48 protein-coding genes and 1 pseudogene (1 of these 49 only partly in view) are annotated in these 49,314 nt (G+C 71.2%); 23 read left to right on the top strand and 26 right to left on the bottom strand.

Annotated elements, in window-relative coordinates; genetic code table 11:
* Both AB0L00_RS29280 and AB0L00_RS29285 read right to left on the bottom strand, forming a co-directional pair.
* Window positions 1-649 carry the 5' portion of an FxsB family cyclophane-forming radical SAM/SPASM peptide maturase gene (locus AB0L00_RS29280; RefSeq protein WP_364440303.1) on the bottom strand. Its footprint begins 602 nt before the window's first position, so 649 of the gene's 1,251 nt are visible here — the first part of the coding sequence; it begins with the start codon at window positions 647-649; its stop codon lies beyond the left edge, outside the window.
* A gap of 31 nt (window positions 650-680) precedes the next feature.
* The gene (locus AB0L00_RS29285; protein ID WP_364440304.1) at window positions 681-905 is read right to left on the bottom strand and encodes a hypothetical protein; all 225 of its coding nucleotides are present in this window, start codon (window positions 903-905) and stop codon (window positions 681-683) included.
* A gap of 96 nt (window positions 906-1,001) precedes the next feature.
* Here AB0L00_RS29285 and AB0L00_RS29290 point away from each other — a divergent pair.
* The 3 genes and pseudogenes from AB0L00_RS29290 to AB0L00_RS29300 form a co-directional block, all read left to right on the top strand.
* A pseudogene (locus AB0L00_RS29290) lies at window positions 1,002-1,208 on the top strand (IS5/IS1182 family transposase); the annotation flags it as partial.
* 620 nt (window positions 1,209-1,828) lie between these two features.
* The gene (locus AB0L00_RS29295) at window positions 1,829-3,061 is read left to right on the top strand and encodes a bifunctional glycosyltransferase family 2/GtrA family protein (protein ID WP_364440381.1); all 1,233 of its coding nucleotides are present in this window, start codon (window positions 1,829-1,831) and stop codon (window positions 3,059-3,061) included.
* Entirely contained in the window at window positions 3,058-5,175 is a 2,118-nt protein-coding gene (locus AB0L00_RS29300) for a glycosyltransferase family 39 protein (RefSeq protein WP_364440305.1), read from the top strand. Before AB0L00_RS29295 ends, AB0L00_RS29300 begins: the two co-directional genes overlap by 4 nt.
* A gap of 190 nt (window positions 5,176-5,365) precedes the next feature.
* Here AB0L00_RS29300 and AB0L00_RS29305 read toward each other — a convergent pair whose 3' ends face one another.
* Window positions 5,366-5,983 (bottom strand): LysE family transporter, encoded by a 618-nt coding sequence (locus AB0L00_RS29305; protein WP_345362122.1) that lies wholly within the window; start codon window positions 5,981-5,983, stop codon window positions 5,366-5,368.
* 132 nt (window positions 5,984-6,115) lie between these two features.
* Between AB0L00_RS29305 and AB0L00_RS29310 the strand changes: the two genes are divergently transcribed.
* Complete coding sequence (locus AB0L00_RS29310) at window positions 6,116-6,568, top strand: Lrp/AsnC family transcriptional regulator (protein ID WP_364440306.1); 453 nt, start codon at window positions 6,116-6,118, stop codon at window positions 6,566-6,568.
* A gap of 288 nt (window positions 6,569-6,856) precedes the next feature.
* Window positions 6,857-6,994, top strand: coding sequence for a hypothetical protein (locus AB0L00_RS29315; protein WP_364440307.1), 138 nt, complete (start codon window positions 6,857-6,859; stop codon window positions 6,992-6,994).
* Between the two features lie 56 nt (window positions 6,995-7,050).
* Here AB0L00_RS29315 and AB0L00_RS29320 read toward each other — a convergent pair whose 3' ends face one another.
* The 5 genes from AB0L00_RS29320 to AB0L00_RS29340 form a co-directional block, all read right to left on the bottom strand.
* Window positions 7,051-8,709 carry an ABC transporter family substrate-binding protein gene (locus AB0L00_RS29320; RefSeq protein WP_364440308.1) on the bottom strand — a complete coding sequence of 553 codons (1,659 nt, stop codon included), beginning with the start codon at window positions 8,707-8,709 and terminating at the stop codon, window positions 7,051-7,053.
* Window positions 8,706-9,509, bottom strand: coding sequence for an ABC transporter permease (locus tag AB0L00_RS29325; RefSeq protein ID WP_364440309.1), 804 nt, complete (start codon window positions 9,507-9,509; stop codon window positions 8,706-8,708). The genes AB0L00_RS29320 and AB0L00_RS29325 overlap by 4 nt, the downstream gene beginning before the upstream one ends.
* Window positions 9,506-10,486 carry an ABC transporter permease gene (locus AB0L00_RS29330; RefSeq protein ID WP_364440310.1) on the bottom strand — a complete coding sequence of 327 codons (981 nt, stop codon included), beginning with the start codon at window positions 10,484-10,486 and terminating at the stop codon, window positions 9,506-9,508. Before AB0L00_RS29330 ends, AB0L00_RS29325 begins: the two co-directional genes overlap by 4 nt.
* A 150-nt stretch (window positions 10,487-10,636) precedes the next feature.
* On the bottom strand, window positions 10,637-10,798 hold the full coding sequence (locus AB0L00_RS29335) for a DUF397 domain-containing protein (protein WP_364440311.1): 162 nt from the start codon (window positions 10,796-10,798) through the stop codon (window positions 10,637-10,639).
* Window positions 10,789-11,601, bottom strand: coding sequence for a helix-turn-helix transcriptional regulator (locus AB0L00_RS29340; protein ID WP_364440312.1), 813 nt, complete (start codon window positions 11,599-11,601; stop codon window positions 10,789-10,791). Before AB0L00_RS29340 ends, AB0L00_RS29335 begins: the two co-directional genes overlap by 10 nt.
* 126 nt (window positions 11,602-11,727) lie before the next feature.
* On the opposite strand from AB0L00_RS29340, the gene AB0L00_RS29345 reads away from it, so the two are divergent.
* Window positions 11,728-12,159, top strand: coding sequence for an ATP-binding protein (locus AB0L00_RS29345; protein WP_364440313.1), 432 nt, complete (start codon window positions 11,728-11,730; stop codon window positions 12,157-12,159).
* A gap of 153 nt (window positions 12,160-12,312) precedes the next feature.
* On the opposite strand, the gene AB0L00_RS29350 is transcribed toward AB0L00_RS29345, so the two are convergent.
* The 4 genes from AB0L00_RS29350 to AB0L00_RS29365 all read right to left on the bottom strand — a co-directional run bounded on the left by AB0L00_RS29350 (window position 12,313) and on the right by AB0L00_RS29365 (window position 16,182).
* Entirely contained in the window at window positions 12,313-13,347 is a 1,035-nt protein-coding gene (locus tag AB0L00_RS29350) for an acyl-CoA dehydrogenase family protein (protein ID WP_364440314.1), read from the bottom strand.
* Between the two features lie 2 nt (window positions 13,348-13,349).
* Window positions 13,350-14,519, bottom strand: coding sequence for an acyl-CoA dehydrogenase family protein (locus tag AB0L00_RS29355; protein WP_345362090.1), 1,170 nt, complete (start codon window positions 14,517-14,519; stop codon window positions 13,350-13,352).
* 8 nt (window positions 14,520-14,527) lie between these two features.
* Complete coding sequence (locus AB0L00_RS29360) at window positions 14,528-15,121, bottom strand: TetR/AcrR family transcriptional regulator (protein ID WP_364440315.1); 594 nt, start codon at window positions 15,119-15,121, stop codon at window positions 14,528-14,530.
* Between the two features lie 65 nt (window positions 15,122-15,186).
* Window positions 15,187-16,182, bottom strand: a complete 996-nt coding sequence (locus AB0L00_RS29365) for a hypothetical protein (RefSeq protein WP_364440316.1) — start codon at window positions 16,180-16,182, stop codon at window positions 15,187-15,189.
* Between the two features lie 102 nt (window positions 16,183-16,284).
* On the opposite strand from AB0L00_RS29365, the gene AB0L00_RS29370 reads away from it, so the two are divergent.
* Complete coding sequence (locus AB0L00_RS29370) at window positions 16,285-16,896, top strand: TetR/AcrR family transcriptional regulator (protein WP_364440317.1); 612 nt, start codon at window positions 16,285-16,287, stop codon at window positions 16,894-16,896.
* Entirely contained in the window at window positions 16,893-17,942 is a 1,050-nt protein-coding gene (locus tag AB0L00_RS29375; protein WP_364440318.1) for an ADP-ribosylglycohydrolase family protein, read from the top strand. The genes AB0L00_RS29370 and AB0L00_RS29375 overlap by 4 nt, the downstream gene beginning before the upstream one ends.
* A 206-nt stretch (window positions 17,943-18,148) precedes the next feature.
* Here the strand turns inward: AB0L00_RS29375 and dapF are convergent, their stop codons facing one another.
* Together dapF and miaA are read right to left on the bottom strand one after the other, a co-directional pair.
* Window positions 18,149-18,964: a diaminopimelate epimerase gene (gene dapF, locus AB0L00_RS29380; protein WP_364440319.1), complete on the bottom strand. Its 816-nt coding sequence runs from the start codon at window positions 18,962-18,964 to the stop codon at window positions 18,149-18,151.
* The gene (gene miaA, locus AB0L00_RS29385) at window positions 18,952-19,851 is read right to left on the bottom strand and encodes a tRNA (adenosine(37)-N6)-dimethylallyltransferase MiaA (protein WP_364440382.1); all 900 of its coding nucleotides are present in this window, start codon (window positions 19,849-19,851) and stop codon (window positions 18,952-18,954) included. The genes dapF and miaA overlap by 13 nt, the downstream gene beginning before the upstream one ends.
* Before the next feature lie 229 nt (window positions 19,852-20,080).
* Here miaA and AB0L00_RS29390 point away from each other — a divergent pair, with 229 nt between their 5' ends.
* Window positions 20,081-20,761, top strand: coding sequence for a carbohydrate-binding protein (locus AB0L00_RS29390; RefSeq protein ID WP_364440320.1), 681 nt, complete (start codon window positions 20,081-20,083; stop codon window positions 20,759-20,761).
* Between the two features lie 140 nt (window positions 20,762-20,901).
* Window positions 20,902-21,135, top strand: coding sequence for an antitoxin (locus AB0L00_RS29395; protein ID WP_364440321.1), 234 nt, complete (start codon window positions 20,902-20,904; stop codon window positions 21,133-21,135).
* On the opposite strand, the gene AB0L00_RS29400 is transcribed toward AB0L00_RS29395, so the two are convergent.
* Both AB0L00_RS29400 and miaB read right to left on the bottom strand, forming a co-directional pair.
* Complete coding sequence (locus AB0L00_RS29400; protein WP_364440322.1) at window positions 21,130-21,807, bottom strand: class III extradiol dioxygenase subunit B-like domain-containing protein; 678 nt, start codon at window positions 21,805-21,807, stop codon at window positions 21,130-21,132. The two genes, AB0L00_RS29395 and AB0L00_RS29400, sit on opposite strands and share 6 nt — an antisense overlap.
* 7 nt (window positions 21,808-21,814) lie before the next feature.
* Window positions 21,815-23,302: a tRNA (N6-isopentenyl adenosine(37)-C2)-methylthiotransferase MiaB gene (miaB, locus tag AB0L00_RS29405; RefSeq protein ID WP_364440323.1), complete on the bottom strand. Its 1,488-nt coding sequence runs from the start codon at window positions 23,300-23,302 to the stop codon at window positions 21,815-21,817.
* 191 nt (window positions 23,303-23,493) lie between these two features.
* Here miaB and AB0L00_RS29410 point away from each other — a divergent pair, with 191 nt between their 5' ends.
* The 4 genes from AB0L00_RS29410 to AB0L00_RS29425 all read left to right on the top strand — a co-directional run bounded on the left by AB0L00_RS29410 (window position 23,494) and on the right by AB0L00_RS29425 (window position 26,924).
* The gene (locus tag AB0L00_RS29410) at window positions 23,494-24,276 is read left to right on the top strand and encodes an amino acid ABC transporter ATP-binding protein (protein ID WP_345362063.1); all 783 of its coding nucleotides are present in this window, start codon (window positions 23,494-23,496) and stop codon (window positions 24,274-24,276) included.
* An 80-nt stretch (window positions 24,277-24,356) separates the two neighbouring features.
* Window positions 24,357-25,211, top strand: coding sequence for a glutamate ABC transporter substrate-binding protein (locus AB0L00_RS29415; protein ID WP_364440324.1), 855 nt, complete (start codon window positions 24,357-24,359; stop codon window positions 25,209-25,211).
* A 73-nt stretch (window positions 25,212-25,284) separates the two neighbouring features.
* A complete protein-coding gene (locus tag AB0L00_RS29420) occupies window positions 25,285-25,974 on the top strand; it encodes an amino acid ABC transporter permease (RefSeq protein ID WP_364440325.1) in 690 nt (229 codons plus the stop codon).
* The gene (locus AB0L00_RS29425; protein ID WP_364440326.1) at window positions 25,971-26,924 is read left to right on the top strand and encodes an amino acid ABC transporter permease; all 954 of its coding nucleotides are present in this window, start codon (window positions 25,971-25,973) and stop codon (window positions 26,922-26,924) included. The genes AB0L00_RS29420 and AB0L00_RS29425 overlap by 4 nt, the downstream gene beginning before the upstream one ends.
* Before the next feature lie 80 nt (window positions 26,925-27,004).
* On the opposite strand, the gene AB0L00_RS29430 is transcribed toward AB0L00_RS29425, so the two are convergent.
* Window positions 27,005-27,217, bottom strand: coding sequence for a hypothetical protein (locus AB0L00_RS29430; protein ID WP_364440327.1), 213 nt, complete (start codon window positions 27,215-27,217; stop codon window positions 27,005-27,007).
* Window positions 27,218-27,433: 216 nt separating this feature from the next.
* On the opposite strand from AB0L00_RS29430, the gene AB0L00_RS29435 reads away from it, so the two are divergent.
* Window positions 27,434-29,449, top strand: coding sequence for a prolyl oligopeptidase family serine peptidase (locus AB0L00_RS29435; protein ID WP_364440328.1), 2,016 nt, complete (start codon window positions 27,434-27,436; stop codon window positions 29,447-29,449).
* An 82-nt stretch (window positions 29,450-29,531) separates the two neighbouring features.
* Here AB0L00_RS29435 and rny read toward each other — a convergent pair whose 3' ends face one another.
* A complete protein-coding gene (rny, locus tag AB0L00_RS29440) occupies window positions 29,532-31,115 on the bottom strand; it encodes a ribonuclease Y (RefSeq protein ID WP_364440329.1) in 1,584 nt (527 codons plus the stop codon).
* A 421-nt stretch (window positions 31,116-31,536) separates the two neighbouring features.
* Window positions 31,537-32,451 (bottom strand): DUF6597 domain-containing transcriptional factor, encoded by a 915-nt coding sequence (locus AB0L00_RS29445; protein WP_364440330.1) that lies wholly within the window; start codon window positions 32,449-32,451, stop codon window positions 31,537-31,539.
* A 34-nt stretch (window positions 32,452-32,485) separates the two neighbouring features.
* On the opposite strand from AB0L00_RS29445, the gene AB0L00_RS29450 reads away from it, so the two are divergent.
* Window positions 32,486-32,932: a VOC family protein gene (locus AB0L00_RS29450; RefSeq protein WP_364440331.1), complete on the top strand. Its 447-nt coding sequence runs from the start codon at window positions 32,486-32,488 to the stop codon at window positions 32,930-32,932.
* Between the two features lie 52 nt (window positions 32,933-32,984).
* Here the strand turns inward: AB0L00_RS29450 and recX are convergent, their stop codons facing one another.
* Window positions 32,985-33,902 (bottom strand): recombination regulator RecX, encoded by a 918-nt coding sequence (gene recX, locus AB0L00_RS29455; protein WP_364440332.1) that lies wholly within the window; start codon window positions 33,900-33,902, stop codon window positions 32,985-32,987.
* A gap of 42 nt (window positions 33,903-33,944) precedes the next feature.
* Window positions 33,945-35,063: a recombinase RecA gene (gene recA / locus AB0L00_RS29460; protein WP_364440333.1), complete on the bottom strand. Its 1,119-nt coding sequence runs from the start codon at window positions 35,061-35,063 to the stop codon at window positions 33,945-33,947.
* Window positions 35,064-35,268: 205 nt separating this feature from the next.
* Between recA and AB0L00_RS29465 the strand changes: the two genes are divergently transcribed.
* The 4 genes from AB0L00_RS29465 (at window position 35,269) to AB0L00_RS29480 (ending at window position 38,297) form a co-directional block, all read left to right on the top strand.
* Window positions 35,269-36,129, top strand: a complete 861-nt coding sequence (locus AB0L00_RS29465) for an ATP-grasp domain-containing protein (protein ID WP_364440334.1) — start codon at window positions 35,269-35,271, stop codon at window positions 36,127-36,129.
* Window positions 36,130-36,197: 68 nt separating this feature from the next.
* Window positions 36,198-36,590 carry a hypothetical protein gene (locus tag AB0L00_RS29470; RefSeq protein WP_345362034.1) on the top strand — a complete coding sequence of 131 codons (393 nt, stop codon included), beginning with the start codon at window positions 36,198-36,200 and terminating at the stop codon, window positions 36,588-36,590.
* Window positions 36,591-36,593: 3 nt separating this feature from the next.
* The gene (locus AB0L00_RS29475; protein ID WP_364440335.1) at window positions 36,594-37,799 is read left to right on the top strand and encodes a glutathionylspermidine synthase family protein; all 1,206 of its coding nucleotides are present in this window, start codon (window positions 36,594-36,596) and stop codon (window positions 37,797-37,799) included.
* Between the two features lie 48 nt (window positions 37,800-37,847).
* On the top strand, window positions 37,848-38,297 hold the full coding sequence (locus AB0L00_RS29480) for a DUF350 domain-containing protein (RefSeq protein ID WP_364440336.1): 450 nt from the start codon (window positions 37,848-37,850) through the stop codon (window positions 38,295-38,297).
* A 26-nt stretch (window positions 38,298-38,323) separates the two neighbouring features.
* On the opposite strand, the gene AB0L00_RS29485 is transcribed toward AB0L00_RS29480, so the two are convergent.
* Entirely contained in the window at window positions 38,324-38,743 is a 420-nt protein-coding gene (locus AB0L00_RS29485; RefSeq protein ID WP_364440337.1) for a rhodanese-like domain-containing protein, read from the bottom strand.
* Entirely contained in the window at window positions 38,740-38,934 is a 195-nt protein-coding gene (locus AB0L00_RS29490) for a DUF3046 domain-containing protein (RefSeq protein WP_364440338.1), read from the bottom strand. Before AB0L00_RS29490 ends, AB0L00_RS29485 begins: the two co-directional genes overlap by 4 nt.
* A 68-nt stretch (window positions 38,935-39,002) precedes the next feature.
* Here AB0L00_RS29490 and AB0L00_RS29495 point away from each other — a divergent pair, with 68 nt between their 5' ends.
* Window positions 39,003-43,487, top strand: coding sequence for an ATP-dependent helicase (locus AB0L00_RS29495; RefSeq protein ID WP_364440339.1), 4,485 nt, complete (start codon window positions 39,003-39,005; stop codon window positions 43,485-43,487).
* A 37-nt stretch (window positions 43,488-43,524) separates the two neighbouring features.
* On the opposite strand, the gene AB0L00_RS29500 is transcribed toward AB0L00_RS29495, so the two are convergent.
* Window positions 43,525-45,273 (bottom strand): serine/threonine-protein kinase, encoded by a 1,749-nt coding sequence (locus AB0L00_RS29500; protein ID WP_364440340.1) that lies wholly within the window; start codon window positions 45,271-45,273, stop codon window positions 43,525-43,527.
* A gap of 107 nt (window positions 45,274-45,380) precedes the next feature.
* Here AB0L00_RS29500 and AB0L00_RS29505 point away from each other — a divergent pair, with 107 nt between their 5' ends.
* Window positions 45,381-46,148 (top strand): hypothetical protein, encoded by a 768-nt coding sequence (locus tag AB0L00_RS29505; protein ID WP_364440341.1) that lies wholly within the window; start codon window positions 45,381-45,383, stop codon window positions 46,146-46,148.
* A gap of 158 nt (window positions 46,149-46,306) precedes the next feature.
* Here the strand turns inward: AB0L00_RS29505 and AB0L00_RS29510 are convergent, their stop codons facing one another.
* Window positions 46,307-46,900: a hypothetical protein gene (locus tag AB0L00_RS29510; RefSeq protein ID WP_364440342.1), complete on the bottom strand. Its 594-nt coding sequence runs from the start codon at window positions 46,898-46,900 to the stop codon at window positions 46,307-46,309.
* A 146-nt stretch (window positions 46,901-47,046) separates the two neighbouring features.
* Window positions 47,047-48,780, bottom strand: a complete 1,734-nt coding sequence (locus AB0L00_RS29515) for a protein kinase (protein ID WP_364440343.1) — start codon at window positions 48,778-48,780, stop codon at window positions 47,047-47,049.
* 251 nt (window positions 48,781-49,031) lie between these two features.
* On the opposite strand from AB0L00_RS29515, the gene AB0L00_RS29520 reads away from it, so the two are divergent.
* Entirely contained in the window at window positions 49,032-49,205 is a 174-nt protein-coding gene (locus AB0L00_RS29520; protein ID WP_364440344.1) for a hypothetical protein, read from the top strand.
* Window positions 49,206-49,314: the final 109 nt, after the last annotated feature.

Raw genomic sequence — 49,314 nt, forward strand, 5'->3', positions numbered from 1 at the left:
TGCGAACCGGGTCGTTGGCGACGTCGACCGTGCACAGCAGACGGCGGTAAAGGTGGCGGTACGGCTCGCTGCGCAAAAGGTCCAGGCCACGCATGACCTGTCGGTAGGTGCCTCGGCCGTCGGTGTACCGGCGGTGGCGGTCGTTCTCCTGCTCGCCGCCGTCCAGGCTGATGCCGACGTGTACCTCGTACGCGGCGAGCACTTCGAGCATAGCCTCGGTAAGCAAGATTCCGTTGGTCTGCATGGTGAAGACCGGCCGGACGTTCGGCCGGAGTGCGGCAGTGACCGCGGCGAACAGCCTTTCTAGCTTGGCCTTCCCAGCCAGGAGTGGTTCGCCTCCGTGAACGAGCACCTCAACGGAGTCGAGCGAGTGCGCATGGGCATGTTCGGCGACGCGAGCGGCGAGCCGATCGATGTCGGCGTCGGACATCACCATCGGCCGGGCGCGCCAACTTTGATCCGCCAGCTCGTACATGTAGCAGTGGTCGCATGCGATATTGCACCTGCTGTGTAGCTTCACGACGAACTGGCGGAACGGTGTCAAGGGAACGCCCACGCCAGCCTGAAACATCCGTCCGGCAGCGACCGCGTCATCCGGCGGAGGAGCCGCAGTAAAATCGGGGCCGGTGGCCATCGACCGCTTGCGCATGTGCCAGTGCCTTCCCTGACGTTCGTTCGGCTCAGGAATCGAACATGCTCGGGGAAAGGTGCGGCTCGTTCACCACCCGATCCAAGGACCGGGACAGGACGCTGTCGTTCGTCGACCCGAGCTTCGACAACGAGACCTGCCGAAGATCAGCCAGCTTCGTGGGGACCAATGCCGCCTCACCGCCGGCCATGGCACCCATGGCCGCCAGGGTCACCGCGGCGCCGACCATCGAGCTCTTCAAAGAGTCCTTTTTCACCCTACTACCTTCCGTATCGGAGGAAACCTGACGGTTGAAATCACAATATAGAGAACATCTGCCACAAAAGCGATCTTTCGTGGAACGCTCCACCTGATGGCCGATCGAGCCATGCTCGACGTCTCCCGTGAACTCGCACACCACCTCGCCCGGCTGCTGTGGACCGAACGCCGCCGACGCGGCACTCCGAAAGGCAGCAGGGCGCTGACCTGCTCTTGGCAGGCCGTTCTGGTGCTGCGCTGGTTCCGTGACCGCACCGACCCAGCAGCTCTTGGACGTGACCACGGCATCTCGCGAGCGACCGCTATCGCTACATCGGTGGGCCTGGCGGACTTGAACCACCGGCCTCATCCTTATCAGTCCGATCATGGTCCAGGTGATCAGTCTAGACGAGTACTCGTCTAGCGGGGCGACGACCAGCAGCAACGCGCCGGGATGGCCGACGGCCACCCGGCGCACCCGCTCGCCGTCGGGCTGCCCGAGCACGACGCAGTCCGGGTCGGCGACGACGGTCGAGACCTCGATCTCCTCGGGCGTCAACTCGGCCAGCCGCGCCGCGTCGGCTCCCGGGCCGATGACGAGCACCCGGAACACCGAGACGTCGTCTCCGTGTTCCCCGCGCCCCGCCCGCGTCGTCGCGTCCGTTCCGCCCGGGTGCACCGGCACGTCCGCGTTCCCCGAGTACGGCGCCATGTCCGCCCCCTTTCATCCTGATTCCAAGGTGCCCTCCGATGCTCAGCCCGCCGTTTGCGAACGATGAGAGACGGATGAGAGCCGGTTTCTCATCCCCCCTTAACGGACGGCTCAGGCGGCTCCCACGATGAATGGCGAGCTTTGTCTCCATGACCGAGCTGACGACCTCCGTGGAGCCCCCGGGGTCCGGGCCGGCGCACGGCGCTGCCGTGCGTTCCCGGCTCAGCCTCATGGGACGTCCCCCGGGACTCACCGACGAAGACCCCCGCGACCCGCTCGTCGAGGTCGCCATTCCCGTCTACAACGAACAGCACGTGCTCGCGGCCAGCGTGCGGCGGCTGCACACCTACCTCCGCGCGACCTTCCCGTACCGCTTCGTCATCACGATCGCCGACAACGCGAGCACCGACGGCACCTGGGACGTCGCCCAGCGGCTGGCGCTGGAGATCCCCGAGGTGGACGCCGTGCACCTGGACCGCAAGGGACGCGGCCGGGCCCTCCGACACGTGTGGAGCACCAGCGTCGCCGACGTGGTCGCCTACATGGACGTGGACCTGTCCACCGACCTGCACGCGTTCCTCCCGTTGATCGCGCCGCTGGTCTCCGGCCACAGCGACCTGGCGATCGGCACCCGCCTGTCGCGCGGCTCCGCCGTCGTCCGCGGGCCCAAGCGGGAGTTCATCTCCCGCACCTACAACCTGCTGCTGCGGACGACGCTCGCCGCGCGCTTCTCCGACGCGCAGTGCGGGTTCAAGGCCGGCCGTACCGAGATCGTGCGGGCCCTGCTGCCCGCCGTCGAGGACGAGGCCTGGTTCTTCGACACCGAGCTCCTGCTGCTCGCGGAGCGGAACGGCCTGCGCATCCACGAGGTGCCGGTGGACTGGGTCGACGACCCCGACAGCCGCGTCGACGTCGTCCAAACGGCAGCGGACGATCTGCGCGGCATGGCCCGGGTGGCCCGCCGGGTCCTGTCCGGCGCGTTCAACGTGCCGGTCCCCACGCGCACGCGGGAGGCACAGCTGCCGACGGGGATGCGCCGGCAGTTGCCGAGCTTCGCGGTGATCGGCGTCATCAGCACCGTCGCCCAGCTCGTGCTGTACGCGCTGCTGCGCTTCCTCATGCCGGTGGTCGCCGCGAACGTCGTGTCCTACTTCCTGGCCGCGATCGCCAACACCGCGGCGAACCGCCGGTTCACCTTCGGGGTACGGGGCCGCCGGCGCGTCGTACGGCACCAGTTGGAGGGCGGCGTCGCCTTCCTCGTCGGCCTGGCCATCAGCACCGCCGGACTGGCCGCGCTGAACGCCGCCGCCCCGGACGCGTCCCGCCTCGTCGAGGTGGGCGCGCTGTTCGCCCTCAACCTGTTCGCCGCCGTCGTACGCTTCGTCCTGCTGCGCGCCTGGGTCTTCCACCCGCGCCGCGCCGCCGAGGGATCGGAGCCCGTCCTTCAGGAGCAGTCCCGTTGACCACCCAACTGTCCGAACCCATCGACGCCTGGCAGGCGCCGCCCGAGAGCCGGCTGAGACGTCTGGCGCTCGGTCCCGCCGAGGACCCGCGCTGGGCCCGCCCCGCGCTGTGGGCCGTCCTCGCGCTGGCCACCGCGCTGTACGGCTGGGGCCTGTCCGAGGGCGGTTACGCGAACGACTTCTACTCCGCCGCCGTCAAGAGCGGCACCCAGAGCTGGAAGGCGTTCTTCTTCGGCTCCCTGGACGCGGCGTCCTTCATCACGGTGGACAAGCCGCCGATGGCCCTGTGGGTCCAGGAGATCTTCGGCCGGATCATGGGATTCGGCACGTGGAGCCTGCTGCTGCCCGAGGCCGTCATGGGCGTCGCGGCGATCGCCGTCGTGTACGCGACCGTCCGGCGGGCCTTCGGGCCGGTCGCGGGGGTCATCGCCGCGCTGGTCATGACGCTGACGCCGATCACCGTGGCGATCAACCGGGACAACAACCCCGACACGTTGCTCGTGCTGCTGCTGGCCCTGGCCGCGTGGGCCTGCCAGCGGGCGCTGGAGTCCGGGCGGCTGCGCTGGCTGCTCGCCTCGGCGTTCTTCGTCGGCTGCGGGTTCAACACCAAGATGCTGCAGGCGTACATCCTGCTGCCCGCGCTGGCACTCGTCTACCTGCTGTTCGCCCGCGGCGGCCTGCTCCGCCGGATCGGGCACCTGCTGGCCGCCGGAGTCGTCCTCGCGGTGTCGAGCTTCTGGTGGCTGGTGATCGTCGACCTGATCCCCGCGAGCAAACGGCCCTACATCGGCGGCAGCACGGACGGCACCGCCTGGAACCTCGTCATCGGCTACAACGGCATCGGCCGGATCACCGGCAATGAGGGCGGCGGCCTGGGCAGCGGCGGGAAGATGCCGAGCGGCGGCCGCGGCAGGCCCGGAGGCGGCGGCATGTTCTCCGGTCAGTCCGGCATCGGGCGGATGTTCAACGACATCATCGGCGGCCAGATCTCCTGGCTGCTGCCGCTGACCGCGCTCGTGCTGGTGGCCGGGCTGGTCCTCTACTGGAGGCGGCCGCGCACCGACCTGGCGCGGGCGGCGCTGGTCATGTGGGGCGGCTGGCTGGCCCTGCACTTCGCGGTGTTCAGCTTCGCGAGCGGCATCATGCACCCCTACTACACGACGGCCATGGCCCCGGCGATCGCCGCCCTGACCGGTATCGGCGCCGTCGAGCTCACCCGCGCCCGCCGGCGCGGCGGGGCCTGGCCCTGGATCCTGCCCCTGGGCGTCGCGGCGACCGGTGCCTGGGCCTTCGTCCTCCTGGGGCGTACGCCGGATTGGAACCCGTGGCTGGCCTGGGTAATCGCGGGCCTCACCGTGGTCGCGGTGATCGGCCTGCTCGCCACGCGGCTGGGCCCCGGCGCCCTCGCCCGGTTCGGTGTCCTGGCGGCCGTCGCCGGCCTGGTGGCCGGGCTCGCCGGGCCGGCGGCCTTCGCGGTCTCCGCCGCCGGCAGCCACGCGAACGGCAGCAACCCGACGGCCGGCCCGAACTCCGGCGGCATGGGCTTCCCGAGGGGCATGCGCGGCGGAATGCCGGGCGGCGGACAACTGCCCGCCGCCATCAGGGAGCGGCTGGCGGAGAACGGCGGCTTCCCCGGCGGCGGCCTCCCCGGCGGGCCCCCCGGTGGCGGATCCCCCGGCGGTGAGGCACGCGGCAACGCTCCCGGCGGCCGTGCGTCAGACGGCCAGGGCGGCGGTCCCGGCCAGGGCGGGGAGGCGAGCTCGCAGATGATCTCGTACCTGGAGAAGAACCAGGGCGGCGCCACCTGGCTCGTCGCGGTCAGCAACTCGCAGAGCGCGGCCTCGGTCATCCTGCAGACCGGCAAGCCGGTGATCTCCATGTTCGGCTTCGGCGGCAGCGACCGCGCCATGACGGCGCAGAAGCTCCAGGAACTGGTCAAGGCCGGAAAGCTGCACTACGTGATGACCGGCGGCGGCTTCGGTGGACGCGGCGGCCCCGGCGGCGGCGACTCCGAGGTGACCTCGTGGGTCACCAAGAACTGCACCGCCGTCAAGGCCACGGAGTACGGCGGCTCCGCGCAGAGCACCGAGTCCTCCCTCTACCGCTGCGGCTGAAAGACCTCACGGGCCCGGCGCCCTCCCCGCGCCGGGCCCGCGACCGCGGCACCGCCGCACCGCCGGCCGGTCGTCCTGCCCGGCCGCGGTCGGCCGCACGCGACGGAATGATGAGGGCCCGCGGGGGAGCCGCAGACCGCGGCTCTGTAGGCCGAGTCCAGGGCAGCGCCGGCGCTCCCCGTCTGTCGAGCTAGGCGAGAAGGCGCTCCGCGACGAGCAGGGCGCCGATCACGATCATCGCGATGCCTGAGCAGCGGGTCACCGCGTGGGCGACGGCCGGGCGCGTTCGCAGCACCGTCCGCGCGGCGGTGCTCACGCCCGTGTAGACGGCGGCGCAGTTGGCGGTGTGCACCAGGCCCAACAGCGCGATCTGGGCTGCGAACGGCCAGGCGGCGTTGTGGGCGGCGAACTGCGGTAGGAGGGCCAGGAACAGCAGCAGAGCCTTCGGGTTCAGGCCGCTGATGCCGACGCCCTTGGCCGTTCTCCTCCCCCACGAGCCCGCGTCCTGGTCCACGGCGGCCTGGGGTGCCGAGGGGCGGACCACCGTCGTGATCCCGAGCCAGACCAGGTACACCGCGCCGACCGTCGTCAGCGCGGTCAGCAGCATGGGCGAGCGGGCGACCAGCGCGGCCACTCCGGCCGCGACCACAGCGGTCAGCGCCAGGTAGCCGACCAGCAGACCGCCGACGGCGGGTAGGAACGTCCGGTCACGCAGTCCGGCTGCGATCGCGTAGGCCCAGTCCGCGCCCGGGACCAGCACCAGCAGGATGGACACCGCCCAGAACGCGGCGACGCTGCCGATCGCCATGGTTCGCCCCCTTTCTCCCGTCGCAGGGTTCCTCGGGTCCCTGCCTGACGGAGGGGAAGACTAGGCCGGATCGCCGAGAATGTGCTTCCAACTTTTTCCCGTATATCCGGCTGTAGTGGAAGAATTTCCCTCATGGACGACGTGGACCGGAAGATCCTGGCCGAGCTGCAGCGTGACGGCCGCCTGACCCTCACCGAACTCGCCGAACGGGTTCGTCTCAGCATCTCTCCGTGCCACCGCCGCGTACGGGCCCTGGAGCGCTCCGGCGCGATCACCGGCTACCACGCGCGGCTCGACGCCGGGGCCCTGGGCCTGACCTTCGAGGCTTTGGTCTTCGTCACCATGCGCTACGAGGACCGCGAGACCGTCGCCGCCTTCGAGCAGGCCCTCGCCGAGATCCCCAACGTCCTCCAGGCGCAACGCCTGTTCGGCGACCCCGACTACCTGCTGCGCGTCGTCGCCCGTGACCTGGCCGCCTACCGCCGGCTGTACGACGAGCGTCTTGCGACGCTGCCCGGTGTCCAGCGCCTCAGCTCCACCCTGGTCATGAAGAGCGTCGTGGAGACGCGCCCCCTACCCCTGTGACCCAGGCCCCGTCTCGATCGAAGAGAAGCACGCCCTGCCAGAGCGCCGCGCCCCATCAACGGACCAAGGGCTCGGTGTCCGAGTCATCCAGCCGGGATCGAGCATCGACGCCGCCGTTGACATTCCAGACCCGGCAAATCGGTCATCTGTCTGTCAACATCGGCGGCCACATGACCAGGGCGGCGCGACCTCCCCGCTCCGGGGCACCCAGACGCTCGGCAAAGGACGGCGACGGATGGCGATCCGACTGACGATGCTTCCTCCAGCGCAAGTCATATGGAGTACGGGATGAGTGAATCGCCCGCCGAGGATGCCTGGCTCAACGCACTGGCCGACGAAGCCGAGTTGGAGGGCACGGAAGGCTCCGTCTCGATCGATGAGATGCGCGCCAAGCTTGCAGCGGCGCTAACGGGCTCGTCGTCGTGATCATTGGCGGATGCTGCTGATAGAACGCAGTATTCGCAAGGGATCACGTGGGTCGGCTACCTGCGGAAGCCGATGTCGGTCCAGGTCGGGTCGCTCAGGCCGAAGGCGCCCCAGTTGGCGAGAGAACTCCGGACCGGGACGATCTGGGGGCGCTGGTACAGCGGAAGTGAGTGCGTCTCGTCCCAGATCATCCGGTCTGCCGCGTTCGCCGCGTGGCGGGCGCGGACGGGGTCGAGCTCACCGACGGCCTGAGCCAGTCTCCGGTCCAACCCGGCGGAGCCGATGCGGGCGAGGTTCTGCTGGACGGCGCCACCGCGCGGCCGGGCGTACACCGACTCCAGGTTCGAGATGGGGTACGGCGTGCCGTGCCAGGTGAACGGGGCGATGTCGAAGGCGCCGGGCAGGAGGTACCGGTCGAAGAAGTCACCGTCGGGCACCGGATGAAGCAGCAGGCGCACACCCACCCGGCGCAGCATCGCCTGGATCAGTTCTCCGCTCTGCCGGCTCGTCGTCGCGCTCTCCGGGAAGACGAAGCGCAGGGTGAGCGACCGGCCGTTCTTCCGGCGCGCCTCCCCGGCGGGCGTCCAGCCCGCCCGGTCCAGCAGCCGCCGGGCCTCGGCGGGGTCGTACGCTCCCGCTCTTCCGGCGTTGTCCTGGTACCCGCGCTGAGTGTCGACGTACACGTGGTCGTTCATGACCTCCGGCCGTCCCGGGAGACCGTGGAGCGCCGACCGGGCGACGGTGGGACGGTCGATGGCCATCGCGACCGCCCGGCGCACCTCTGGGGCCGAGAGGATCGGTCCGGCGCCGTTGAAGGTGAGCTGGGTGAAGTCCGGTCCGGCCGCCCGGCGCACCACCACCCCAGAGGTTCCCTGGAGACGTGCGTACGCGGCGGCGTCCGGCCCGGCGTCGAAGCCGTCGATCTCGCCGCCGAGCAGGGCGCCGGGCATGGCGTCGCGGGCGAGGTACCGGAAGACGATCCGGTCGAGCTTCGCCCGGTTCCCCCACCAGGCGGGATCCCGGACGACCGAGACCGTCTGCGCGGTCCGGTCGATGCGTTCGAGCCGGAACGGGCCCGCGGTGACCGGGAGCCGGTTCAGCCACGCGTGGTCCCAGCGCTCCGGCGTGCCGATCGTCTTGGCCGGATAGAGCGGGCTGAACAGCTCGGGCCACTCGCCGAACGGCCGGGCGAACGTGACCACGACCTGCCGCTCCCCGGTGCCGCGCTCGACGCTCCGGATCCGGTCGTACCCGGTGGACGTGGCGATCGAGAAGGCCGGGTTCTTGCCGCGGGTCGCCCGCCACAGGGCCTGGAAGTCGCGGTAGCCGATCGGCGTGCCGTCGGACCAGCGGGCCTTCGGGGCGATGTCGTAGACGACGACCTGGCGCGGCCTCGTCCGGGCGACCCTGACGCGGGCGAGGTAGTCCGGGTTCGGGTGCACCGTGCCGGTGGCGTCGGCGCGGAACAGCCACGGCAGCGTCGCGCGCAGCACCGTGACCGCGTCGAGGTTCGGCCCGCCGAGGTGCCAGTAGTTCCACTGGGTGCGGAACTCCCCGGCCGCCAGCCGCAGGGTGCCGCCGTCCCGGACCGCGTCGCGCGGCACCGGGCCGATGTCGTACGGGGCGAGCACGGACGGCCCGCCGGGACGGGTGCCGCCACAGCCGGCAAGAGTGATCAGGACGGCGGCGCTCAGCGCCACCCGCACGAGGGTCATCCGCGCTCCCGGAGCGAAGGGGGACCCAGCAGGCCGGCGCCGGCCAGGTCGACGGCGAGCAGGACGAGGATCAGCAGGCCCACCGGAGGCAGGAACAGCCAGGGGAAGACCGTCGCCGAGGAGGCTCCGTCGGCGAGGAGCGTGCCGAGGGAGACGTCCGGTGGGCGGACGCCGAACCCGAAGTAGGACAGGCCGGACTCCGCGACGATGGCCGCGCCGGTGTTCAGGGTCGCGTCGGCGAGCAGCAGCGACACCAGGTTCGGCAGGAGATGCCGGCGGACGATCATCCAGGCGGGTGCTCCCAGCTGACGTGCCGCCAGGATGTACCCCTCCTCGCGCAGGGAGCGTGTCGCGGCCCGGACCGCTCGCGCCGTGACCGGCCACAGGAGGCCGGTGAGCAGAAGGGCGGTCCCGGCCGCGCCCACGGCGACCGGCGACACCACCGCGGCGATCAGGAACGGCGGGAAGACCAGGAGCAGGTCGGTGCCCCACAGCAGCAGCCGGTCCGGCCATCCCCCGAGGTATCCCGCCATGGCGCCGGTGACGGCCGCCAGGCTCGTGGCCCCGGACGCCACCAGCAATCCGATCACGAGGGACCTGCGCAGGGCGCGCAGCGTGACCGCGTACATGTCGCGGCCGGCCGGCGTCGTGCCGAGCCAGTGCGTCACCGACGGCGGCTCGCCGAACGCGGTCACGTCGACGCCGGTCCAGCTCCACCGGGTGAGGTACGGACCGGCGTACGCGACCGCGCCGAGCAGGGCGAGCAGCGTCAGGCCCACCAGGCGCCGTCCATGTCTCACGTACGGGTCCGCGGGTCGAGGGCCGCGACGGCGAGGTCGGACAGCAGACCGGCTCCGACGACCACGGCGGCGGCGAAGCAGCAGTAGGCGGCGACCGCGTTGACGTCGCCGCGGTGGACCGAGTCGATCAGCCACTCGCCCATGCCGTGCCAGGCGAAGACCTTCTCGGTGCAGGCGGCGCCGGCGAGGAGGGCCGCGCACCCGTACGCCGACAGCGGGACCACCGGGATCACGGCGACGCGCAGCGCGTGCCCGGTCAGCGCCCGGCGGCGGGTCAGCCCCTTGGCGACCGCGGCCCGTACGAACGCGGCGCCGGTGGTGTCCCGCAGGGTGCCGCGGAGGTAACGAGTGAGGACCGCCGCCCGGCCGAGGGCGATGGTCAGCGTCGGGAGGACGAGGTGCCGGGCCCGCTCGGTGATCCCGCCCAGGGACCCGCCCGGCCGGCCGGGGGTGTACTCCCCCGTCCAGGCGATGATCCTCGTTCCGGTCCGGAAGTTGAGCCACTGTGCCGCCGTCTCGGCGACGGTGGCCAGGACGACCACGGGGACGGCGAGGACGGTGAAGCCGCCGACCGCGATGAGGCGGTCGAGGAGCGCCCGGCGGCCCGTCGCGCCGACGAGACCGAACCCGACCCCGAGGGCGTTGCCCAGGAGCACGCCGGCCAGCAGCAGACGCAGGCTCACGCCGACCCGCCGGCCCATCTCCTCCGCCACCGGGGTGTCGTCCAGGGCGACGCCGAAGTCCCCGCGTACGACGCCGGACGCCCAGGTGAGATAGCGCACGGGCAGGGGCGTCCGGTCGTCGGCGTTCAACCGGGCGAGCCGTGCCTCGACGGCGGCGCGCGGCGGTCGCGGACTCCGCGCCTCCAGCTCCGCCCGCGGATCGAGGGACGCCGCGGCGAGAAGGTAGGCGAGGCTGACCGCGACGGCGAGAAGGAGCACCTGACCGACCGACCTGCGCAGCAGGACGCCCGCCATGCACACCTCCTCCGCACGCCAGAGTTACCCGAACACGTGACGTTATCGGCCGGTCACGTTACGCGCAGGGAGTCGGTGGGATGTCCGCGATGGCGGATCCGTCGGTCTTTGACGTGAAGCGGCGGGGTGGTCGCCTGCCCCGCCGCGTCCTCAACTCCGACGGTCGCCGGTCTGCGGCGTGGCCACGCACGCCACCTCGACGCAGTTGCCGCCGTTGCCACTGCTGCGGGTGGACTTACGCCAGGTCGCGACCTGGACGCACGCTCCGCCGTTGCCGCTGCCCCGTGTCGACTTGCGCCAGCTCATTTCCATTGTTCGGCCACTTTCTTGATGAGGTTGATGGACGCCTGACGCGGGAGCGCCTCGGCGCGAAGCGTCTCCCACATCCGTTTCACGATCGCCAGGTCATGCGCGCTCTCCGCCAGCTGGCCGTACAGCGCGGTGTCGAGGTAGACGAACTCGTCGCCGTCCATGGTCGCGATGGCGAAGGGCCCGGCCAGGCCGGCGTACGCGCCGACGTCCTTCGGGATCACCTGGACGACGATGTCCGAGCGCGACTCGCACAGCTCGACCAGGTGCAGGAGCTGCGCACACATGACCTCCGGCCCGCCGACGGCCCGGTGCAGGACGCCCTCGTCCACCACCGCGACGAACATCGGCGGGTCGTCGCGTTCCAGGATCTGCTGCCGCTCGATCCGGGTCCGCACCTGGGCCTCGATGTCCTGCGAGGCGGGCTGGCCGCTCCTTTCGAACACCGCGCGCGCGTAGTCCGGCGTCTGCAGCAGGCCCGGGACGACGAGCGCTTCGAAGGAGTTCAGGGCCGTCGCCTGCTCTTCGACGATCCGCCACCGATCGAGCCAGTCCGGGATCAGCTCCCGCTCGACGAGCTCCTTCAGCAGCCGCCGCAGGGCCCCGCCGGTCTCAAGGGCGTCGTCACAGCGCTTGACGAAATCCACTTTCGGTTTGCGCCGCGCGGTCTCCACCATCCCGACGGCGGACTCCGAGTAATTGATCGCCTTCGCCAACTGCAACTGGCTCATCTTCCGATACTCACGCCATGACCGTAACTCAGCGGCGAAGTACTCCAGCCACGTACGGCCGTCATTGAACCTCACAGCTCCCTCACAACCGCTTCACAGACCGGGCGCGCACGCTCACGGTAACGCCGTCTTTCCTTCGAGAGTACGTCGCTCCGGGTAGACGTGGGAGGTGAATCGCGCACCGTAAGGAAGGCGCAAGAGATGCAATCTTCACCGCGTTCGGGCCGCATGCTCATCGCCGCCCTCCCGACCGCCGCCGGCCAGGCCCGCGCTTACACGCGGTCGGCCCTGCACAGTTGGCGACTCGACGTACTGATCGACACAGCCGAACTCCTGGTCAGCGAACTTGTAACGAACGCGGTGACGGCGACGGGGGCCCTGACCTGCCCCGTTCGCGCCGGCCGGCGGATCAGGGAGCCGTCGATCTATCTCTGTCTTTCGGCTTTCGCCGAGACCCTGCTGATCGAGGTGTGGGACGGATCTGACGATCCACCGCACCGGCGGACCGCTTCGGACGACGACGAAAACGGCCGCGGACTGCTCCTCGTCCAAGCCCTCTCAAAGAACTGGGGATATGAATCATTACACTCGGGAGGAAAAATCGTATGGTGCGAGTGCCCGATCCTCGAGTGACGCCCGGTAAAGACCACAGGCGTCTCTGTCAATATATATCCGACTTAGGGGGCACCTGCCGCGCCTGCCGCGAAGGACATGCCCCGAAAAGCAGAGTGACCGAGGAGTGTCCTGCTGCGGACATTCCCCGGCCACTCCCCATGGAGTCGGGCCTCAGTCGAGGAGGAAGGCGGCGACCTCGGCGCGCTGGTCGCGGGCGGGGCCGTCGAAGGCGGCCAGCCACTGGGCGCGCTTGTAGTAGCGGTGCAGCACGTGCTCCCAGGTGAAGCCGATGCCGCCGTGCCCCTGGATGGCGTTCTCACAGGCGAAGACCGCCGCCTCGCCCGCGTGGGCCTTGGCGGCGAGACAGGCCTGGCGCGCCATCGGGTCGTCCTCGGCGACGCACCACGCGGCCCAGTAGGCCAGCGACCGCGCCTCCTGAAGCCGTACGTAGACGTCGGACGCCTTGTGCGACACCGCCTGGTAGACCCCGATCGGCTTGCCGAACTGCTGCCGCTCCTTGGCGTAGGCGACGAGCAGGTCCAGCGCGCGCTGCGCGACGCCGACCGACTCGAGGGCCGCCGCGGCGTACGCGCGGTCACGGATCCGGCCGAGCATCTCGACGGCCGCCTCTCCGGTCACCAGCGGGCGCGCCGGCGCGCCCTCGAACCGGACGCTCGCCAGTCGCCGCGTGCCGTCCAGCCCACCGTGCGGCGTGACGACGGCGTCGGAGGCGCCGACGGCGTACAGCCCGTCGGTGGCCGTCACGACGAACAGGTCGACCCCCGCGCCGTCCGGGACGAGGACCTTCTGGCCCGTGAGCCGCCCGTCGGAGACCGACGCGCCGGCCGGGTCCAGCAGCCCCTGGCGCATCCCCGGCTCCGCCCAGGCGAGCGTGGCGGTCAGGCGGCCGTCCGCGACCTGCTTGGCCGCCTCGTCGTCCAGCGCCGGAGCGGCCAGGACGGTCGTGGTGAAGTACGGTGCGGCGAGCGGCCGGTAGCCGGTCTCCTCCAGCAGCACGGCCTGGTCGAGGAAGGTCAGTTCGGCGTCGAGCCAGCCCATCTCGGCGAGCTTCGGCCAGACTTCGGCGTCGACGCCGGTCTCGGAGTCGGCGAGCTGTGCGAGGCGGACGTCGTCGTAGCGGTCGGCGAGGAACTCACGGGCGAAGCCGCGCAGCTGCTCCTGCTCTTCGGAGAACGCGAAATCCATGATCAACGTCCCTTCGGCAGGCCGAGGACCCGCTCGGCGATGATGTTGCGGAGGATCTCCGAGGTGCCCGCCTCGATCGTGTTGCCCCGGGACCGCAACTGCCAGTACTGCCAGAACCCGCTCCACGGCGCGTCCTCGCCGGTGACCTGGGCGTGCAGGCCGAACACCGACTGGGCGAGCGAGGTGAGGCGCTGGTTGGCCTCGCTCCACGCGAGCTTGACGCCCGAGCCCTCCGGGCCGGGGATGCCGGTCTCCAGCAGCGTGGTGAGGGCCCGGTAGTTGGTGAAGCGCAGCGACTGCATCTCGATCCACTCGCGGGCGACCGCGTCGCGGATCAGCGGGTCGTCGGCGGGCCGCCGGCCGTCTGGCCCCTCCTCCCGTACGAGGTCGACCAGGCGGTTGACCATGCGCTCGAGCTCGGCGGACAGCGCGAAGCCCAGCGTGCCGCGCTCGTGCAGCAGCGTGGTCATGGCGACCTTCCAGCCGTCACCGGGCCGGCCGAGGATCGACTCGCGCGGCACCCGTACGTCGTCGAAGAAGATCTCGTTGAACTCCGGGTCGCCGGTGATCTGGTGCAGCGGGCGTACGGTGACGCCGGGCGCGTGCATGTCGACGATGAGGTAGGACAGGCCGGCGTGCTTGGGCGCGTCCGGGTCGGTGCGGACGACGAGGATGCACCAGTCGGCCTTGTGCGCGTAGGACGACCAGACCTTCTGCCCGTTGACCACCCAGTGGTCGCCGTCGAGGACGGCGCTCGTACGGCCGGCGGCCAGGTCCGAGCCGGAACCGGGCTCGGAGAACCCCTGGCACCAGATCTCCTCGCCGGACAGCAGCGGCTTGAGATAACGCTGCTTCTGCTCGTCGGTGCCCCAGGCGATGATCGTGGGACCGGCCATGTTCAGGCCGATGACCCCCGGGTGACCGGGGGCGTCGGCGCGGGACAGCTCCTCCAGGTAGATGGCCTGGTACGTCGGGGACAGCCCCCGTCCGCCGTACTCCTCCGGCCAGGTGATCCCGACATAGCCGGCGGAGTAGAGCCGCCCGCCCCACGCGCGCAGCGCGTCGAAGTCGCCGCGACCCGCCTCGACCGCGCGCTGCGGCGCGTTCTCCTCAAGCCACGAGCGGAGCTCCGCGCGGAACGCGGCCTCCTCTGGTGTGTCGCGAAAGTCCACGCTGCCTCCTACATGCCGATCGCCCGGCAGTAGAGCCGGGTGAGCTGTTCGACGTCGCCGTCGTCGTGGGGGCGGCCGAGGACGTACCAGGTGTACGCCGTCCGGCCGATCATCGTCGCGAGCGCGACCGCCGCCGTGCGTGGCTCGACGTCGTCGGGTACGAGCCCGGCCCGCTGCCACTCACGGATGGCGCGTTCCTGACGGTCGTAGAAGACCCCCCAGGCCCGTAGGTAGGTCTCGCGCATGGCCGGCGAGAAGGTGGCGACCTGCTCGAAGACGGCCATCAGCCGGGCGTTCTTCCGGTACGCGCGCAGGTACGCGCGATTGGCGCTCGCGATGCGCGCGGTCGGGCCGTCCCCGTTCAGCGGCTCGGCCCGCATCACGGCGAGCAGGCCGGCCAGCATCTCGTCGATCAACTCGGCGAAGACCGCGTCCTTGTCGGCGAAGTGAGTGTAGAAGCTGCCGTACGCGACGCCGGCCCGCTCACAGATCTCGCTGATCTTGGCGTCGAGGAAGCCGCGCTCCTCGAACACCTCCCGAGCGGCCGTCAGCAGCGCGGCGCGGGTGCGCTCGGCCCGCGCCTGGCGCTTCACGGGGGTCATGGCGGCCATCGTAACCGAAACCGATTCGGTAATCGACAATCCGCCTGCCCCGCGACGGGCGACGCTCAGGTGTCGGCGTCCGCCAGGGCCTGCGCGCCACGGCCGGCGACCTCATGAGCACCGGTACGCCGCCGGTCCCGCAACGCGCCCAGGCCGAGGAGCAGGAGCCCGGTCGCGGACCAGACGAGCAGAACGGTGAGCGGCGAGCCCGCCCGCGCGCCGTCGAAGAAGGCCACCGAGCGGAGCAGCGTGCCGCCCGCTCCGGCCGGCATCCCCTGGCCGATCGCGCCCCAGGGCCGGGGCAGCAGCTCCGGTGCGGAGGTCACGCCGGACAGTGGGTTGGCGAGGAGCATCATCACGGCCGCGGCGAGGCCGAGCCCGGCCCGCCCCATGACCGCTCCCAGACCGACGACGGCGCCCGACACGGCGAGGACGGTCAGCCCGACGACCCCCGCGATCTCCAGGTACGCCCCCGGCACCACCGACAGCCCGCCGCCGACGATGGCGGCCGTCACGAGCCCGCCCCCGACCGCGAACGTCACCAGCCCGGCCAGCCGCCACCCGGCGGCACCGGCCAGGAACACCAGCAGGACGCCGCCCACCAGGCTCGACATGACCAGCGGCAGCACAAGTGCGCCGAACGCGGCCCCGCGCGGGTCGTCGCGGTCCGCCGCCACGACGTCCGGCGGAGCCGGGGCCGCCCGCCCGGACAGCTGCTGCGACATCTGCGTGAGCAGCTGCGCGATGGTCGGGCTCGCGGCCGACGCGACCAGGACCCGGGGCCCGGCCGGACCGACCACGATCGCGCCGTACGCCTCGCGATCGGCCAGTGCCCGTCGAGCGGCCGCCTCGTCGGGCCGCCGCTCCACCTCGAACGCGCCGCGCCGCTCGGCGTCGAGCCGCTGCGCGACGGACGCGACGGCGGGGGCGGGGCCGGCGACGACGATCGGGACGTGGCGAGGCGCGACGCGCGCGGCGGGCCAGGTGAACGCGGCCACCATGAGCGCCTGCACGGCCACCGCCAGCACGGCCACGAGGACGGCGCGGAGGGGTCTCTTCATCTCTGCCGCTCCTATAAATCGAATGTTCGTTCTCTTTGATCCCACGCTGGCATCGGTGATCGAGTTGTGTCAAGAACGAACGTTCGTTTTAGTATTGGCCCCATGCCCAAGGTCAGCGAGGAGCACCTCGAACAGCGTCGGCGGCAGATCCTCGACGCGGCCCGGCGGTGCTTCGGCCGCAAGGGTTTCCACCAGACGTCCATGCAGGACGTCTTCAAGGAGTCGGGCCTGTCGGCCGGCGCCGTCTACCGCTACTTCAAGAGCAAAGAGGAGATCGTCCGCGCCATCGCCGTCGAGAACCAGGGCCTCGTCACCGCCCTGCTCGAGGAGATCCTCAACGAGGAGACCCTGCCTCCACTCGAGGACGTGGTCGGCCGGTTCGCCGCGCGCGTCGAGTCCCTGCTGGTACACGACGGCCCGCTCCGGCTCGCGCCGGCCGGCTGGGTGGAGGCGATGCACAACCCCGCCCTGAGCCCCACCGTCCGCGAGCTGCTCACCGACACCCGGGAGTGGTGGGTCAAGCTCGCCGAACGAATGCGCGACGCGGGTCACCTGCCCGCCGACGCCGACCCACGGGCGGTCGGCGCCACGCTGTTCTGCCTGGTGCCGGGATTCGTCATCCAGAAACTCATCCTGGAGGACGTCGACGCCGCCGCCCTCCGAGCGGGCGTCGGCGCCCTGACCGGCCGAACGCGTGACAGACTGCGGTCATGATCGTCAATGGGCGCGCCGTCCTCGACAGCGTCATGGGGTTGTCGCTGGGGGACGCGTTCGGCCGGCGGTGGTTCTTCCGGTCCGGCGCCGAGGCCCGCCGGGAGATCGCCGCGCGCAGCCTTCCCGATGTCCCGGGAGGCGGCCGGCCGGGACCCGGTCAGAACTTCGGGCCCGGCCAGGTGTGGCACTGGACCGACGACACCGCGATGGCCCTCGGCATCGTGCGCGTGCTCCTGCGGCATGGGGAGATCGTCGAGGAGGATCTGGCCCGTGCGTTCGCCGACACCTACGCCGCCGATCCGGGCCGCGGGTACGGCGCCGGGATGCACGACCTGCTGCCGCTTCTCGGAGCGGAACCGGCCGCGTGGCGCACGGCGGCGCGGGCGCTGTTCGACGGGCAGGGCAGCCTCGGCAACGGCGCGGCGATGAGAGCCGCTCCGCTGGGCGCCTGGTTCGGCCCCGATCTCGAGCTCACCGTCGAGCAGGCACGGCGGTCCGCGCACGTCACCCACGCCCATCCCGAGGGCATCGCCGGTGCGATCGCGGTGGCCGTCGCGGCGTCCCTCGCCGTGGCCGGCTGGACCGACCACGAGGCCCGGTGGCGGCAGAGCCCGGGCGTGCCGCCGCGGACCCCGGCCGGGCGGGAGGGCGTGCTCTGGGGCGCCGACCTGCTCCGGGAGGTGGCGGCGCACACGCCCCCAGGGTCGACCCGGGACGGCACCCTGCGCGCCGCGGACCTACCGGGCGACACGCCCGCCTGGAAGGCCGCCGACGTCCTCGGCAACGGGCAGCGGATCCGCGCCGACGACACGGTTCCGTTCGCCCTGTGGTGCGCCGCCCACCATCTCGGCAGCCTCACCGACGCCCTCTGGACGACCGCCGAGGGCCTCGGCGACGTCGACACCACCTGCGCGATCACGGGTGGTGTCGTGGCCGCCCGCAACGGACGCGGCGACATGGGACGCGCCGGCCCCGCCATCGCCCCCGGCGAATGGCTGTACCTCGTCGAGACACTCCCGGACTGGATCTACCAAGGCCTCCAATGACCCGGCCGCGCCGCCGGTGTTGCCACGTCGCCGTCGTTGTGGACGGTGCGGTGCCGCGTTCCTCCCGGTTCGCGGGTCCACACCGGCGGCGAAGTGACGGACGGACGGCGGCGCCGTCAGCTCGGCCCGGCTCTTGTGGACGCCGGACGAGACGAACTCCGCGATGTCTTCCACCGTGGGCACGTACGCCGGGAACGGCGATTCGGTCAGCGGAGGGTGAGGCGGTCGAGGTGGAGGTCGCCTTCGGCGAGGAGGACGGCAGGGCCGCGCAGGAAGCTGGTCGTGCCGTCCAAAATCACGGTGAGGACGCCGCCCGGGACGGCTATCTCCCAGGTGCCGGTCGTGCGGCCCTCGGCGTGGGCGGCGGCGACGGCCGTCGCGACCGTGCCCGTACCGCAGGAGCGCGTCTCTCCCACTCCCCGCTCGTGAACCCGCATCTCCACCCGGCCGTCGCCGACCGGCTGGAACAGTTCGACGTTGACGCCCTCGGGGAAGACCGCCGCGTCGACGTCCGGGGCCCGCTCCAGGTCGAGGCGAGCGACGGGTTCGTCGATCAGGCAGGCCAGGTGCGGGTTGCCCATGGAGACGCGCAGGCCCGCGTACGTCCGGCCGGACAGCACCGCCCGGCCCTCCCCCAGGATCCGCGGGGCGCCCATGTCCACCGTCACGTCGCCGGTCGCGCCCAGGCTGACCGCGCGCACGCCCGCCCGCGTTCCGACCGCGAGGTCGCCGGGCGCGGCCAGGCCGCTGTCGACGAGGTACCGCGCGAACACCCGCACGCCGTTGCCGCACATCTCCGCGACGCTGCCGTCGGCGTTGCGGTAGTCCATGAACCACTCGGCGCCGAGGTCGTCGTGGCCGAGCGCCTTGGCGGGCACGACGCGCAGCACGCCGTCGGCGCCGATCCCGGCGCGCCGGTCGCACAGGGCGGCCACGAGGGACGGCGTCAGGTCGAGGGAGCCATCGAGGTCCGGCACGATCACGAAGTCGTTCTCGGTGCCGTGGCCCTTCACGAAGCGCATGAGCCGATCGTATCCAGCGCGGTCTCGACGGGCGCGTCGTAGGGGATCCAGCGCACCCGGGGGTCGCGGCGGAACCACGACTCCTGGCGACGGGCGAACCGCCGGGTGGCCCGGATCGTCTCCTGCTTCGCCTCCTCCTCGGTCCACTCCCCCGCCAGGAAGCGGAGCACCTGCGCGTAGCCGAGCGCGCGGCTCGCCGTGAGCCCGTCGCGCAGCCCGTACGGCTCCAGCCCGCGGACCTCGTCGACGAAGCCTGCCTTCCACATCCGCTCGACGCGCACTGCGATGCGCTCGTCGAGTTCGGGACGGGGGACGGTCAGCCCCAGTTGCACCGAGTCGCCGGTGTCGGCGTAGGACGGCATCGAGGCGGTGAAGGGCCGCCCGGTCATCTCGATCACCTCGAGCGCCCGGACGATCCGGCGTCCGTTGCTCGGCAGGATCGTGGCGGCGGCGGCCGGGTCGAGGCCGGCCAGCCGGGCGTGCAGCGCGGCGGACCCGTACTCGGCGAGCTCGCCCTCCAGCCGCGCCCGCAGCTCCGGGTCCGTGCCGGGGAACTCCAGGTCGTCCAGGACCGCCCGGACGTAGAGGCCGGACCCGCCGACCAGCAGCGGCGCCCGCCCGCGGCCGCGGATCTCCGCGACGGTCCGGCGGGCCAGCTCCTGGTACTCGGCGACGCTGGCCGTGCGGGTGACGTCCCACACGTCGAGCAGGTGGTGCGGTACGCCGCGCCACTCGGGCTCGGCGAGCTTGGCCGTGCCGATGTCCATACCCCGGTAGAGCTGCATCGAGTCGGCGTTGACGATCTCGCCGCCGAGCCGCAGCGCGAGCTCCACCGCGAGGTCGGATTTTCCCGCGGCGGTCGGGCCGACGACGGCGATCACCTTCATGTCCCCCACCGGCTCAATTCTGCCGTTTCCCCCGAGGTGCCGCCGCCACCCCCTCGCGGCGAGGCGCAGGACACCGGACAGACCGGTCAAGCACGTCCGGACTTTCCGTCACGCCTCCTTGTCGGACGGTCGGGCGCGGTCTACTATCAAGCCTGACTTTTAGGAAACTTTCCAGAAAGTCAATCGGAGCGCTCCTGGTCCCCTCCCCGCCCCCGACCTAGGAGGATCGATGCTGCTTCGCAAGTGGCTCCCCGGCCTGCTCGCGGCCGCTCTGTTCACCTTCATGACCGCCGGTGTGGCGGCGGCCGGCACCGTCCCGCCCGGCGCCGCCCGTTCCTCGGCTCGCCCCGCGGCCACCTGCACGGTGACGAGCACGCTCGCCGGCGACCACCTGACCACCCTGCAGATCGCCCAGATCGCCAAGAACAACGGTTTCACCGGACACGGGCTGGTCGTCTCGGTGGCCGTGGCGCTGGCCGAGAGCAGCGGCTGGACCCGGGCGGTCCTGGTCGACTCGGACTGCAGCCGTGACCGCGGGCTGTGGCAGATCAATTCCTACTGGCACTCCGAGGTGTCCGACGCCCAGGCGTTCGACCCGAACGGCGCGGCGCAGGCCGCCTACCGGATCTCCTCATCCGGTAACGACTGGACGCCGTGGACGACCTACACCAACGGCGCGTACCAGCAGCACATGGCCGAAGCCCAGCAGGCGGTGGACCAGCTGAACGGAGGCGGCGGGAGCGGCGGCACGGGCTGCGCCGGGCTGCCCGCCTGGAACGCCGGGACCGCCTACACCGGCGGGGCGGCCGTCTCCTACAACGGACACCGCTGGACGGCCAAGTGGTGGACCCAGGGTGACGTGCCCGGCGCGAACGCGCAGAACGTCTGGACCGACAACGGCTCCTGCTGACCCGCACCGCGCCCGGCTCCGGGGTCCCGGGGCCGGGCGCACGGTCTCACCTCGATGGGTTCCGCCGCCGGATATGGGGGCAGAGGGCCGATAGAGGGTGCCGAGGGGCGGTACCCCCCAAGAGGCGTCAGGAGGCCCGGATGTCCTTCATGGACAAGGTCAAGAATCTGCTCGGCCAGCACGGCGACAAGGTCGACGAGGCCATCGAGAAGGCCGGCGACATGGCCGACCGCAAGACCGGAGGGAAGTACTCCCGGCAGATCGACACGGCCCAGGAACAGGCCCACAGGTACGTGGAACGCTCCGGCGGACAGCGGCACACCCCCGAGGACCGCGAAGGAGGCGCCGACCCGATGGGCGGCCGCCCCTCATAGCGCGCGGCGGGCCCAGCTCCCGACGAGATACCCCACGCCGTACGGCGCCTCGTCCGCCAGGAGTTCCGCGTCGAACGACGCGTCTCCGGCCGCGCCGGCCAGCACCTGCCACGGCGCCCGCCCGGCCGCCCGCAGCTCGGCCGCCAGGGCGGGGTCGAGCCCGGCGAGAACGGTAGGGTCGCCCGCGCCCAGCGCCGCGGCCACCGTCGCGTCGAAACCGGCGGCCCGCGCGTCGAAGTAGCCCGGCGCGGCCTGGCTGCGGCACCCCGACGCGTCGCCCATAACCAGCAGCGCGACGGCAGGTGCCCGATCCGCCAGCTCCGCGCCGAGCCGGAGGCAGTCGTACGGCGAGGCGTCCTCGGCGACGCTCCGGAACACGGCCGGCCGGTCGCCGAGGAGCCACCGGCCGATGGTCAGGGACAGGGGCAACACGGGCTCGCCCGGCCCGACCGTCAGGTCGACGCCGTACGGCCGCAGGCCGCCCGCCGCGTCGGAGCCGAAGTCGCGATCGCCCGGCCCGGATCCCACCACGATGAGTAGATCGGCGGGGCGGAGCCGGCGCACCGCCGCGTCGCACGCCGCCCGCAGGCCGTCGAGTTCGGCGGCCGCACCGCCCGCCACCTCGGGCACCAGCAGCGGCGGATGCGGGCACACCGCCGCGGAGGTCAGCACGGCGAGGTCACGGGCAGGAGGAGACCGGCGGCGTCGCGGGCCGGCCGATGCCCGGCATGCCCAGTGGGACGCCCTTCGGCGCGGCCGTGCGCCGCTCCCAGGCGTCGCCCGCCCGGGTGCGCCGGACGGCGCGGACCGGTCCGTCCGCGACCAGGTGGTGCGGGGCCGCGTAGGTGACCTCGACGGTCGCCATGTCACCCGGCCGGGGCGTCTCGGTGTCCTCGCCGAGGCCGAAGTGGACGAGCCGGTTGTCGGGCGCCCGCCCGGACATCCGGTGGGTGCGCTGGTCCTTGCGGCCCTCGCCCTCGGCGACGAGCACCTCGAGGGTGCGGCCGAGCTGCTTCTTGTTCTCCGCCCAGGAGATCTCCTCCTGCAGGGCGATGAGGCGCTCGTACCGCTCCTGCACGACCTCCTTCGGCACCTGGCCGGCCATCTCCGCCGCCGGCGTGCCGGGCCGCTTGGAGTACTGGAAGGTGAAGGCGCCGGCGAACCGGGCCTCGCGCACGACGTGCAGGGTCTGCTCGAAGTCCTCCTCGGTCTCCCCCGGGAAGCCGACGATGATGTCCGTGGTGATCGCGGCCTCCGGGATCGCGGCGCGGACCCGCTCGATGATCCCGAGGTAGCGCTCCTGACGGTAGGAGCGCCGCATGGCCTTCAGCACCGGGTCGGACCCGGACTGCAGCGGCATGTGCAGCGACGGCATGACGTTCGGCGTCTCGGCCATCGCGGCGATCACGTCGTCGGTGAAGTCGCGCGGGTGCGGCGAGGTGAACCGGACCCGCTCCAGCCCCTCCACCTCCCCGCAGGAGCGCAGCAGCTTGGCGAACGCGCCCCGGTCCCCGAACTCCGCGCCGTAGGAGTTGACGTTCTGCCCGAGGAGGGTGATCTCGCAGACGCCCTCGGCGACCAGCGCCTCGACCTCGGCGAGGATCTCGCCGGGGCGGCGGTCCTTCTCCTTGCCGCGCAGCGACGGCACGATGCAGAAGGTGCAGGTGTTGTTGCAGCCGACCGAGATCGACACCCACGCGGCGTACGGGGACTCGCGGCGGGTCGGCAGCGTGCTCGGGAACGTCTCGAGCGCTTCCTTGATCTCGACCTGCGCCTCTTCCTGGACGCGGGCGCGCTCGAGCAGGACCGGCAGCGAGCCGACGTTGTGGGTGCCGAAGACGACGTCCACCCAGGGGGCGCGCTTGACGATCGTGTCGCGGTCCTTCTGCGCCAGGCAGCCGCCGACCGCGATCTGCATGCCGGCGTGGCTCTCCTTCACCGGCCGCAGGTGGCCGAGGTTGCCGTACAGCCGGTTGTCGGCGTTCTCCCGTACGGCGCACGTGTTGAACACGACGACGTCGGGCGTCGCGTCGTCGTCCGCGCGGGCGTAGCCGGCGTCCTCCAGCAGCCCGGCGAGCCGCTCGGAGTCGTGCACGTTCATCTGGCAGCCGTACGTGCGGATCTCGTACGTACGGGGCCGGTCGTCGAATGTCGTGGGCGCGCTCATCTCATAGGAAAGAGTACGCGCGCCCGGCGCCGGACGGTGACTCGATCACGCTCACGCCGCGCCGGCCCCGTACAAGATCGACTTCAGCGGGTCGGCGCCGCTCCGCCGCAGGCAAATGCCTTCTGCAACGTGACCGGATCGGTACCTGGGCTCTGCTTTCTTGGCAATTCCGTGACGTACGCTTTGCGCACATGACGGACAGCGGCAAGGAGGCCCGGGAGGCCGAGGTGAGTGGCGGCGGACCTCTCGTCGTGCTTGAGAACGTGAACAAGTACTACGGCGAGCACCATGTCCTCAAGGACATCGACCTCACCATCCATCGTGGCGAGGTCGTGGTCGTGATCGGCCCGTCGGGCGGCGGCAAGTCGACGCTGTGCCGCACGATCAACCGGCTCGAGCCCATCGAGGGCGGCACCATCCGGATCGACGGCAAGCCGCTGCCCGAGGAGGGCAGGGCGCTGGCGCAGCTGCGCGCCGACGTGGGGATGGTCTTCCAGTCGTTCAACCTGTTCGCGCACAAGACGATCCTGCAGAACGTCACGCTCGGTCCGATCAAGGTTCGCAAGACGGACAAGACCGAGGCCGAGCAGCGCGCGATGGAGCTCCTCGAGCGGGTGGGCATCGCCTCGCAGGCCGAGAAGTACCCCGCGCAGCTGTCCGGCGGCCAGCAGCAGCGCGCCGCGATCGCCCGGGCGCTCGCGATGCGGCCCAAGGTCATGTTGTTCGACGAGCCGACCTCGGCCCTCGACCCGGAGATGGTCAAAGAGGTCCTCGACGTAATGATCAACCTCGCCGCCGAGGGCATGACGATGGTCGTGGTGACCCACGAGATGGGGTTCGCCCGGGCGTCGGCCAACAAGGTGGTGTTCATGGCGGACGGCCAGATCGTCGAGGAGAACACCCCCGGAGAGTTCTTCACCAACGCGCGGAGCGACCGCGCCAAGGACTTCCTCTCCAAGATCCTGACGCACTGACCGCGACCGGTTCGACGGATCAGATTCATCCGACCCGAGGAACCGCGGCGCGCGGTTCTGCCACAACACAGGGGATAGAAATGCGAGTACGTCACTTCGGGGTCGTCGCCGCCGCGCTCGCGGTGGCCACGGCGGGCATCTCCGGCTGTGCCGCGAAGAAGAGCACGACGGTGGTCGACAAGGCCAAGGACGGCAAGAAGATCGTCATCGGCGTCAAGTACGACCAGCCCGCCCTCGGCATGAAGACCGGCAGCGGGGTCGAGGGCTTCGACATCGACGTCGCCAAGTACATCGCCAAGAAGCTCGGCGTCAAGAACGACAGCAAGATCGAGTTCAAGGAGGCCCGGTCGGCCAACCGGGAGACCTTCCTGCAGAACGGCACGGTCGACATGGTGATCGCCACCTACTCGATCACCGATGCGCGTAAGCCGAAGGTCACCTTCGGCGGCCCGTACGTCGTCACCCACCAGGACCTGATGGTCCGGGCGAACGACAGCTCGATCACGAGCCTGCAGTCCCTCAAGGGCAAGAAGCTGTGCGCGGTGTCCGGGTCGAACTCCTGGAAGAACATCACCGAGGGCACCAACAAGCTGAACGCGAAGGTCGCCGCCGTCACCGTCCCGGCCCAGGGCTACGAGGAGTGCATCACCAAGCTCAAGGGCGGCTCGGTCGACGCGGTCTCCACCGACGCGACCATCCTCGGCGGCTTCGCCGTCCGTGAGGGCTCGGCGGTCAAGGTCGTCAACGCGCCGTTCACGGACGAGAAGTACGGCGTCGGCCTCAAGAAGGGCGACACCAAGACCTGCAACGCCGTGAACGACGCGATCAAGTCGATGTACTCCGACGGCACCGCCAAGCAGCTGTGGGAGAAGTGGTTCGCCAAGGCGAACCTCCCCTTCGACGCGACCGCCCCCACCCCGGAAGGCTGCAGCTGAGCCGCAGGTACGGGATCGGCGCCGGTGGGCCGCACGGGCTCACCGGCGCCGCTCGTAAGAGCGTAGGAGTGAGATGAACTGGAACGTACTCCTCGACTTCAGCCCGCTGGCGGACAACACTGACAAGCTGCTCTCGGCCTTCTGGGCGAACATCCGGATCTCCGTGACGGTGGGCATCCTCTCCCTGGTGATCGGCACGCTGATCACCGGGATGCGGGTCTCCCCCATCCGGGTGCTGCGGATCGCCGGCACGTTCTACGTCAACACGTTGCGGAACACCCCGCTCACGTTGGTGCTGCTGTTCTGCAGCCTGGGGCTGAGCGACACGCTGAAGTTCAGGATCTCCAACACGTCGACCGTCAACTTCTTCTGGCTGGCGGTCATCGGCATGTCGTTCTACACGGCGGCGTTCGTCGCCGAGTCCCTGCGGGCCGGCATCAACACGGTGCCGATGGGACAGGCGGAGGCGGCGCGGGCGATCGGGCTCACCTTCACCCAGTCGCTGCGCATGGTGATCATGCCGCAGGCGTTCCGCGCGGTCATCGCGCCGCTCGGCAGCGTCATGATCGCGATGATCAAGAACACGACGGTGGTCCTGGTCGCGAGCTACTACGAGGCGGCCTCGCTGATGAAGGACATGTTCGAGCAGTACGGCGCGACCCTGCCGATCTTCGTCGGCTTCGCGGTCGGCTTCATGTGCCTCACCCTGCCGACCGGGTTCTTCTTCAACTGGCTGGCCAAGCGAATGGCGGTGGCCCGGTGACGACCGTGACGGACACCAAGCCGGCGCCCCCGCGCGCCAAGAAGCGGCAGGCGTCGGTCCTGTTCGACGCGCCGGGCCCGAAGGCCCGGATGCGGCACAACATCCTGACGCTCATCGCGGCGATCGCCATCCTCGGCATCATCTACGTCGTCATCGCCCGGTTCCACAAAGAAGGCCAACTGCAGGGCAAGCTGTGGAAGCCGTTCATCCAGGGCTCGACCTGGACGGACTACATCCTTCCCGGCATCGGCGGCACGCTGAAGGCGTCCCTCGCCGCGGCCGTGCTCGCACTGATCTTCGGCGTGGTGTTCGGGCTCGGGCGCATGTCCGACCACCGGTGGATCAGGATCCCGGCCGGGGCGATCGTCGAGTTCTTCCGCGCGATCCCGCTGCTGATCCTGATCTTCTTCGTCTTCAGTGGACCACCGACGATCGCGAACGCCTTGAACCGGGAGTTCCCCGAGGTCAGCGCGTTCGCCGCGCTCGTCGTCGGGCTGATGCTCTACAACGGCTCCGTGCTGGCGGAGATCTTCCGGGCGGGGATCAACTCGGTGCCCCGAGGCCAGTCGGAGGCGGCGTACGCGATCGGCCTGCGCAAGGGCGGCGTGATGCGGCTCATCCTGATCCCGCAGGCCACCACCGCGATGATGCCGGCGATCGTCAGCCAGCTCGTCGTCCTGCTGAAGGACTCGGCGCTGGGCTGGATCATCGCGTACGAGGACCTGCTCAACACGGGGTACCGGCTCATCCCGACGCAGTACGGCAACCTCATCCCGGCCGCGATCGTGATCGCGCTGATCTACATCGCGATGAACCTGTCGCTCAGCTACCTCGCCACCTGGCTGGAGAAGCGCAGCCGGCGCAGCCGCAAGAGCTCCGCCAAGACGCTCGGCACCGGCGGTGCCCTGCCCGGCGCGGGAATGTCGCAGGACGCCGTCATGCCCACCTGAGCAGGCGACGACGTGAAACGGGCCGGTGGTCGATCCACCGGCCCGTCCGCGTTCACGCCCTCTCAGGGACCGGTGTGACCCTAGAGCGCCGAAACCGGGAGAGCATAGATCCCGTCGCCCAGCGATCCGCTTCTCTGCCCGAGGTGGAAGACGACGCCAGCCGCGAACCGATCACCCAGCCGCTCGCGCAGCCACCGGAGATGCCGATCGGCATCTCTTTGCGGCGCCGCGCTGGCCTTGACCTCGATGGCCACGACCCGACCGTCGGGCCCCTCAAGAATGAAGTCGATCACAGCTACCGTACCGACAAAACTTAAGTTGCTTTTTGATTTTGTCGGCATCCTGCTTCTACTTTTGTCGAGCGACCGCAGGACGAGGCAGTGCCCCCGACACGGTGGGCGCTGGGGATCGGCCCCCACCCGTGCGGCTGGGCGGACGCGGCGATGTTCGCCCCTGTCAAGTCTCGGGTCGAGGTCCCATGAGCGCCCGGTTTGCGAGACGATTCCGATATGACCGCTCGCGCTACCGCCCCCTATGGATCCTGGTCCTCTCCGATCTCCGCCGCCGACGTGGCCCGCGCGCGCCTGCGACTCAGCTACCCCACCATCCACGGTGATCGGGTGTGGTGGCAGGAGACCCGCCCGGATAAGGGCGGCCGGACCACGATCGTGCGGTCCGGCGTCGACCTGCTGCCCGCGCCGTGGAACGCCCGTACCCGCGTGCACGAGTACGGCGGGCGGTCATACATCCCCCTTCCCGACGGCGACGTGGTCTTCGCCAACTACGAGGACCAGCGGCTCTACCGGCTGACGCCGGGCGAGCTGCCGCGCCCGCTGACCCCGGAGCCCGCGCAGCCCGCCGGCCTCCGCTACGCCGACTTCGCGCTCGCGCCGGACGCCCAGCACATCTGGTGCGTCTGCGAGGGCCACACCACCGCGGGCGTACGCCGGGCGATCGTCGCGGTCCCCGTCGACGGCAGCGCAGCGGAGAACGCCGGGGCGATCCGCGAGCTCGTCAGCGGCGCCGACTTCTACGCCTTCCCCACACCGTCCCCGGAGGGCGGTCACCTCGCCTGGATGCAGTGGAGCCACCCGCGAATGCCGTGGGACGGCACCGAGGTGCGGGTCGCCGCGTTCGACGAGACGGGCGCGCTGGACCGGCCGCGGCAGGTCAAGGGCGGCCTGAACGAGTCGGTGCTGGCGCCCACCTGGCTCAGCGAGTCCCGGCTGTACGTCGTGTCCGACTGGCCGGGCTGGTGGAACCTCTACGAGCTCGGCCTGCACGGCGAGTCCCCGCAGGCGCTGTACCCGGCCGAGGAGGAGTTCGCCGGAGCGCTGTGGCAGCTCGGCGGCCGCCCGTACGCCGTCCTGGACGACGGCCGCATCGCGGTACTGCACGGCCAGGGCGACCAGCGGCTCGGTCTGTACGACCCGGAGACGGCCGAGATGGTCGACTTCGACCTGCCCTACACCGACTGGAAACCTCAGCTCTCCGCCGACGGAACGAGCATCGTGGGCATCGCGGGCGCACCCGACATCCCCTGGTCGGTGGTCGTGGTGGACGCCGACAGCGGCGAGGCGAAGGTGCTGCGCAGCGAGCTCGACTCCCCGCCCGAGGCGGCCTATCTCCCGCTGCCGCGCGCCCAGGAGCTCGAGGGCCCGTTCGGGCGCCCGGTGCACGCCTACGTGTACCCGCCGTCCAACCCGGCCTTCCAGGCCCCTGCGGGCGAGCTGCCGCCGTACGTCGTGTTCGTGCACGGCGGCCCGACCGATCATGGCACGAGCGTGCTGGACCTGGAGATCGCCTACTTCACCAGCCGGGGCATCGGCGTGATCGACGTGAACTACGGCGGCTCCACCGGATACGGCCGTGCCTACCGCGAACGGCTGCGCCGCCAGTGGGGGATCGTGGACGTCGAGGACAGCGTGGCCGCCGCCGAGGCGCTCATCCGCAGTGGCGCCGCCGATCCCGGGCGGCTGGCCATCCGCGGCGGCAGCGCCGGCGGCTGGACGACGCTCTGCGCGGTGACGCAGACGGACCTGTTCAAGGCGGGCACCTCCTACTTCGGCATCTCCGACCCGCAGAACTGGCTCAAGGAGACCCACGATTTCGAATCGACCTACCTGTACGGGCTGATCGGGCCGATCCCCGGCTTCGAGCGCACCTACGAGGAGCGCTCCCCGATCGCGCGCGCGTCGGAGGTCGCCTGCCCCGTACTGCTCCTGCAGGGCCTGGACGACCCGATCGTCTCCCCGCCGCAGTCCGAGCGGTTCGCCGAGGCGATGGCGAGCAAGCAGACGCCGTACGCGTATCTCACGTTCGAGGGAGAGTCGCACGGGTTCCGGCGCGCCGACACGGTCATCGCCTGCCTGGAGGCCGAGCTCGCCTTCTACGGGCAGACGCTGGGGTTCGAGCCGAAGGACGTCGCGCCGATCGAGCTCACCGTCGGCCGCCCGCCTGCCGAGCAGGCTGACGCGCCGGGGCAGGAGGCCGCCGTTTCGGAGGACGCCGAGACCTCCGCCTGAGGCCTCCGAGCCCGCCCACACCCGGCCGGGCCGTCCGGCCGGGGACCGGGGCATGGTCCTGGAGCGAGGTGGGCCGCGGTCGTCAGCGGGCGAACTCCGTGGCGCGCGACTCGCGGACCACGGTGATCCGGATCTGACCGGGGTAGGTCAGCTCCTCCTCCACCTGCTTGGCGATGTCGTGCGCGATGACCTGCGCCTGCAGGTCGTCCACCGAATCGGGCCGCACCATCACCCGGATCTCCCGGCCGGCCTGCATGGCGAAGACCTTCTCGACGCCCTCGCGCGTGGCCGCGATCTCCTCGAGCCGTTCGAGCCGCTTGACGTACGCCTCCAGCGACTCGCGCCGCGCACCCGGACGGCCTCCGCTGATGGAGTCCGCCGCCTGGGTCAGCACCGCCTCCACGGTGCGCACCTCGACCTCGTTGTGGTGCGCCTCGATGGCGTGCACGACGTCCTCGTCCTCGCCGTACCGCCGGGCGATCTCCGCGCCGATCAGCGCGTGGCTGCCCTCGACCTCGTGCGTCAGCGCCTTGCCGATGTCGTGCAGCAGCGTGCACCGCTTCAGCAGCGGAACCGGCAGCCTCAGCTCGGCCGCCATGACCCCGGCCAGATGCGCCGACTCGATGAGGTGCGCCAGGACGTTCTGCCCGTACGACGTCCGGTACCGCAGGCGGCCCAGCAACGTGATCAGCTCCGGGTGCATTTCGGTGAGCCCCAGCTCCAGCAGGGCGTCCTCACCGGAGCGCACGCACAACTGCTCGACCTCGGCCTTGCTGTGCTCGTAGATCTCCTCGATCCGCTGCGGATGGATCCGGCCGTCGAGGACCAGCTTCTCCAGCGTCAGCCGGCCGACCTCCCGGCGTACGGGGTCGAAGCAGCTCAGCAGCACGGCCTCGGGCGTGTCATCGATGATGAGGTTCACGCCGGTCGTCGTCTCGAAGGAACGGATGTTGCGGCCCTCACGGCCGATGATCCGGCCCTTCATCTCGTCGCTGGGCAGGTGCAGCACCGACACGACCGACTCCGCGGTCTGCTCGCTGGCGACCCGCTGGATCGCCAGGGTCACGATCTTGCGGGCGCGCTTCTCGCCCTCTTCGCGCGCCTCGTTCTCGATATCCCGCGTGATCAGAGCGGCCTCGCGTTTGGCCTGGTTCTCGATCAGGGTGACGAGCTCGGTCTTGGCCTGCTCGGAGGTGAGCCCGGCGGCCCGCTCGAGCACGCTCTTGCGCTCGTCGTCGAGCCGGTCGAGCGCGGCCCGCCGCTCCTTCAGCGCCTGCTTGGCGTCGGCCAGCTCACGGGCACGCTCCTCCAGGCGGCGCACCTCGTCGTCCAGCCGGTGCTCGCGCTCGGCGAGCCGGGCCTCGCGGCGCTCGAGATCCTCGCGGAGCGCCCGCAGGTCCTCCTTCAGCGACTTGATCTCGTCCTCGACCTCGGACCGCGCCGCCGCGGACGCCTCCCGCGCCTTGACCTCGGCGTCGCTGATGATCTCCTGGGCGTCTGCCCGGGCCTTGGTGACGATCTCGTCGGCGCCCCGCTGCGCCTCCGCCTGCTCCTCGTTCGCCGCGACCGTACGGGCGGCGGCGTCGAAGCGGCGCAGCACGATGAGGACCAGGACGACCAGCGCCAGGATGACCACCAGTGCCGCACCTGTCACGACGTAGATCACGGCACTGACCCCTCTCCTCGACGCTGCGGCATCAGGAGGCCCTGATGTCGGCGACGCGAGGCGTTACGGGCGCGCCGTACGGTCCCGGGACGGCCGCGACCAGCACCTCCGGCCGACCGCCGGACGCGCATGGTCAGGCGGGCTCCGGAGCGTTCCAGAACCCTGGCTATGCGAACCACCGGCCGCGAGAGCCGGGCACAACACCTTCCAACTGGTCGAACGCGGTCAGTCCTATGGCAATCCGCACTGCGCGGAGTAACACCTCACTGCGGTAACCGTAAGCGGCCAAGAGGTAATGGGCAAGAAAAGACCCCACGTTCCGGACGATTCACTCGATCTTTCCTGTAACGGTCCATGTCAGGGTCGAGGCAGAGGTGTGAGCGGGTCACCGCCGACAGCCGGTTTCGAGGAGCCCGTCGGGTCAAGCCGGGAAGTCATGCCCTGTGTCACCGGGCCTGCCGGCCGGCGCCGCGGACGGGTGGCGTTCGGCCAGCAGCGCGGAGGGCGCCAGCCCTGCCAGGACACGCACCTCCCGGCTCAGATGGGCCTGATCGGCGTATCCGGCGGAGACCGCGAGCTCGGCCAGCGACCGCGCCGGCCGGACCGGGCCGGACAGTGTACGGGCCCGGTCCAGCCGCGTACGGGCCCGATCCGACACCGGCCGCGTACGGCCCTGGTCGGACGGTGTACGGGCCTGGTCGGACAATGTCAGGAAGCGTTGGAGGCGCGCCACGCGCCGCAGGGTCCGCGGCTCCAGCCCGGTCGCGGCCAGGAGCAGACGGCGCAACTGGCGCTCGGAGAGGTCGATCTCCCCCGCGAGGTCCGCGACCCTTGTCCCGGTTCGCATGAGACGACGGACGGCGTACTCGATCCGCCGGTCCTCCGGCGGCCCGTCCACGGCGGGCGACCAGCGCCGACCGCGCCACACGCCGTCCGCGATCCGTCCCGCCTCTGCGGCCGGGAACAGCTCGCGGAGCGGCACCTGAAGGTCGCGCAGCTCGTACGCGGGCAGGCCGAGCACCGTGCCGATGGCGGTGGTACGGATGCGCAGTCCCCGCAGGCGTTCCCCACCGCGCAACCGGGGCAGGGCGGGCTCCGTCGCCGGCCCCACGACGACCGCGCTCCCGTCCGCCGAGACGATCACATCCGCGCAGGCGTCCGGCAGCACCCGCTGCACGTAGCCGTCCACCCGCTCGTCGACGCTCTGCTCCCACCAGCACCGCACGAACGGGTGCGGCTCCGCCGGAGCGATCTCACGGTAGAGCGAAGCCGCGTCCGGCCCGGCCAAGGACGCCCTGTCCGGCCAGGTCAAGGCCGTTGTGTCCGATTCGTTCAAGACCGCCTCCCCACGCCCGCGCCATGCTGGGAGCATGGAACAGCAAGCACACTTCATCACCCTGTCGACGCCCGACCTCGACGCCGCCCGCGCCTTCTACCGCGACGGGCTCGGCTGGACACCGCTCCTGGACGTCCCCGGCGAAATCATTTTCTTCCAGATCGCCCCCGGCCTGGTCCTGGGCCTGTTCGAGGCGACCAAGTTCGTCGCCGACATGCAGGGCACGGCGGCCGACGGGAAACTCGGCGGCCTCACCCTGTCCCAGAACGTCGCGACCCCCGCCGACGTCGAGACCACCGTGAAGCGCGCCGTCGAGGCCGGCGGAACGCTCATCAAGAGCCCGCAGACCGCGGAGTTCGGCGGCTACCACGGCCATGTCGCCGACCCGAACGGCGTCGTCTGGGAGATCTGCCACAACCCCGGCTGGCGGGTCGACGAGACCGGCCGCGTCCACCTGACACCGATCGAGAACACGCCCTGACGTCCGCTCCGGCCTGCGGACCGGAGCACCGCGGACGATCCCGGGAGCGAGATCAGTCGTCGAACGACAGGTCCGGGACGTCATCGGCTCCTTCGGCCTCCAGCGCCTCGCGGACGACGCGGTACGCCAGGCCGCCGGAGTAGCCCTTGCGGGCGAGCATGCCCATCAGCCGCCGGGTGCGCTTGACCGGGTCGAGGCCACGGGTACTGGGCAGTCTGCGGGCGACCAGTTCGCGGGCCGCCGCCTCCTCCTGCTCCGGGCCGAGGTCCTCCATGGCCTCACTGACCGTCTCGTCGGCGACGCCGCGCCGCCGCAGCTCGGCCGCGAGCGCCCGGCGGCCCAGCCCCCGCCCGGCGTGGCGCGACTCGACCCAGGCACGGGCGAACGCCGCGTCGTCGATCAGCCCGACCTCGGAGTAGCGACCCAGCACCCGCTCGGCGACGTCGTCGGGCACGCCCTTGCGACGCAGCGCGTCGGCGAGCTGGGCACGGGTCTTGGGGGCGAAGGAGAGCTGTCGCAGGCAGATCTCGCGCGCCACCGCCTCCGGGTCGGCGGGCGGGCCCTGCGCCGCCGGGCTGCCCGGCGTCGGCCCCTCGGCGAGGCGGCCCCCGCCGCGCCTCCGCCCCCGCCGCCCCGACCTTCCGGCCGCCGACGTCTCACCGCCCGCCGGATCGGCCTCGCCGGTCGCCGGGACGGCTTGAGCACGCGCCCGACGGGGCGCGCCGCCCGCCGACGAGTCCGCGCCGTCCACCTGGATCTCCGTGCTGCCCGCCGGAAGAGCTTCGACACCCGTTGGATCGGCCGTACCGCCCGCCGACGGGTCCGCGCCTGCTGTCGGGACGGCCGCGGGGCCCGTCTGGGCGGCGGCCGGGCCGGGCTCCTGAGCGGGGGCGACGTCGCCAGGGAAGATCTCCGCGCCGGGTTCGGTCCGGCGCGGAGCGGGACGCCGCCACCCCTCAGGAGCGGTCATGGGTCAGCCCCTCGATCGGTCCCGCCGAAGGGCGACCCGGGATCACACGTCTCCCGGCTTCGGGGTCTTCGCGGCCCGCTTGGCCGGTGCGGCCTTGCCCGCCGCGGCAGCGGCGGCAGCCGGAGGAGCGGCGGGAGCGCCCGCCGGCTCGGCCGGGGCGTCGAGGCGCGGCCCCACGCCGAGCTTCTCCTTGATCTTCTTCTCGATCTCGTCGGCGATGTCCGGGTTCTCCTTGAGGAACCGCCGCGCGTTCTCCTTGCCCTGGCCGAGCTGGTCGTTCTCGTAGGTGTACCAGGCGCCGGACTTGCGCACGAAGCCGTGCTCGACGCCCATGTCGATCAGACCGCCCTCGCGGCTGATGCCCACGCCGTACAGGATGTCGAAGTCGGCCACCTTGAAGGGCGGGGCCATCTTGTTCTTGACGACCTTGACCCGGGTGCGGTTGCCGACCGCGTCCGTGCCGTCCTTCATCGTCTCGATCCGCCGCACGTCGAGCCGCACCGAGGCGTAGAACTTCAGCGCCTTGCCACCGGTGGTCGTCTCGGGCGAGCCGAACATGACGCCGACCTTTTCCCGCAGCTGGTTGATGAAGATCGCTGTGGTCTTGGTCTGGTTGATGGCGCCGGTGAGCTTGCGGAGGGCCTGGGACATGAGGCGGGCCTGGAGGCCGACGTGGCTGTCGCCCATCTCGCCCTCGATCTCGGCGCGGGGCACGAGCGCCGCGACGGAGTCGATGACGACGACGTCGATCGCGCCGGAGCGGATCAGCATGTCGGTGATCTCCAGGGCCTGCTCACCCGTGTCGGGCTGGGAGACGAGGAGGGCGTCGATGTCGACGCCGATCTTCTTGGCGTATTCCGGGTCGAGCGCGTGCTCCGCGTCCACGAACGCGGCGATGCCGCCCGCCTTCTGCGCGCTCGCCACGGCGTGCAGGGCGAGGCTCGTCTTGCCGGAGGACTCCGGACCGTAGATCTCGACCACGCGGCCACGCGGGAGGCCGCCGATGCCCAGGGCGACGTCGAGGGCGATCGCCCCGGTCGGGATCACCTCGACCGGGGGGCGCCCCTCCTGGCCCAGCCGCATGACGGAACCCTTGCCGAACTGCCGCTCGATCTGCGCGAGCGCCGCCTCGAGGGCCTTCTCGCGATCGTTTGCTGCCATGTGAGGTGTCCCTGTGGGGTCGATGCCTGCTGTTGTCGGAAGCGACGTTACGGGGACCCGCCGACAATTTCGAGGGTCCGGTCCACCACTGTGGACAACGTCGTCGCTTCCTTCACTCTAGCCGAACACGTGTTCGATCATGAATGGACGCGCCGATTCCCCCGGGAAAGACCCGGCGTCTTGCCCTACGCTGATGCACAGGATCATGCCGGTGACCATCCTCATGTGCGCCGACCCGTTGCACCCCCGGCGGGTCGACGAGCACTTCGCCCGAGAGGCCGAGGCCGTACGCGCGCTCGGCGGGTCGGTCACGCTCATCGACCATGACGCCCTGCAGCGCGGTGACGTCGCCGAGGCCGTACGCCGGGTGCCCGACGGGCTGGGAACGGCCTGGTACCGCGGCTGGATGGCGACGACGGCGCAGTACGCCGCGCTCGCCGCCGCACTGGCCGCCCGCGGCGTCGTCCTCGCCGTTCCGCCGGACGGCTACGAGAAGGCCCATGAGCTGCCCGGCTGGTACGACACGTTCGCGGGCGTCACGCCCGCCAGCGTGTGGCTGCCGCTGTCCCCCGGCGCCACCCCGGCGGCCGACAAGCTGGCCGAGCTCGTACGCCCGCTGCGATCCGGACCGGCGGTCGTGAAGGACTACGTCAAGTCGCGCAAGCACGAGTGGGACGAGGCCTGTTACATCCCCGACCTCGCCGACGTGGAGCGGCTGCACGCCGTGGTCGCCCGGTTCGTCGAACGCCAGGGCGACCTCCTGGCCGGCGGCGTCGTCATCCGCGAGTACGAGCGGTTCGACGGCGGCGAGGCCCGCGTGTGGTGGGTCGACGGCGAGCCGGTGCTGATGGGTCCCCATCCGGACACGCCGGACCGGTATCCGCGTCCGCAGGCGGATCCGATCGCGCCGTGCGTGCGCGCGCTCGGCTGCCGGTTCATCACGACGGACCTGGCCCGGCGCGAGGACGGGCTCTGGCGGGTGGTCGAGGTCGGCGACGGTCAGGTGAGCGACCTGCCATCAGTGGCCGAACCTGCGGATCTGTACCTCAGCTTCCCGATCAGGTAGTGCTTTCGTCGGGATCTTGGCTCTAGACTTACCGGTCATCACTCCCGAGTCCGGAGATCCGACCGCAAATGCCCCCGAAGGACGCCCGCCGGATGATGCGGTCCGGCATCGTGCAACTCAGCGCGGTGAGCCTTCTGTCATTGACCGTCGTCGGTTGCTCCTCGCGGAGTGAGACCGCGTACTGCGTCGACAGCTGGGCGCCGGTCGGCAGTTCCTACCGCGTCGTCCCCGACTACTTCTGCGACAACGGCGGATCGTACGGGCGTTACTACTGGTACTACGGCGGCCGGTACCGCAACAACGGCTACGTCTCGGGGGGCTCGTCGGTCCGCCCGAGGCGGGGCACCCGGATCGTCTCGCGCGGCGGCCGGGTGATCTCCAGCGGCAAGAGCCACAGCAGCGGCCATGGCGTCTCGCGGGGCGGGTTCGGTCACCACGGCAGCAGTTCGCGGGGAGGCTGAGCGGTGCGGCGCGGGCATTCGGAGCCCCGGACGCGCTGGGATCAGATCGTCGAGTCGCAGGGGCTGGCCTATCACCGCACCTCGCATCCCGAGCATCTGACCCGGCCGTACTGGGACGAGTCAGTGCACTACACGTTCGAGATGGACGAGGTGCTCACCCTCGAGGAGACGGTCGAGGAACTGCACCGGATGTGCCTCACGGCGGTGGAGCACGTCGTGAGCACCCGCCGGTACGCGGTGTTCGGCATCCCGCAGTGGGTGTGGCCGCTGATCGAGGCGTCATGGCGGCGCCGCGACCCGTACCTCTACGGGCGCTTCGACCTGTGGTACGACGGCTCGGGCCCGGCGAAGCTGCTGGAGTACAACGCCGACACCCCGACCTCGCTGCTGGAGAGCTCGATCATCCAGTGGTATTGGGTGCGCGACACCCACTCCGACGACGACCAGTGGAACTCCATCCACGAGCGGCTCGTCGACCGCTGGAAGGAGATCGCCCCGGCCGTCCGGTCCGGCACGCCCGGAGTACCCGCCGGATCGGCCGTGCACTTCGCCTGGACGAACGAGGACGAGACCGGCGAGGAGGTCATGACGGTCGCGTACCTGCAGGAGACCGCCGAGCAGGCGGGCATCCCGGGGATCGCGATCGCCATGGAGGACATCGGCTGGCACCACGACCGCGGCCGGTTCGTCGACCTCCAGGACCGCGACATCACGGCGTTCTGCAAGCTCTACCCGTGGGAGTGGATCGTCGGCGAGCCGTTCGGGCGGAACGTCCCGCGGGCCGGCTGGGTCGAGCCCATCTGGAAGATGCTCCTGTCCAACAAGGCGCTGCTCGTACTGCTGTGGGAGCTCTACCCCGGCCACCCGAACCTGCTGCCGACCTACCTCGGCACCCCGGGCTCCCTCACCTCGTACGTGCAGAAGCCGCTGCTGGGACGTGAGGGCGCGAGCATGCGGATCGTCACGCCGGACGGCGTGCAGACGGCCACGTCGGGCGAGTACGGCGCCGAGGGCTACGTCTTCCAGGAGTTCTGCCCGCTGCCGGACTTCGAGGGCGAGCACCCCGTGCTCGGCGCCTGGGTGGTCGGCGACGAGGCGGCCGGGCTGGGCATCCGCGAGACGTCCGGACTGATCACCGACGACACGTCGTCGTTCGTCCCGCACCGCATCCCGGCCGAGCCCGAGGACGGCGGAGCAGGCCCTTCCTGACCGGTTTTCCCTAGGACTCCCCCGACCTCGCCAAAGGAGAGAAGACAGATGGCCCTGGCGTTCTCACACGACTTCGGCACGGCACTGGGCAAGGGCGCCGGAGCGATCGCCGCGTACACGGCCGTCGGCCTGGTCCTGCTGCTCATCGGCTTCTTCGCCGTCGACGTGACCACGCCGGGACGGCTCACCTCGATCATCCGCCACGGGCGGAACACGAACGCCGCGCTGCTGGCCGTCTGCGGCATCGTGGGGGTCGGGCTGGTCGTCGCCTCCTCGATCTACGCCTCCGGCGGCCGGCTGAGCGAGGGGCTGATCGCGACGCTGGTCTGGGGACTCGTGGGCATCGTGGCCCAGCAGATCGGGTTCCTGATCATCCGCGTCCTGCTGCGCGTCGACGTGGCGGCGCTCATGGCCGCCGAGTCCCTGGAACCGTCCGCCGTGCTCCTCGGCGCGACGCAGATCACGATCGGCCTGATCACCGCGGTCGCCGTCATCTGACGACCCGGCGGCCGACCGCGGACCGGCTACCGGCCGTCGTACGGCGCGAGCCGGGGGCGTACGGGCGCCATGCCGCGGCTCACCGGCAGCCCGGCGGCCCGCCATTCCTGGAACCCGCCGATGACGTCCGTGGCGTTGACCAGCCCGAGCGCGCGCAGCGACGCGGCGGCCAGCGAGGACGAGTAGCCCTCGTCGCAGATCACGATCCACCGCACGTGATGGTCGGTGGCCTCCGGGACGCGGAAGCCGCCGTGCGGGTCGAGCCGCCACTCCAGATGGTTGCGCTCGACGACGATCGCGCCGGGGATGTCGCCGTCGGCCCGCCGCTGGTACTCCGGACGCGTGTCGACGAGGCGACCGCCCTCGCGCACCGCCTCCGCGGCCTCCAGCGGCTTGAGCCGGACGAGCCGCGCACGCGCCTCGGCGAGCAGCCGGTCGACGCTCACCGGAGCCGTTGCGGGACATCGAAGGTGGCACAGACGGCCCGCCAGACGTCCTTGGCGCTCTCGCCGTCGGCCAGCGCCTGCTCGATGGTGCGACCGTCGAGCTCGGCGATGACGTAGTCCTTGGCCACGCTCTCGGCGTAGCCCTCGCCGAACTGCTGGTTCATCCGATCCCAGAACACCGTTAGTCGCACGTGCCCCAAGCTACCGCCCGCCGTCGCCGGCGAACGATTCGGTCGGTGGGGCGAGGCACACTGACAGGATGAACCCCGTCGACCGCTTCTCGGCCCCGACCCGGGCCTGGTTCACCGGGGCCTTCGCGGCGCCCACGACGGCCCAGACGGGCGCCTGGGAGGCGATCGCCCGCGGTGACAACACGCTGGTCGTGGCACCGACCGGCTCGGGCAAGACCCTCGCCGCGTTCCTGTGGTCGCTGGACCGCCTGGCCTCCAACCCACCGCCGGACGATCCGAAACGGCGCTGCCGGGTGGTGTACGTCTCGCCGCTGAAGGCCCTGGCCGTGGACATCGAGCGCAACCTGCGCGCCCCGCTGACCGGGCTGCGGCAGACGGCGCGGCGGCTGGGACTGGACGACCCGGACATCGGCGTCGCCGTGCGCTCCGGGGACACCCCGGCCGACGAGCGCCGCCGGTTCGCGACGAAGCCGTCCGACATCCTGATCACGACGCCGGAGTCGCTCTTCCTGATGCTGACGTCGCAGGCGCGCGAGGCGCTGCGCGGCGTGGACACGGTGATCGTCGACGAGGTGCACGCCGTGGCGGGCACCAAGCGCGGCGCCCACCTGGCGCTATCCCTGGAGCGGCTGGACGCGCTGCTGGAGCGTCCCGCGCAGCGGATCGGGCTGTCGGCGACGGTCCGCCCGGTGACGGAGGTCGCGACCTTCCTCGGCGGGGTACGGCCCGCGACCGTGGTGCAGCCGCAGCACGGGAAGGAGGTCGACCTGCGGATCTCGGTGCCGGTGGAGGACATGACCGAGCTTCCGCCCGACCCGCGCGGCGAGGACGACTCCCCGCTGCGGGGGCGCAACCTGTGGCCGCACGTCGAGGACGCCGTGCTCAACCTGATCGAGGAGCACCGGTCGACGATCGTGTTCGCCAACTCCCGGCGGCTGGCCGAGCGGCTGAGCGGACGGCTGAACGAGCTCTCCTGGGAACGGCAGAACGGCGAGGCGCTGCCGCAGGACTCCGCCCCGGCGGAGATGATGGCGCAGGCGGGGGCCTCGCGCGGCGCGCCCGCCGACGTCGTACGCGCGCACCACGGCTCGGTCTCCAAGGAGGAGCGGGCCGGCATCGAGGAGTCGCTGAAGGCGGGCCGGCTGCCGGCCGTGGTGGCGACCTCCAGCCTGGAGCTGGGCATCGACATGGGCGCGGTGGACCTGGTCGTGCAGGTCGAGTCGCCGCCGTCGGTGGCGGCCGGGCTACAGCGGATCGGCCGGGCCGGGCACCAGGTCGGGGCCGTCTCCAAGGGCGTGATCTTCCCGAAGTACCGGGGCGACCTCGTGCAGACGGCGGTCGTGGCCGAGCGGATGCGCGACGGGCGGATCGAGGAGCTGCGGTATCCGCGCAACCCTCTGGACGTGCTGGCCCAGCAGATCGTCGCGATGACCGCGATGGACGAGTGGCCGGTGGACGAGCTGGAGACCCTCGTACGCCGGGCGGCGCCGTTCGCGACGCTGCCCCGGTCGGTGCTGGAGGCGACCCTCGACATGCTCGCGGGGCGGTACCCCAGCGACGAGTTCGGCGAGCTGCGGCCGCGGCTGGTGTGGGACCGCGTCGCGGGGATGCTGCGCGGCCGGCCCGGCGGGCAGCGGCTGGCGGTGACCAGCGGCGGCACGATCCCCGACCGCGGCCTGTTCGGCGTGTTCCTCGTCGGCGAGAAGTCCTCCCGGGTCGGCGAGCTCGACGAGGAGATGGTGTACGAGTCGCGGGTCGGCGACGTGTTCGTGCTGGGCGCGAGCTCGTGGCGGATCGAGGACATCACGCCCGACCGCGTGCTGGTCTCCCCCGCGCCGGGCCATCCGGGAAAGCTGCCGTTCTGGCACGGTGACGCGCCGGGGCGGCCGGCGGAGCTGGGCCGGGCGCTGGGGGCGTTCAGCCGTGAGCTGGCCACGCTCGAGCCGGACCCGGCCCGTGCGCGGTTGGGCGAGGCCGGCCTGGACGACTGGGCGGCGGGCAACCTCGTGGCGTACCTCGCCGAACAGCGGGAGGCCACCGGCTACGTCCCCGACGACCGGACGCTGGTGGTGGAGCGGTTCCGCGACGAGCTCGGCGACTGGCGAGTCGTCGTGCACTCGCCGTTCGGGGCACGGGTGCACGCGCCGTGGGCCCTCGCCATGGCCGCGCGGCTGCGGGAGCGGTACGGCGTGGAGGCGCAGGCCGCGCACTCCGACGACGGCATCGTGCTGCGGGTGCCCGACACGGGCGCCGAGTTCGACGAGACCGGCGCGGCCCCGCCCGCGGGTGACCTGGCGGTGTTCGACCCCGAGGAGATCGAGCGGATCGTCACCGACGAGCTGGGCAACTCGGCGCTGTTCGCGTCACGGTTCCGGGAGTGCGCGGCGCGGGCGCTGCTGCTGCCCCGCCGGAATCCGGGCCGGCGCATGCCGCTGTGGCAGCAGCGGCAGCGGGCCGCGCAACTGCTGTCGGTGGCGAGCCGCTATCCCTCGTTCCCGATCGTGCTGGAGACGGTGCGCGAATGCCTGCAGGACGTCTTCGACGTGCCGGGGCTCATCGCGCTGATGCGGGAGCTGGCGAGCCGCAAGGCCCGGCTCGTCGAGGTCGAGACGCAGGTGCCGTCGCCGTACGCGCGATCCCTGCTGTTCGGGTACATCGGCGCGTTCATGTACGAGGGCGACGCCCCCCTCGCGGAGCGGCGCGCCCAGGCCCTCGCGCTGGACTCGACGCTGCTCGCCGAGCTGCTGGGCCAGGCGGACCTGCGGGAGCTGCTCGACCCGGAGGTGGTCGCGGAGGCCGACCGCGAGCTGCGGCGGCTGACGCCCGACCGGCACGCCCGCGACCGGGAGGGCACCGCCGACCTGCTGCGCGAGCTCGGGCCGCTGAGCACCGACGAGCTGGTCGAACGCGGCGTCGACCCGCACTGGCCGGCCGAGCTGGAGGACGCCCGCCGGGCCATCCGGGTACGGATCGGCGGCGCCGAACGCTGGGCGGCGATCGAGGACGCCGCCCGGCTGCGCGACGCGCTCGGCGTCCCGCTGCCCGTGGGCATCCCGGAGGCGTTCCTGGAGCCGGTCGCCGACCCCCTCGCCGACCTGCTCAGCCGGTACGCCCGTACGCACGGTCCGTTCCACGCGGCCGACGTGGCGGCGCGGTTCGGGCTCGGCGTCGCCGTGGTCACCGACGGACTGCGGCGGCTGGCCGCCGCGGGCCGGGTCGCCGAGGGCGACTTCACGCCCGGCGAACGCGGCACGGAGTGGTGTGACGCGGGCGTGCTGCGGATGCTGCGCCGCCGCTCCCTCGCCCGGCTGCGGGCCGAGGTGGAGCCGTCGCCGCCGGAGGCGCTCGCCCGGTTCCTGCCCGCCTGGCACGGGATCACGGCGCGCGGCTCGCTGCGCGGCATCGACGCGCTCGTGCACGCGATCGAGCAGCTGCAGGGCGCGGCGGTGCCCGCCTCCGCCCTGGAGTCGCTGGTCCTGCCCGCGCGCGTGCCCGGCTACTCCCCCACGATGCTCGACGAGCTGACCGCCTCCGGCGAGGTCGTGTGGGTGGGGCAGGGCGGGCTGCCGGGCGGCGACGGCTGGGTGTCCCTGTACCTCGCGGACACGGCCCCGCTGCTGATGCCCGAATCCGCCGAGATCACGCTGACGCCGCTGCACGAGCGCGTCCTGGAGTCGCTGTCCGACGGCGGCGCGGTGTTCTTCCGCACGCTGTCCGACCGCGTCGGGTCGCTGAACGACCAAGAGCTCGTCACCGCGCTGTGGGACCTGGTGTGGGCGGGCCGGCTCACGAACGACACCCTCGCGCCGCTGCGCGCCCGGCTCGGCTCGAGCCGTACGACGCACCGGTCCCGGACGCGGCGGCGGCCGGCCATGCCGTCGCGCACCGGCCCGCCGACCGTCGCGGGCCGCTGGTGGCTGCTGCCCGAGCCGGAGGCCGACGCGACGCGGCGCGGGCACGCGCAGGCCGAGACGCTGCTCGACCGGTACGGCATCGTGATCCGCGGCGCCGTCATGGCCGAGCGGACGCCGGGCGGGTTCGCGGCGGTGTACCCGGTGCTCAAGGCGTTCGAGGAGTCCGGGCGGGCCCGGCGGGGCTACTTCGTCGAGGGCCTGGGCGCGGCGCAGTTCGCGCTGCCCGGCGCCGTGGACCGGCTGCGGGCGATACGCCCCGACACCGACGCGCCGCGCGCGGTGGTGCTCGCCGCGACCGACCCGGCCAACCCGTACGGCGCGGCGCTGCCCTGGCCGGAGCGGTCCGGTGAGGTGGCGAGCGGGCACAAGCCCGGCCGCAAGGCGGGCGCGCTCGTCGTACTGGTCGACGGCCGCCTCACGCTGTACGTCGAGCGCGGCGGCAAGACCCTGCTGTCCTGGGGCGAGGACGACCTGCAGCCCGCCGTCGACGCGCTGGCCCTGGCCGTACGCGAGGGCGCCCTCGGCAAGCTCACCGTCGAACGCGCCGACGGCGAATCGATCGTCGACTCCCCACTCGCCGCCGCCCTGGAGGCCGCCGGCTTCCACCCCACCCCCCGCGGCCTCCGCCTCCGCGCCTGAACATGATCGTGCTACTGACCGCCTTCCAGAAGGCCGGTCAGCGGTGGTTCGGGAGGGATCGGGCGATTTCGCGCGCGGCACCGATCACCCCGAAGTATGCGGCCGCCGAGCCGCTCGGGTTGGTGACCATCATCTTCACGACAATGTTGCTGACCCGAAACCAGATGACGGCCGAGCCGCTGCCGTCCATGTCTTCGCCGGATTCCGTGGTGACGGCCTTCTCGTCGCCGACCTCCAACTCGCTTCTCAACGGGTCGGCAGCGCGATGCTTGTTCATACTGGAGTGCGCACGGTCTTCCGCCGAGTGCCACCAGGACCGGGCGTACCGGGTGGTGGACAGGACCTGGAGATCGAGGTTCCCATTGGCCAGACTCCACCATTCGCAGTGGTCGCCGACTGCGTGACGTGGCTGCGGAATCGCCTTGTCGAGGGCAGCCGAGGTGATCCCGCCACAGGCCGGAGCTGTGGAGAACCTCCCCTCGCCGATGATGCGCAATGGGTTCCAGGCCACATTCACCACAATGGCGGCCACGCCCACGAACACCACGAGTGCACAGATCGAAGCGATCGTCGATGCCTTCACCGAAGCGTTCGACTTGACTGGGCGCGTGCCCGGAACGAACCCGCGGGGAGCGGGGATGGGGGGTTCCGCAATGTTCGGTGCGACTCCCACCCTGTGGAGACCCTCTGGCGGACGTCCGCCGGAGTGAGCGGCCTGTACCGGCACCGGACCGTAAGGCCTCTCCGATGCCTCGTACGTTTCGGGGTGTCGCCAGGACGCAGGGTTCAACGTGGTGAGTTCCCCCAGCGTCCGGCCTGCGGCGTCGCTCGCTTCGGTCACCGCTCGCAGTCGCTGCCGTGTCACTTCGGCGCTCAGCCGTTCGGCCGGATCCTTGATCAGGAGGCCCTTCAGGACCGGCGCGAGGGGGCCGGCCTGAGTCGGCGGCTCAGGTTCCTCCGTGAGGACCATGCCGATCAGGGCGGGGATCTCATCGGCGCTGTAGGCACGCCTGCCCTCGACGGCGAAGTAGAGCACGGCGCCAAGCGACCACAGGTCCGACTCGGGACCGACCGGGCGCCCCCGTAGGCGTTCCGGCGCTATGTATCCCGGAGATCCGATCAGCGCCCCGGTCTGGGTCAGCGCGGTCGCGCCTGCCATCGCCGCGATGCCGAAGTCGGTCAGGACGATGCGATCGTCATCGCCGACCAACACGTTTCTCGGTGTGACGTCCCGGTGCAGGATTCCCGCAGCGTGGGCGGTGTCCAGCGCGTCGAGCATCTGCAGGCCGATCGCCGCGACCCGGTCCGGGAAAAGCGGGCCGTGTTCGTCGACCAGTTGGTCGAGGGACCTGCCCGGTACGAGCCGCATGACGATCCACGGCAGGTCATTCTCGGTGACCACGTCGTACACATTGATGATCGCCGGGTGATCGAGGTGCGCAGCGGCCTTGGCCTCACGAACGAATCGCGCAAGCATGCCTGCACGGGTTGCGTCATCCAGACCGCTGGGGAGCAGAATCTCCTTCACCGCGACGTCACGCTCGAGGTACTCGTCCCGGGCGCGCCAGACGATCCCCATTCCGCCGCGGCCGAGTGAGTCCAGCAGCCGGTAACGCCCTGCGATGATTCGTTCTGCGGAACTTGGCATGGCGGGACGATATCGCTCAGGCATCACTCGGCTCGACGCATCAGCCAGAACCGTCGAATCCACAGGAGAAATGCCGGTCGCGTCGATGCGGCGGTGTTTCCGAAGGGAATCGCCATGCCCCTGGACGCCTTCCGCCACGTCGACCGCCTGCGCGCCTGAATCCGGTTGCCGAGGTACAGATCAACGTGTGAACCGCCGTGAGGTCACGCGCATCCAACCTTGACCCGCACAATCGAAGGAGCCGCATGCCGCCATCGGGATTGAGCGTCGAGCGACAGGACGAGATTCTCCAGGAGATCGGAGAACTGTTGGCCGGCGCACTGCGGCCTGGCTGGTCACGGGCGACCTTCGCCTGGACCGGGATCGTCGGCGGCGGTGTCCTGTCCTCGCTCACGGTGCTGGACGAGGAGGGGCGCAGTAGGACTGACACTATTCCCCGTGGGATGAACAAACTGTGCGGCCGGTTGAAGGACGGGATGTACCGGCCGGGCGCCGGCACGTGGCTCACCATGACCTACACCCTGTCCGCGGACGGCGGTCACACGGCGGACTACGACTTCAACCGCGAACCGGAGTTGGGCGGGTTCGGACCCGGGCAGTACGCCAAGGAGGTCGCCGCTTTCCCTCGTGACCCCGAGCACACGCCGGACTGGCTCTCGGCGGCCCTCGAGCGGGTACCCAACTTCTACGCCGCCGTCTATGCCGAGCCCGGTGAGCAGTACGAGATTGAGATCGGTCCGCACCTCGGCGAGGTGGCACGGGCGTTCGATCACGGAGGATGGATCATCGGGCCGGGGGAGTACCGGAACGAGTTCGAGTTCACCGCGGAGTGGGCGAGCCTGCGGACGCTTTCCCAGTACGGGCTGGTGCGCCTGGCGGGAAAGGTCGACCCCGATCGATGGGATGACCTGATCGCCTTCCTCACCGGGCAGGGCTGGAACTTCGGCGCCTCCCTCTACGAGGGCGAGAAGATCGTCGCCAACGTTGACCCGGCCCGCCCACCGGCGGTCTGATTGGAATCGCGGGCGGATCGGTTTAGCTTGATCACTGGCCGTCGCTGTCTCCTAGTGGCACTGGATGCCAGGGATCAAGGCTGAGAGGTCGCCCCGGGCAGGGCGCCGGTCTCGGCCGGAGGCTCCATGGATGCGGGTCCAGCCGGCCGGGGATACGCCTAGTGGATGATCTGGCCTGCGGTCGTCCAGTCCGTGGTGATGGCCTTCTGCGCGGCGGCCAGTGTCACTGTGCCGGCGCATACGGCTTTGTACAGCTTGAACTCGATGTCGTCCTTGGGATTCGGTGACGCGCCGGGTTCAGGCCACAGGTTCTGTGGGTCGCGTGGTGCGCCGCCGAGGCTCAGCGGGATGAAGTGGTCCTCTTCGTAGGAGCGCGGACTGGTGTCGGTGTAGCCGTACTCGCGAATCTGCTGCCGCTTCAGCGCGTCGGTATAGGCGACGGGTGGGCGGATCGTCTTCGTGTAGCCGGAGATACAGATCGTGTTGTGAATGTTCGCTTGGGTCACGGCGGGGTTGAGGGCGCCAGGGGTGCAGTGCGGGTCCGGATGGGTGGTGGCCGGGTCAAGGCTGGAGGCGTGACAAGACCCGGGCGCGAGGGTGCTGGTCGGCTCCGGAGCGGCGGTGTCCGTTGGCCTCCCCGCGGGTCGCGAGGAGCCGGCCTTGTCGCGATGCGATGAGACCTGCGAGGCGGTGGAGTTACAGCCGGCCAGCAGCAGACACGCAGCAATGGCGGCCGTGATGGAGCGAAGCATGAGGGGACCTCCCAAATCGGGGGAAATCCATCATGCGACCAGATAGATGATCGAATCTGGTAATTAACCGGAATCAGACATATCCACGTGAGGCCGGCCACCGGCGTCCGGGACAGTTCGGTACACCGTGGGCGGCGGAGGGACGGTCAGTGGCAGTGGGTCCAGCCGCTGGTCCAGGCACCCGTCGGGGAGGAGCCGCCCCAGCGGACGCACTTGTCCTTGGCGGGCAGGCGTACCGGACCCGCGAAGAACGGGTTGCTCGCCGACCTGGTGCCCTGGCCGCCGTCCTTGACCGCCAAGGTCGCGGTCATGCGAGGCTTGTCGCCATTCGACTTGGGGACCATCGTGACGACGCAGTTCGCGCCGCTGCCGTCGTTGTAGAGCAGATGGACGGTCGCCCCACCGAGCCCATGGCTCTCGATCTGGTGGAAGCCGGGGCCGCACAGCCGCTCGGGGGTGTACGGGTTGGCCCGCATGGTCTTCTTCGGCGTCGGCGAGTGCGACGGCGTCTTCTTGTGCGTGGGCCGGTGCGTCGGCGTGTGCGACTTCTTGGTCTTGTGCTTCTTGACGCTGGGGCTGGGCTCGGCGGCGTTCTGGCCGTCCCCGCCGTTGTTCATCGCCGCGTACACGGCGCCGCCGCCGGCCAGCAGGATGACGCCGGCGACGACCGCGGCGACGATGCCGCCCGTGCCGCCTCTCCTCGGCGCCGGCTCCCGGCCGTACGCGGGCGCGGGCGGCGTCACGGGCGGGAGGTTGTACGTGCCGCCGTCGGACGGCTGGTAGCCACCTGCGGAGCCCGCACCGTACGGCGGCATCCCCTGGGTGGCCGACGTGGGCGGGCCGGCGGCGGGCATCCGCATCGTGCCGGCGCCCTGCGGACCGGCAGGGGGCAGCACCTGCGTTCCGGCGCCCTGCGGGCCTCCCGGCGGGAGCACCTCGGTACCGCCTCCGGGCCTGCCGCCCGGCGGCAGCACCTCCGTCGCGCCGCCCGTCGCACCGGCCGGCGGGAAGGCGCCCCCGCCGGGCATCGGCACTCCGGGCCCGCCGGAGAGGTCGAGGAGGCCGGTGGCGCCCTGCTGGCCCATCAGCGCGTCCATGAGCTGCCGGGCGGTCGGGCGCCGCGCCGGGTCCTTGGCGAGGCAGGCGGCGACGATCTGCCGCAGCCGTCCGTCCAGGGCGCCGAGGTCGGGCTCGTCGTGGAGGATGCTGCGGATCACCGTCGGAATGGACTTGTTGCCGAACGGGGGCCTGCCCGAGGCGGCGCACGCGATCGTGACGCCCCACGCGAACATGTCGGTCGCCGGGCCGACGCGTCCCTCTGTCAGTTGCTCGGGCGCCATGAAGGCGGGCGTGCCGACGACCTGGCTGGCGGCGGTCGTCCCGGTCGCGTCGAGCGCGCGGGCGATGCCGAAGTCGATCACCACGGGGCCGTCCGGGCCCATGAGGACGTTGCCGGGCTTGAAATCCCGGTGCACCACGCCGGCCTGGTGGATGGCCGCGAGGGCGGTGGCGGTGTTGATGGCCAGCCGGTCGAGGGCGGCGCCCTGGCGGGGCCCCTCCTCCTTGAGCTGCTGCTGCAGCGAAGGACCCGGAACGTACTCGCTGACGATGTACGGGCGGTCGTCGGCCATGCCGACGTGCAGGACCTGAGCGGTGCAGAAGCGTGCGACCCGCTTGGTGACCTCGACCTCGCGGACGAAGCGCGTGCGAGCCCCGGCGTCCTCCATCAGCTGAGCCTGGAGGACCTTGATCGCGACGGACTCGCCGGCGCCACGGCCGAGGTAGACGATGCCCTGGCCGCCCTCACCGAGCCGTCCGACGACCTCGTACGCCCCCAGCCGCCGGGGATCCCCGTTCGTGAGCGGCTGGACATTCGGCACGGCGGGCCTCCCCATAGATCAACACAGTCGCCGCAGAACCTATCAATGCGGCCGGAACGATCCGTACGCGACAGCGGAGAACGTACGCCCGGTGACGCCACGTGACGTGCGCAATGCCGGTCGAACGCCTCTCGCGGGACGCCCGGCGAGACGGAGAGCACGCGCGCATGTGGGCGTGAACACGTTGTGATCCGTCCGCACATCAGGACTGTCGAAGCCGAATCAGCTGTATGACAACCCAAAGGAGAAGCATGTCTAACGCATCTGCGGGCACCGGCGCCACGGTCGACAAGTTCCTGGCTGCGGAGGTCGCGTCGCTCGACGATGAAGACAGGGCTTCGAAGAGTGAGGCCGATGGCCGCCAAGGGGCGATCGGCAACTACGCCGCCCTTACCAGCGCCAAGCGCAAGGGCCACATCGGCTAGCACGCCGTCGGGCCGGCCGGGTCGCACTGCGACCCGGCCCGGGGCGACCGGGGGCGGGCCGGGTGGTGGGGCCCCCGGCGGCCGGCCCGCGCGGCCGGCCCGCGGGGTG

Origin of the sequence: Actinoallomurus sp. NPDC052308 (genome assembly GCF_040679195.1) — a bacterium.
In the GTDB taxonomy this organism is placed as follows: Bacteria; Actinomycetota; Actinomycetes; order Streptosporangiales; family Streptosporangiaceae; genus Actinoallomurus; species Actinoallomurus liliacearum.

Bases quoted from the DNA above. Each gene is read 5' to 3' on its own strand.
- recX (WP_364440332.1), bottom strand. From the start codon at position 33,902: ATGACCGCTCCTGAGGGGTGGCGGCGTCCCGCTCCGCGCCGGACCGAA.
- AB0L00_RS29330 (WP_364440310.1), bottom strand. From the start codon at position 10,486: ATGGCGGGCGTCCTGCTGCGCAGGTCGGTCGGTCAGGTGCTCCTTCTC.
- AB0L00_RS29315 (WP_364440307.1), top strand. From the start codon at position 6,857: ATGAGTGAATCGCCCGCCGAGGATGCCTGGCTCAACGCACTGGCCGAC.
- AB0L00_RS29320 (WP_364440308.1), bottom strand. From the start codon at position 8,709: ATGACCCTCGTGCGGGTGGCGCTGAGCGCCGCCGTCCTGATCACTCTT.
- AB0L00_RS29435 (WP_364440328.1), top strand. From the start codon at position 27,434: ATGACCGCTCGCGCTACCGCCCCCTATGGATCCTGGTCCTCTCCGATC.
- AB0L00_RS29375 (WP_364440318.1), top strand. From the start codon at position 16,893: ATGATCGTCAATGGGCGCGCCGTCCTCGACAGCGTCATGGGGTTGTCG.
- AB0L00_RS29345 (WP_364440313.1), top strand. From the start codon at position 11,728: ATGCAATCTTCACCGCGTTCGGGCCGCATGCTCATCGCCGCCCTCCCG.
- AB0L00_RS29295 (WP_364440381.1), top strand. From the start codon at position 1,829: ATGGGACGTCCCCCGGGACTCACCGACGAAGACCCCCGCGACCCGCTC.
- AB0L00_RS29420 (WP_364440325.1), top strand. From the start codon at position 25,285: ATGAACTGGAACGTACTCCTCGACTTCAGCCCGCTGGCGGACAACACT.
- AB0L00_RS29495 (WP_364440339.1), top strand. From the start codon at position 39,003: ATGAACCCCGTCGACCGCTTCTCGGCCCCGACCCGGGCCTGGTTCACC.
- AB0L00_RS29510 (WP_364440342.1), bottom strand. From the start codon at position 46,900: ATGCTTCGCTCCATCACGGCCGCCATTGCTGCGTGTCTGCTGCTGGCC.
- AB0L00_RS29410 (WP_345362063.1), top strand. From the start codon at position 23,494: ATGACGGACAGCGGCAAGGAGGCCCGGGAGGCCGAGGTGAGTGGCGGC.
- AB0L00_RS29505 (WP_364440341.1), top strand. From the start codon at position 45,381: ATGCCGCCATCGGGATTGAGCGTCGAGCGACAGGACGAGATTCTCCAG.
- miaB (WP_364440323.1), bottom strand. From the start codon at position 23,302: ATGAGCGCGCCCACGACATTCGACGACCGGCCCCGTACGTACGAGATC.
- AB0L00_RS29450 (WP_364440331.1), top strand. From the start codon at position 32,486: ATGGAACAGCAAGCACACTTCATCACCCTGTCGACGCCCGACCTCGAC.
- AB0L00_RS29370 (WP_364440317.1), top strand. From the start codon at position 16,285: ATGCCCAAGGTCAGCGAGGAGCACCTCGAACAGCGTCGGCGGCAGATC.
- AB0L00_RS29395 (WP_364440321.1), top strand. From the start codon at position 20,902: ATGTCCTTCATGGACAAGGTCAAGAATCTGCTCGGCCAGCACGGCGAC.
- miaA (WP_364440382.1), bottom strand. From the start codon at position 19,851: ATGAAGGTGATCGCCGTCGTCGGCCCGACCGCCGCGGGAAAATCCGAC.
- AB0L00_RS29360 (WP_364440315.1), bottom strand. From the start codon at position 15,121: ATGACCCCCGTGAAGCGCCAGGCGCGGGCCGAGCGCACCCGCGCCGCG.
- AB0L00_RS29480 (WP_364440336.1), top strand. From the start codon at position 37,848: ATGGCCCTGGCGTTCTCACACGACTTCGGCACGGCACTGGGCAAGGGC.
- AB0L00_RS29415 (WP_364440324.1), top strand. From the start codon at position 24,357: ATGCGAGTACGTCACTTCGGGGTCGTCGCCGCCGCGCTCGCGGTGGCC.
- AB0L00_RS29465 (WP_364440334.1), top strand. From the start codon at position 35,269: ATGCCGGTGACCATCCTCATGTGCGCCGACCCGTTGCACCCCCGGCGG.
- AB0L00_RS29470 (WP_345362034.1), top strand. From the start codon at position 36,198: ATGCCCCCGAAGGACGCCCGCCGGATGATGCGGTCCGGCATCGTGCAA.
- AB0L00_RS29335 (WP_364440311.1), bottom strand. From the start codon at position 10,798: ATGGAAATGAGCTGGCGCAAGTCGACACGGGGCAGCGGCAACGGCGGA.
- AB0L00_RS29310 (WP_364440306.1), top strand. From the start codon at position 6,116: ATGGACGACGTGGACCGGAAGATCCTGGCCGAGCTGCAGCGTGACGGC.
- AB0L00_RS29365 (WP_364440316.1), bottom strand. From the start codon at position 16,182: ATGAAGAGACCCCTCCGCGCCGTCCTCGTGGCCGTGCTGGCGGTGGCC.
- AB0L00_RS29520 (WP_364440344.1), top strand. From the start codon at position 49,032: ATGTCTAACGCATCTGCGGGCACCGGCGCCACGGTCGACAAGTTCCTG.
- recA (WP_364440333.1), bottom strand. From the start codon at position 35,063: ATGGCAGCAAACGATCGCGAGAAGGCCCTCGAGGCGGCGCTCGCGCAG.
- AB0L00_RS29350 (WP_364440314.1), bottom strand. From the start codon at position 13,347: ATGGATTTCGCGTTCTCCGAAGAGCAGGAGCAGCTGCGCGGCTTCGCC.
- AB0L00_RS29305 (WP_345362122.1), bottom strand. From the start codon at position 5,983: ATGGCGATCGGCAGCGTCGCCGCGTTCTGGGCGGTGTCCATCCTGCTG.
- AB0L00_RS29390 (WP_364440320.1), top strand. From the start codon at position 20,081: ATGCTGCTTCGCAAGTGGCTCCCCGGCCTGCTCGCGGCCGCTCTGTTC.
- dapF (WP_364440319.1), bottom strand. From the start codon at position 18,964: ATGCGCTTCGTGAAGGGCCACGGCACCGAGAACGACTTCGTGATCGTG.